Annotated in this window: 62 protein-coding genes (2 of these 62 cut by a window edge); 8 read left to right on the top strand and 54 right to left on the bottom strand. The window is 43.1% G+C overall.

Features of this window, described 5'->3' with window-relative positions; all coding sequences use genetic code 11:
* From HUJ21_RS19025 to HUJ21_RS18980, 10 genes are all read right to left on the bottom strand, one after another.
* Positions 1-152, bottom strand: partial view of a Gfo/Idh/MocA family oxidoreductase gene (locus tag HUJ21_RS19025; protein ID WP_291372106.1) — the start only. It extends 964 nt beyond the left edge of the window; the window shows 152 of its 1,116 coding nt (coding positions 1-152); the start codon lies at positions 150-152; its stop codon lies off the left edge, out of view.
* 169 nt (positions 153-321) lie between these two features.
* Positions 322-1,080, bottom strand: a complete 759-nt coding sequence (locus HUJ21_RS19020) for a ThuA domain-containing protein (RefSeq protein ID WP_291372105.1) — start codon at positions 1,078-1,080, stop codon at positions 322-324.
* A gap of 35 nt (positions 1,081-1,115) precedes the next feature.
* On the bottom strand, positions 1,116-1,769 hold the full coding sequence (locus HUJ21_RS19015) for a plastocyanin/azurin family copper-binding protein (protein WP_291372104.1): 654 nt from the start codon (positions 1,767-1,769) through the stop codon (positions 1,116-1,118).
* 8 nt (positions 1,770-1,777) lie between these two features.
* Positions 1,778-4,939: a PVC-type heme-binding CxxCH protein gene (locus tag HUJ21_RS19010; protein ID WP_291372103.1), complete on the bottom strand. Its 3,162-nt coding sequence runs from the start codon at positions 4,937-4,939 to the stop codon at positions 1,778-1,780.
* Between the two features lie 309 nt (positions 4,940-5,248).
* Entirely contained in the window at positions 5,249-5,575 is a 327-nt protein-coding gene (locus tag HUJ21_RS19005; RefSeq protein ID WP_291372102.1) for a nucleotide pyrophosphohydrolase, read from the bottom strand.
* Positions 5,572-7,101 (bottom strand): ATP-binding cassette domain-containing protein, encoded by a 1,530-nt coding sequence (locus tag HUJ21_RS19000; RefSeq protein ID WP_366483734.1) that lies wholly within the window; start codon positions 7,099-7,101, stop codon positions 5,572-5,574. Before HUJ21_RS19000 ends, HUJ21_RS19005 begins: the two co-directional genes overlap by 4 nt.
* A 73-nt stretch (positions 7,102-7,174) precedes the next feature.
* On the bottom strand, positions 7,175-7,627 hold the full coding sequence (dtd, locus tag HUJ21_RS18995; protein ID WP_291372101.1) for a D-aminoacyl-tRNA deacylase: 453 nt from the start codon (positions 7,625-7,627) through the stop codon (positions 7,175-7,177).
* Positions 7,624-8,349 carry an oxidoreductase gene (locus HUJ21_RS18990; protein ID WP_291372100.1) on the bottom strand — a complete coding sequence of 242 codons (726 nt, stop codon included), beginning with the start codon at positions 8,347-8,349 and terminating at the stop codon, positions 7,624-7,626. The genes dtd and HUJ21_RS18990 overlap by 4 nt, the downstream gene beginning before the upstream one ends.
* Positions 8,346-8,762 (bottom strand): YkvA family protein, encoded by a 417-nt coding sequence (locus HUJ21_RS18985; protein ID WP_166147592.1) that lies wholly within the window; start codon positions 8,760-8,762, stop codon positions 8,346-8,348. The genes HUJ21_RS18990 and HUJ21_RS18985 overlap by 4 nt, the downstream gene beginning before the upstream one ends.
* Positions 8,763-8,784: 22 nt before the next feature.
* On the bottom strand, positions 8,785-9,306 hold the full coding sequence (locus HUJ21_RS18980; protein WP_166147591.1) for a hypothetical protein: 522 nt from the start codon (positions 9,304-9,306) through the stop codon (positions 8,785-8,787).
* A 111-nt stretch (positions 9,307-9,417) separates the two neighbouring features.
* Here HUJ21_RS18980 and HUJ21_RS18975 point away from each other — a divergent pair, with 111 nt between their 5' ends.
* Positions 9,418-9,732, top strand: a complete 315-nt coding sequence (locus HUJ21_RS18975) for an iron-sulfur cluster assembly accessory protein (protein WP_291372099.1) — start codon at positions 9,418-9,420, stop codon at positions 9,730-9,732.
* Positions 9,733-9,775: 43 nt separating this feature from the next.
* Here the strand turns inward: HUJ21_RS18975 and HUJ21_RS18970 are convergent, their stop codons facing one another.
* The 4 genes from HUJ21_RS18970 to HUJ21_RS18955 are packed head-to-tail and all read right to left on the bottom strand — an operon-like array spanning position 9,776 to position 12,420.
* Positions 9,776-10,237 (bottom strand): DUF4268 domain-containing protein, encoded by a 462-nt coding sequence (locus HUJ21_RS18970; protein ID WP_291372098.1) that lies wholly within the window; start codon positions 10,235-10,237, stop codon positions 9,776-9,778.
* A 10-nt stretch (positions 10,238-10,247) separates the two neighbouring features.
* On the bottom strand, positions 10,248-10,613 hold the full coding sequence (folB, locus tag HUJ21_RS18965; RefSeq protein ID WP_291372097.1) for a dihydroneopterin aldolase: 366 nt from the start codon (positions 10,611-10,613) through the stop codon (positions 10,248-10,250).
* Positions 10,613-11,467, bottom strand: coding sequence for a DivIVA domain-containing protein (locus HUJ21_RS18960; protein WP_291372096.1), 855 nt, complete (start codon positions 11,465-11,467; stop codon positions 10,613-10,615). The genes folB and HUJ21_RS18960 overlap by 1 nt, the downstream gene beginning before the upstream one ends.
* Positions 11,468-11,505: 38 nt before the next feature.
* A complete protein-coding gene (locus tag HUJ21_RS18955; protein ID WP_291372095.1) occupies positions 11,506-12,420 on the bottom strand; it encodes a WD40 repeat domain-containing protein in 915 nt (304 codons plus the stop codon).
* 43 nt (positions 12,421-12,463) lie between these two features.
* Between HUJ21_RS18955 and HUJ21_RS18950 the strand changes: the two genes are divergently transcribed.
* Positions 12,464-13,093, top strand: coding sequence for a 4'-phosphopantetheinyl transferase superfamily protein (locus HUJ21_RS18950; RefSeq protein ID WP_291372094.1), 630 nt, complete (start codon positions 12,464-12,466; stop codon positions 13,091-13,093).
* Between the two features lie 35 nt (positions 13,094-13,128).
* On the top strand, positions 13,129-13,707 hold the full coding sequence (locus HUJ21_RS18945; protein WP_291372093.1) for a ubiquitin carboxyl-hydrolase: 579 nt from the start codon (positions 13,129-13,131) through the stop codon (positions 13,705-13,707).
* Here the strand turns inward: HUJ21_RS18945 and HUJ21_RS18940 are convergent.
* Complete coding sequence (locus tag HUJ21_RS18940) at positions 13,704-14,552, bottom strand: transglutaminase-like domain-containing protein (RefSeq protein WP_291372092.1); 849 nt, start codon at positions 14,550-14,552, stop codon at positions 13,704-13,706. The genes HUJ21_RS18945 and HUJ21_RS18940 overlap by 4 nt on opposite strands.
* 115 nt (positions 14,553-14,667) lie before the next feature.
* Positions 14,668-15,468 carry an N-acetylmuramoyl-L-alanine amidase gene (locus HUJ21_RS18935; protein WP_291372091.1) on the bottom strand — a complete coding sequence of 267 codons (801 nt, stop codon included), beginning with the start codon at positions 15,466-15,468 and terminating at the stop codon, positions 14,668-14,670.
* Between the two features lie 99 nt (positions 15,469-15,567).
* On the opposite strand from HUJ21_RS18935, the gene HUJ21_RS18930 reads away from it, so the two are divergent.
* Complete coding sequence (locus HUJ21_RS18930; RefSeq protein ID WP_291372116.1) at positions 15,568-18,300, top strand: putative LPS assembly protein LptD; 2,733 nt, start codon at positions 15,568-15,570, stop codon at positions 18,298-18,300.
* On the opposite strand, the gene HUJ21_RS18925 is transcribed toward HUJ21_RS18930, so the two are convergent.
* The 8 genes from HUJ21_RS18925 to HUJ21_RS18890 form a co-directional block, all read right to left on the bottom strand.
* Positions 18,297-19,511 (bottom strand): arginine deiminase family protein, encoded by a 1,215-nt coding sequence (locus HUJ21_RS18925; protein ID WP_291372090.1) that lies wholly within the window; start codon positions 19,509-19,511, stop codon positions 18,297-18,299. The two genes, HUJ21_RS18930 and HUJ21_RS18925, sit on opposite strands and share 4 nt — an antisense overlap.
* Before the next feature lie 59 nt (positions 19,512-19,570).
* Positions 19,571-20,419, bottom strand: a complete 849-nt coding sequence (locus HUJ21_RS18920; RefSeq protein ID WP_291372089.1) for a prephenate dehydrogenase — start codon at positions 20,417-20,419, stop codon at positions 19,571-19,573.
* A 7-nt stretch (positions 20,420-20,426) separates the two neighbouring features.
* Positions 20,427-21,575 (bottom strand): aminotransferase class I/II-fold pyridoxal phosphate-dependent enzyme, encoded by a 1,149-nt coding sequence (locus HUJ21_RS18915; protein ID WP_291372115.1) that lies wholly within the window; start codon positions 21,573-21,575, stop codon positions 20,427-20,429.
* Positions 21,575-22,402, bottom strand: coding sequence for a prephenate dehydratase (locus HUJ21_RS18910; protein WP_291372088.1), 828 nt, complete (start codon positions 22,400-22,402; stop codon positions 21,575-21,577). The genes HUJ21_RS18915 and HUJ21_RS18910 overlap by 1 nt, the downstream gene beginning before the upstream one ends.
* A gap of 6 nt (positions 22,403-22,408) precedes the next feature.
* A complete protein-coding gene (locus HUJ21_RS18905; RefSeq protein WP_291372087.1) occupies positions 22,409-22,777 on the bottom strand; it encodes a DMT family protein in 369 nt (122 codons plus the stop codon).
* A gap of 18 nt (positions 22,778-22,795) precedes the next feature.
* Positions 22,796-24,022: a 3-phosphoshikimate 1-carboxyvinyltransferase gene (locus HUJ21_RS18900; RefSeq protein ID WP_291372086.1), complete on the bottom strand. Its 1,227-nt coding sequence runs from the start codon at positions 24,020-24,022 to the stop codon at positions 22,796-22,798.
* Between the two features lie 60 nt (positions 24,023-24,082).
* The gene (gene aroB / locus HUJ21_RS18895) at positions 24,083-25,120 is read right to left on the bottom strand and encodes a 3-dehydroquinate synthase (RefSeq protein WP_291372085.1); all 1,038 of its coding nucleotides are present in this window, start codon (positions 25,118-25,120) and stop codon (positions 24,083-24,085) included.
* A gap of 174 nt (positions 25,121-25,294) precedes the next feature.
* The gene (locus HUJ21_RS18890; RefSeq protein WP_166147563.1) at positions 25,295-26,401 is read right to left on the bottom strand and encodes a chorismate mutase; all 1,107 of its coding nucleotides are present in this window, start codon (positions 26,399-26,401) and stop codon (positions 25,295-25,297) included.
* A 417-nt stretch (positions 26,402-26,818) separates the two neighbouring features.
* On the opposite strand from HUJ21_RS18890, the gene HUJ21_RS18885 reads away from it, so the two are divergent.
* Complete coding sequence (locus HUJ21_RS18885) at positions 26,819-28,021, top strand: proline dehydrogenase family protein (protein ID WP_291372084.1); 1,203 nt, start codon at positions 26,819-26,821, stop codon at positions 28,019-28,021.
* Between the two features lie 12 nt (positions 28,022-28,033).
* On the top strand, positions 28,034-29,758 hold the full coding sequence (lysS, locus tag HUJ21_RS18880) for a lysine--tRNA ligase (protein ID WP_291372083.1): 1,725 nt from the start codon (positions 28,034-28,036) through the stop codon (positions 29,756-29,758).
* Positions 29,759-29,835: 77 nt separating this feature from the next.
* Here the strand turns inward: lysS and HUJ21_RS18875 are convergent, their stop codons facing one another.
* Positions 29,836-30,333, bottom strand: coding sequence for a DinB family protein (locus tag HUJ21_RS18875; protein WP_291372082.1), 498 nt, complete (start codon positions 30,331-30,333; stop codon positions 29,836-29,838).
* 153 nt (positions 30,334-30,486) lie between these two features.
* On the opposite strand from HUJ21_RS18875, the gene HUJ21_RS18870 reads away from it, so the two are divergent.
* The gene (locus HUJ21_RS18870) at positions 30,487-31,473 is read left to right on the top strand and encodes a YafY family protein (RefSeq protein ID WP_291372081.1); all 987 of its coding nucleotides are present in this window, start codon (positions 30,487-30,489) and stop codon (positions 31,471-31,473) included.
* Between the two features lie 7 nt (positions 31,474-31,480).
* Entirely contained in the window at positions 31,481-32,194 is a 714-nt protein-coding gene (locus HUJ21_RS18865) for a ThuA domain-containing protein (RefSeq protein ID WP_291372080.1), read from the top strand.
* A 243-nt stretch (positions 32,195-32,437) separates the two neighbouring features.
* On the opposite strand, the gene HUJ21_RS18860 is transcribed toward HUJ21_RS18865, so the two are convergent.
* The gene (locus tag HUJ21_RS18860) at positions 32,438-34,840 is read right to left on the bottom strand and encodes an FtsX-like permease family protein (RefSeq protein WP_291372079.1); all 2,403 of its coding nucleotides are present in this window, start codon (positions 34,838-34,840) and stop codon (positions 32,438-32,440) included.
* A gap of 2 nt (positions 34,841-34,842) precedes the next feature.
* Positions 34,843-37,269 carry an ABC transporter permease gene (locus HUJ21_RS18855; protein WP_291372078.1) on the bottom strand — a complete coding sequence of 809 codons (2,427 nt, stop codon included), beginning with the start codon at positions 37,267-37,269 and terminating at the stop codon, positions 34,843-34,845.
* A 394-nt stretch (positions 37,270-37,663) separates the two neighbouring features.
* On the bottom strand, positions 37,664-38,692 hold the full coding sequence (locus HUJ21_RS18850) for a sugar phosphate isomerase/epimerase (RefSeq protein ID WP_291372077.1): 1,029 nt from the start codon (positions 38,690-38,692) through the stop codon (positions 37,664-37,666).
* A gap of 613 nt (positions 38,693-39,305) precedes the next feature.
* On the bottom strand, positions 39,306-40,523 hold the full coding sequence (locus HUJ21_RS18845; protein ID WP_291372076.1) for a hypothetical protein: 1,218 nt from the start codon (positions 40,521-40,523) through the stop codon (positions 39,306-39,308).
* 226 nt (positions 40,524-40,749) lie between these two features.
* Positions 40,750-41,499: a hypothetical protein gene (locus HUJ21_RS18840; protein WP_291372075.1), complete on the bottom strand. Its 750-nt coding sequence runs from the start codon at positions 41,497-41,499 to the stop codon at positions 40,750-40,752.
* Positions 41,500-41,823: 324 nt separating this feature from the next.
* On the bottom strand, positions 41,824-42,702 hold the full coding sequence (gene cysM, locus HUJ21_RS18835; RefSeq protein ID WP_291372074.1) for a cysteine synthase CysM: 879 nt from the start codon (positions 42,700-42,702) through the stop codon (positions 41,824-41,826).
* An 11-nt stretch (positions 42,703-42,713) separates the two neighbouring features.
* On the bottom strand, positions 42,714-43,550 hold the full coding sequence (locus HUJ21_RS18830; protein ID WP_291372073.1) for a serine acetyltransferase: 837 nt from the start codon (positions 43,548-43,550) through the stop codon (positions 42,714-42,716).
* 14 nt (positions 43,551-43,564) lie between these two features.
* Positions 43,565-44,143 (bottom strand): hypothetical protein, encoded by a 579-nt coding sequence (locus HUJ21_RS18825; RefSeq protein ID WP_291372072.1) that lies wholly within the window; start codon positions 44,141-44,143, stop codon positions 43,565-43,567.
* Positions 44,124-44,411 carry a septum formation initiator family protein gene (locus HUJ21_RS18820; RefSeq protein WP_163380310.1) on the bottom strand — a complete coding sequence of 96 codons (288 nt, stop codon included), beginning with the start codon at positions 44,409-44,411 and terminating at the stop codon, positions 44,124-44,126. The genes HUJ21_RS18825 and HUJ21_RS18820 overlap by 20 nt, the downstream gene beginning before the upstream one ends.
* A gap of 75 nt (positions 44,412-44,486) precedes the next feature.
* Positions 44,487-45,713, bottom strand: a complete 1,227-nt coding sequence (locus HUJ21_RS18815; RefSeq protein WP_291372071.1) for a carboxypeptidase-like regulatory domain-containing protein — start codon at positions 45,711-45,713, stop codon at positions 44,487-44,489.
* A 207-nt stretch (positions 45,714-45,920) separates the two neighbouring features.
* The gene (eno, locus tag HUJ21_RS18810; RefSeq protein WP_291372070.1) at positions 45,921-47,198 is read right to left on the bottom strand and encodes a phosphopyruvate hydratase; all 1,278 of its coding nucleotides are present in this window, start codon (positions 47,196-47,198) and stop codon (positions 45,921-45,923) included.
* A 22-nt stretch (positions 47,199-47,220) separates the two neighbouring features.
* Entirely contained in the window at positions 47,221-48,312 is a 1,092-nt protein-coding gene (carA, locus tag HUJ21_RS18805; RefSeq protein WP_291372069.1) for a glutamine-hydrolyzing carbamoyl-phosphate synthase small subunit, read from the bottom strand.
* Between the two features lie 127 nt (positions 48,313-48,439).
* Positions 48,440-49,084, bottom strand: a complete 645-nt coding sequence (rplQ, locus tag HUJ21_RS18800; protein ID WP_291372068.1) for a 50S ribosomal protein L17 — start codon at positions 49,082-49,084, stop codon at positions 48,440-48,442.
* Positions 49,085-49,089: 5 nt separating this feature from the next.
* On the bottom strand, positions 49,090-50,079 hold the full coding sequence (locus HUJ21_RS18795; RefSeq protein WP_166147523.1) for a DNA-directed RNA polymerase subunit alpha: 990 nt from the start codon (positions 50,077-50,079) through the stop codon (positions 49,090-49,092).
* A gap of 31 nt (positions 50,080-50,110) precedes the next feature.
* Positions 50,111-50,716, bottom strand: coding sequence for a 30S ribosomal protein S4 (gene rpsD, locus HUJ21_RS18790; protein WP_291372067.1), 606 nt, complete (start codon positions 50,714-50,716; stop codon positions 50,111-50,113).
* A 17-nt stretch (positions 50,717-50,733) separates the two neighbouring features.
* Positions 50,734-51,132: a 30S ribosomal protein S11 gene (rpsK, locus tag HUJ21_RS18785; RefSeq protein ID WP_014020645.1), complete on the bottom strand. Its 399-nt coding sequence runs from the start codon at positions 51,130-51,132 to the stop codon at positions 50,734-50,736.
* 15 nt (positions 51,133-51,147) lie between these two features.
* Positions 51,148-51,525 (bottom strand): 30S ribosomal protein S13, encoded by a 378-nt coding sequence (gene rpsM / locus HUJ21_RS18780; RefSeq protein WP_166147512.1) that lies wholly within the window; start codon positions 51,523-51,525, stop codon positions 51,148-51,150.
* A gap of 5 nt (positions 51,526-51,530) precedes the next feature.
* The gene (rpmJ, locus tag HUJ21_RS18775; protein ID WP_009034194.1) at positions 51,531-51,647 is read right to left on the bottom strand and encodes a 50S ribosomal protein L36; all 117 of its coding nucleotides are present in this window, start codon (positions 51,645-51,647) and stop codon (positions 51,531-51,533) included.
* Between the two features lie 51 nt (positions 51,648-51,698).
* Positions 51,699-51,917, bottom strand: a complete 219-nt coding sequence (gene infA / locus HUJ21_RS18770) for a translation initiation factor IF-1 (protein ID WP_073095415.1) — start codon at positions 51,915-51,917, stop codon at positions 51,699-51,701.
* A gap of 2 nt (positions 51,918-51,919) precedes the next feature.
* Positions 51,920-52,693 (bottom strand): type I methionyl aminopeptidase, encoded by a 774-nt coding sequence (gene map / locus HUJ21_RS18765; protein ID WP_166147510.1) that lies wholly within the window; start codon positions 52,691-52,693, stop codon positions 51,920-51,922.
* A gap of 2 nt (positions 52,694-52,695) precedes the next feature.
* On the bottom strand, positions 52,696-54,012 hold the full coding sequence (gene secY / locus HUJ21_RS18760) for a preprotein translocase subunit SecY (RefSeq protein WP_166147508.1): 1,317 nt from the start codon (positions 54,010-54,012) through the stop codon (positions 52,696-52,698).
* 3 nt (positions 54,013-54,015) lie between these two features.
* Positions 54,016-54,462, bottom strand: a complete 447-nt coding sequence (rplO, locus tag HUJ21_RS18755) for a 50S ribosomal protein L15 (RefSeq protein ID WP_291372066.1) — start codon at positions 54,460-54,462, stop codon at positions 54,016-54,018.
* A gap of 53 nt (positions 54,463-54,515) precedes the next feature.
* Positions 54,516-54,695 carry a 50S ribosomal protein L30 gene (gene rpmD / locus HUJ21_RS18750; protein ID WP_222851987.1) on the bottom strand — a complete coding sequence of 60 codons (180 nt, stop codon included), beginning with the start codon at positions 54,693-54,695 and terminating at the stop codon, positions 54,516-54,518.
* Positions 54,696-54,699: 4 nt separating this feature from the next.
* The gene (gene rpsE, locus HUJ21_RS18745) at positions 54,700-55,218 is read right to left on the bottom strand and encodes a 30S ribosomal protein S5 (RefSeq protein WP_166147502.1); all 519 of its coding nucleotides are present in this window, start codon (positions 55,216-55,218) and stop codon (positions 54,700-54,702) included.
* A gap of 5 nt (positions 55,219-55,223) precedes the next feature.
* Complete coding sequence (rplR, locus tag HUJ21_RS18740; protein ID WP_166147500.1) at positions 55,224-55,574, bottom strand: 50S ribosomal protein L18; 351 nt, start codon at positions 55,572-55,574, stop codon at positions 55,224-55,226.
* A gap of 7 nt (positions 55,575-55,581) precedes the next feature.
* A complete protein-coding gene (rplF, locus tag HUJ21_RS18735; protein WP_166147498.1) occupies positions 55,582-56,139 on the bottom strand; it encodes a 50S ribosomal protein L6 in 558 nt (185 codons plus the stop codon).
* A gap of 9 nt (positions 56,140-56,148) precedes the next feature.
* Complete coding sequence (gene rpsH, locus HUJ21_RS18730) at positions 56,149-56,544, bottom strand: 30S ribosomal protein S8 (RefSeq protein WP_166147496.1); 396 nt, start codon at positions 56,542-56,544, stop codon at positions 56,149-56,151.
* Between the two features lie 83 nt (positions 56,545-56,627).
* A complete protein-coding gene (gene rpsN, locus HUJ21_RS18725) occupies positions 56,628-56,897 on the bottom strand; it encodes a 30S ribosomal protein S14 (RefSeq protein ID WP_026956459.1) in 270 nt (89 codons plus the stop codon).
* Position 56,897: a 1-nt sliver of a 50S ribosomal protein L5 gene (rplE, locus tag HUJ21_RS18720; protein ID WP_291372065.1), read on the bottom strand. The gene runs 563 nt beyond the window's last position; a 1-nt sliver of its 564-nt coding sequence is all that appears in the window; the start codon falls outside the window, past its right edge — the gene reads right to left on this strand; its stop codon straddles the right edge of the window (only 1 of its three bases is visible, at position 56,897). The genes rpsN and rplE overlap by 1 nt, the downstream gene beginning before the upstream one ends.

The following is a 56,897-nucleotide window of genomic DNA, read 5'->3' as shown; positions in this document are numbered from 1 at the left end:
AAATGGAACTTTGCTGCTAATTCATCCAGGGTTTTTTGGTTTCGGGTACAGATACCCACTGCCTTGATATTGGGATGACTTTGGTATATCGGAATAAATTCTTTACCGAAACCCATGCCCACGATGACTACTGTAATTTGTTTTTGACTCATTGTAATGGTGCTTTTTGGTTAAACAAAAAATCGCGATTTTAAAAAGAAAGGTATCTACCGCTGGAATTACAAATTCACCAGTACGTAATAATTTTTTTCCTTCTACTTGCCTTCCCTTTTTGGGGCAATGTCCTTTTAAAAAAGCGATATTGGTGAAATATTTACGCTATTACTTTCCGGCTACCCAACTGACGGCATTTCTCAGCAACTTCTGGTAGGTATCCAGATTATGGGATTCACCATCATGTCCCAAAGCAATACCCACCATCCTGGTGTCTGGATGCTTAATCACAAATATCGAAGGGAAGGGACCGGTTTCACTGGTACTTGCCTCTGCCAATACCTTGATTCCCGGTCCATCCTTATCTACCTTAAAATAATACAGCTCGTCTTTTAGCTTAAATGATGGGGGAAGGCCTTCCATTACCGGATGGTTTTTGTCCAGAACGGTTACATCAAAAGCTCCAAAGCGATCATGACCCCGGGATCCTCCACTGGCCAAATGGACATTGTATTCCGGCCAATCTTCCCAATTGTACCACAATGCGGCATGACCAAGAATCAATCCTTTGCCGGAAGCCGCAAAATCAAATATGGCTTTTCTTGTTGCTGGATCTGCTATTGGCTGATTATTACTCAGGTACAACACATCCATGTCGTCCAACAAGGCCAAAATGGACTCCGGATCATCGGTGTAGGTTACTTCGGCAAAGCCTCCCTTTTCCAGTGTTTCCACATCTGCATTTTTGTACCAGGTATCGAAATCGTGGGATGCCCCTCCTCCCAGCAGAAGTACCCGGATCGGATCAGCTGGCGGATTTGTGACATCAGGTAAGCATCCATTTGCCCGGCCATTGCCAGGAAATATGCAAAGCCATGCCAGCAATAGCAAAGGTATCGTTTGGGAAAATTTTGGGTTTCTTTTCATTTTATGATTCCTATATATATAAATTAATACTTTCCTTAGTTCCCTGCCTCTACCCGCATGATCCCATTCATCATGCGCCAATGCCCGGGAAAGGTGCACACAAAAGGATAATCACCAGGTGTATCCGGTACGGTAAAGTTAAGGGTATATAATTCCCCGGGTCCCAACATCTCAGTAGCAAACAATACCTCGGGTATTTCGGGAACATAATGCTTTTCAGAAGCCCTGGGATCCCTTAGCATGGCATCCGCAGCTTTCCCCACTTTTTCAAGGCTACCCGGCTTTAGGATCAGCAGGTTATGTTGCATGCCATCAAGATTATCCAACTCCAGCATTATTTTCTCCCCAGTTTTAACAGTGAAGGTATCCGTATCATATTTCATCAATTCCGGAACAATTTCTATCACTACGGTCCTTGCCCTCTCCTGAGAAGCTGACCCCACTTTTTTCGGTAAAATCTCCTCAGCCACCATCTTTCTCTTTGTACCTGCAAAGCCCTCTTTCAAAACTTCTTCCCTGCTAACAAGCCGGAAATTTTGATCCAGGCCTGCTGGGCTTGTTTTACCATTCTCCAGATTTTCTTCGGTCCTGGTCGATTGATTTTTCTGCCCAGGTTCCGGCGTGGTTTTAGCTATTTCCCCCATCAGCAGCAAACCAAGGCCTGACAATAATAACCACCGGTAATTCATTACATCTATCATTTTAACTCAAGTACTACCTCTCTAAGAGTCCCTTCAAAGGGATGTTCTCCTTCATACGACCCTGCATTGTCTTCACCTCCAAAATCCCGGCCAGTACGCAGACTGGGACGCAATACCCCCATAAAATGGCCTTTTGACTCTACCCTGGCTGCAGTTTTTCCATCAACCGCTATTTCCATTTCGCCAGAAGCTTTGATATGTGCCCTGGCCTCAAAACTTTCTGGCAATTCCATTTCAGTAGTGGCAATATAAGCCCGGCCCTGCCGGTTCACCTGAAAAACCAACTGTCCATTTTCCATGTAAAAGGAGTAGCCATTTTCCCGGTCTCCATGAGCAAGGATAACTCCATTGGGTTTTTCCCCTCCCCTGCCTGACACAGTGGCGGATAGGAGAATTTCCTTGTCCTGCAGATCAGGGGAATACTGAAGGTAACTTCTTCTTCCCAATTCGTACCTTTCATTTTTTACACCGGCTATCAGGCGGTCCAGAAGTCCCGAAGATGCCTTTCCTTCTTTGGCTGCGGCAGCAAGAAAACTTTCGGAATGATGACTGGCCGCAGCAAATAATGCTTTTGTCAACCAATCGTCTGTTTCATTCTCTCCAATAAGACTTGCTTCATGGATCGATTCCCCTATAATTGCATTTTCTGGCATTTCTACCAGTGACAAAAAGGCATGCATTCTGGTATTGAGGTTTTCATCCTGTAAAATTCCGGAAGCATGAATAGCCTTTAAACTTACCTCATTTTTGGGCAATACTTCCAGGGCTGCTTTTCTAACCCCCGGTGCAGGATGGGTCAATGCCCCCAAAGCAACTTCCATTGCTTCCTTATTACTACCATCCAGCGCCCCAAGGCCATGCAGGGTCCACAAGGCGTGGACCGCAGCGCTATTCAGCCCAATTTCATCCAGACTCCTGTCATTCACCAGGGTATACAGCGCATTCAGGTGGTCTTGGTTACCTGATTCGACCAAAAGCCGCTGGGCGGTCATTCTCCAGAACATGTTATCATCGGACAGGGTATTGACCAATGCCGAAGGATCCTCTTTTGATAAAGATTTTGGGGAATAGGCAGGTGCCTCTTTATAAATCACCCGGTAAATCCTGCCATGATTGGTATCCCTGAGTTCACTTTGAAAGGCATTACCCTGCCCATGGGGCTGCTCGGTGAAAGGCAATACCATTCTGGAGGGGGCTTGTCTTTCTACAAAAACGTTGTGCTGGATGATGAAATTATACCAATCGGCAATCCATACCGCCCCATCCGGTCCCACCTCTGCCTGCACCGGACCAAACCATTCATCAGAACTGGCCAAAAGGTTCCAGCCATCTTTCTCAGCAAACCCCGCACCGTTTGGCTCCAGGATAGCGTTATGGGTAAGCCGGATTGTGGGCTCATTGACAAAAGCCACCCTGTTCCAGTAAGATTTGGGAAAATCCCTGGCCGTATACAGGCGTATGCCAGCTGCTGAAGTAAATCCTCCAACCACGTCCACCTGCCTGAGGTTTGGCGTCATGGCATGGGCATCATAGTGCCCATCTATTTTCTGGATGGATTGAATGCTGAAAGGGGGCTTTTTCGCTCCTTCCTCTGCTTCGGGAAAAGCCCTTTGCAGGAATTTTGCAGGAATGGAATAATAAGCGGAATGGGTATTGTTAGCCGTGGAAATAAATACATGGTTATCCTCTGAGAATCCCAGGCCCCATGTATTGTTAGAAGAACTTGCCAGATAATTGAAGTCGCTTCCATCCGGTTTGAAATGATAAAGGCCCTGTGGAAACCGCCAGGGTTCCCCATTGATAGTGCCGTCAAATCCAGAATATCCTGTCACTCCCCATATCTTATTGTCAAAGCCATACATCAGGTTGGAAGGGCCTGCATGGGTATCGCTTTTACCCCATCCGGTCATGATGGTTTCGAAAACATCAGCCTTATCGTCTCCATTGCTGTCCTTCATGAAAACAAAATCGGGTGCCATGGACACAATCACTCCTCCATTGGCAAAAACCAAAGAAGTCGGAATATTCAGTCCGTCTGCAAAAACAGTAAATTTATCTGCTCTACCATCTCCATTGGTGTCTTCACAGATCTTGATCCGGTCATTGGCGGCTCCGTCTGTTTCTTTGAAGGTATTGGGATAATCCACCGATTCCACAATCCACAGCCTGCCCTTTTCGTCCCAGGCCATTGCTATTGGATTGACAATATCGGGTTCAGCCGCGAAAAGGCTAATTTCAAAATCTGCCGGTCTCTGGATTAGCTTCAGGGATGCTTCGGGACTGAGTGCTTCCTGGATTTTTGGGACCTCATACCTTTTGGTAAAATCCGAAATGGGCTCCTCGTATATGGATACCTGTGGAATTTCCAAGGCTGTCACCTGAGCTTTCACCTCTTCTCCCATGGCCCAGAAAATTCCGTTCTCTACCAATTTCAGAAATCCGGGATGCTGCCAGGTGCTGTCATTGTGGCCATAGGCTGTATAAAACACCCTTCCTTTTCCTTCCTCCCGGGTCCAGGTATAGGGCTCGCGATGTGCCCCTTCTACCCGCTCCATAAGTACATTGATATCACTGTTGATGTGCTGATGGCGGTAAGTTTCATCCCAGGTGTTAAACTCCTCCAGCCCAGCCAATACAGGATGATTCCTGTCCTTTAGTTCAGTGGCAAAATTTCCCGTTCCATGTGAAGCAAACTGCCCACCTATGGTGCGGATATACCATTCAGAGTTTTTAAAGCAGCCTGTTGCAGAATGCAATGGAATCAACCCTTTGCCCCCTTCAACAAAATCACGCATGGCCATTTCCTGACCGGGAGATAAATACTCATGATTGGCATAGATTACCAGCCCATCAAATTTGGCCAGATTATCTGAATTGATATCGTCCAAGGATTCCGTATACGTGAGGTTGATCCCACTATTGAAAATAGCGGTAGCCAGCCATGGAGCATATCTTCGGGAATCATGGTGCTGGCTGGAATGGCCCAAAAACAGGATCTCGGCCCTTCTGGGCTCCTGCCTGTCTGTGGAGAAACCTGTTGTCTCTGCGGTACTTCTTCCAGTAGCATAAAAGAGTAACAAAATACCTGGAAATAAAAAAAGCCAAATCCGGCTTAAAAAGTAAAAATGGTTATTGTTGGTATTCCGGGCCTTATCCATGGTAAATCAGGGAAACGTTTAAAGTTAATTTCAAGTAAATTAGAAAAAAATAATGAAAAATTTCCCCAATTCTTATGCGATAGGTCAATTTATGTTTCAAACAGGTATTCCTTACTTCCCGGAATAGCTGCAATACATCTTTTTGTCAAACCCTGAGCAGTAAAATTTTTTAGAGGCCTGGGGTTTCCTGATATTTAGGCCCATTTTTGCTCATGGAAAAAAAAGAGCTACCCAAAGAATCCCAGGACTATTCTGTCAATATTCCCTGGCTTAATAATCCAGTATCGGAATTCAGTAGAAAAAATATCCTCAACCTAACTTCTCGTTATTCTTGTGCCTGTCTTTATCCCGGATGGTTTTCTTTTCAAAATTATTTTCCAAAGCCTTTGTCAGGTCCACCCCAGTCTGATTGGCCAGGCAAATCAATACCCACAATACATCGGCCATTTCATCCGCCAATTCCTTATCTTTGTCGCTTTCCTTGAATGATTGTTCTCCGTACTTCCTGGCCATGATACGGGCCACCTCCCCAACCTCTTCTGTCAAAATAGCCATATTGGTCAATTCATTGAAATACCTGACTCCATGGCTGCGAATCCATTGATCTACTTTTTCCTGTGCTTCTGCAATACTCATATTATTACACTTTTTTGAATGGCTTTTCCACGGCTCAATTCCATCATCTTCTCGATACAGGCTGGTACATCCTCCTTATAATGGCTTACAAACAAAAGGGTCATCCCGCTTTCTTCACAAAAATGGTCTACCAGCCACCTGAACCTGATTCTTTGTTCTTCATCCATTCCCTGAGAGGCCTCATCCAAAACCAACAACCTGGGGTTTTTGATCATGGCCCTGGCCAGCAGACAGAACCTTTGTTCCTCCAGGCTTACCTGCTGCAAACGTAAACCAGCAATATGAGACAACTGAAGCGCCTTTAGCCATGCATCAGCTTTGGCTTCCTGCTCAGGACTGGTTTTTTTAAAGAGCCCCATGGTATCAAAAAATCCGGACAAAACCACTTTTTTACAGGTTTGGTTGGAGGGAAAATACCTGGCAAGGTCAGACGAGACAAATCCCGTTGGTCTTTTCACATCCCATATGCTTTCCCCTGTGCCTCTTTTCCTATCAAACAAGGTAATGTCATTGGCATAGGATTGGGGATTCTCTCCTAAAATCAAACTGATCAAGGTGGATTTTCCAGCCCCATTGTGTCCCTGGATCAGCCATTTTTCACCAGGAAGTACCTGCCAGTTAATTTTATCGAGGAGTGTATTGTTGCCATACCTAATGGATACATCCCTCATTTCAATGACCGAATTCAGTCTTGCCTCATGATTCACCTCTTTCAGCAAGGGCCTGAAGGGGGATACCGATAAATGTTGGGACTGCGTATGGACTGCTTCCAATTGAATCAATTTCTCCCTGTTGTGGATTACCTGCAATTTACCCTCTCCGATCCAGGCGCAATGCCGAATGGAAGCAGGAATTTCCCGGGCGGTAGTGGACATGATCACCTGCACACCGGATGCCATGATGGCTTGCAATACCTGGTCAAATTCATCCCTTGTTTGTACATCAAGGCCTGTTAAAGGCATGTCCATGAGGAAAAGTCGTGGATTTTTCAGCAGGGCAACCGCCATGGCCAATCTCCTCGTTTCTCCATTGGAAAGCTTGATCAGCGATTTATCTTTAAACTGATCCAATTCAAAAAGCCGGATTACCTTTTCCATGTCCCATGTACCAACCCTCCTGCTTTCTACTCCGGACAAATAACCTTCAACGGTCTCCGTTTCTTCGGACTCCGCGCTATTGAACCGCTGCTGGTAATAGAAATGTTGTTGGTTGGATTTATTTTTGAAGGTGTATTTTTGGGAGATAAATGCTACCAGGTCCCTGAAACTGTTTACCTGGCCCATTCGGTTTTGTTCTTCCTGGTAAGCACTGGCAAAAGGTCTTGAAATCCTTCCGGCAATCAGGGAAGTCCGGCCCAACAGGGTTTCAAGGAAGGCAGTCCTTTCTTTACCGGAAGCAGCCAAAATGGCCCAGGAGTCTCCATTTTTTACCCTAAAATTCAATTCCTGAAACAAGGTCTTTCCAAAGAAATTTACCCTTGCGTTTTCGATGGTCAAAAAATCTTCCTCCAGGTCTTTATTCATCATTGGTTTTAATATCCGCCACAGAAAAAACCGGGGCTGTTTTTTTAATAAATTGATTTTGCTGAGCCGGCCTATCCTAGACTTTATTTTTAGAATCTATCACAATGGTCACCGGACCATCATTGGTTAAAGAAACCTGCATGTCAGCACCAAATTCACCGGTTTTCACTGGTTTTCCCAATTGCCGGGACAATTCTTTGATGCAACTTTCGTACAGGGGAATGGCAATATCGGGTTTTGCCGCTTTAATGTAGGATGGTCTGTTTCCTTTTTTGGTACTCGCATGCAAGGTGAATTGACTGATCAGCAGGATATCACCTTCAACATCCTGAAGGCTTTTGTTCATTACCCCACCCTCATCAGGAAAAATGCGCATGTTGACCATTTTGCGGCAAATCCAGTCAATGTCCTCGCTTCCATCCGCCTCCTCTATTCCCAATAAAATCATCAAACCCGTGCCTATGGCTGATTTCTCCATCCCTCCTATGTAAACTGCAGCTTGTTTTACCCGTTGAATTACAGCAATCATTCGCTCATCTTATGCATTTCTGAGGAAGAAACGGTTTCATTTCCGGTAGTTTCCCCTTCAAGTGATTTTTTTACCATGGCCTTGGCTACCTGATGGTCATAAATGGGCTTGTATTTCCTGAAGAGACCCAGGAAAGTGACCCCTTTCATTATAATCTTGGCAACTTCCTCTCCCAATCTGTTTTCTTTTCGTTCTCCCAATAGCAGTGAAGGCTGGAAAATCCCCACATAGTCAAAATCCATTCTTTTCAAATCATTTTCGACTTCACCTTTTACTTTATTGTAATAAATGGAAGATTGTGCATCCGCACCTAAGGCACTTACATACATAAACCTTTTTGCGCCCAATCCCATCACCATTCTGGCGAAATTGATCACATAATCATGGTCTATGCGATAAAAGTTTTCTTTTGACCCTGCCTGTTTGATGGTTGTCCCAAGAGAACAAAAGGCAATTGGCTGGGCACTTCCCGATTCCAAAGTCTTAAGCAGGGGCTGAAAATCTCCGCCCATATTCTGATTGCGGATGTTCTCCCCTAAATTTACCTGATCCAGTTTATCAAAATCCACTGTCACCTGCACCAATTTATGGTGCTTGAGGGCCAAATTACGTCGCCCGAAAGAAATCACCCAATCAAATTCTGGGTTTTGGAAAAGTTGGTGAAGCAATTTCATCCCTACCAATCCGGATGAACCGGATACAAATGCGATCCTTCTGCTCATGCCTGTTGGTCCCTTTCCCATTCCAGAAAACGTGCAATGTCTGACTGGAGACTTTTAAAAATGGCCAAAAGAACCGTAATGTCGTCCACATAACCCACAAAAGGAATAAAATCCGGAATTAAATCTGTGGGCAAAGCAAAATAAAACAGCCCCAAAGCCAGCAAGCCCAGAGAGCGGTTGGAAAGCCCGGAATATTTTTTATTCAGGTGAGACCTGATCATCCGAATAAATACCTCCACTTGAAATTTGACCTGGGAAAAGGTGGGATTTTGGGAAAGTTCCTGCCATTTAAGGCTGGCTTTTTCCAGCAAAGCACGTAATTTTTTCTCTGTGGATGCGATATGCATTGCCCTGTTCATGTATATCGCTTTGACTTTTTCAAAAAGGTTTTTCTCCTCTGTAGTTGCATCCATATTTTTTTCGGTTTAATGAGTTTTAAAAATACATCCTTATTTCATCTTTTATATTTCTTAATGCCTGTCCTATAATGTCTTTTTCCTGAGCCAGAGCAGATTGGAATATTTTCTTGGCAAGTTCAAGGCTCTTTTCATCTCCTGCTACTTCCTGATAAGATCTATTCACGAGGGAAATGGTTTGTTCTACCGCCGTTCTGACAGACTCCCAGGTATCATCTGTAAAATATACCTGCTGTGATAAATTGTGATTGAATTCATTTCGGATTTCTTCAATCAACCTGCCATGTAATTCACCTGCCGTAAAGCCAGGTTCATTGACCCTCCGGATTAAATTGTTCGGGGAAATGCGCTCCAATAGTAGACAAAGTCGCTCTCCTGCCTGTAAACGAAGGGGCAACAGTAGTTCCGTATTTTTGGTCTTGATGTCCACCCACTTCATTTCTTTTTCTTTCTTCAAAAATGATACCGTAATGATAAACATGCCATAAATGACCAGCCCTGCGGGAAGTACGATTTTTAAAAGTTCTATAAGGTATTCCATTGTTTACTGTTTTAAACCACAATATCCAAAATAATGTCAAGTTATGCTATGCAACAACTGTTTTCTCTATTAATTTTGGAACCTTTCATACTTGTTTGACATTTTCTGAACATGTTGATACCAATAAAAATAAGTCCCCAGGCCTTGGATGAAATCAAAAACATCATGAATTCCAAAAACATCCCCCAAGATTATGCCTTGAGGGTAGGCATCAAAGGCGGTGGCTGTGGCGGAGTATCCTTTGTCCTGGGATTTGATCAGTGCAGGGAAGGAGATCAGCAATTTTCCATTGAAGGCTTACCTGTACTCGTAGAAAAAAGACATGTCATGTTTTTGATGGGCATGCAGGTAGATTTTCATGATAGCAATGAGGCCAGAGGTTTTGTGTTTAGCAATCCTGATATTCCTGAAAGACATGACAAGTGATCATTCTGAAGCAGGAATGATCCTTGCCAGAAGTGAACAGGTATTACAACAAGCCTTCAAAACCATACCTGGCATTGGACCAAAATGCATCGAGTCCTATTATTCTGGGTTTTAAAAATGAAATAATTTCCGGCCAGTATTTTTTATCCAGGACATTGACCTTATTCAGTTTTTTCTCAACCCTATAGCCGGATTTTTCGGGAGCTATCTGGTCTTTCGGTATCCAGTTCCAGGCTTCTCCCAATTCCATTTCCAGTAAATGCTTCAATTCAAACAATTGGGCATAAAGCAACTCAGCGATATCGTCATCAGGGTGTTGTATCGCAATGGATATGGAAGCAAAGTCCCTTTCCGCCTGCATCCGAAAGTAAAGGTGGCGGATACCGGTTTTATAGTTTTTCCAATTCACCGGAGAACCATCAGCTGAGGGGACAGGTTTCATATACCAACCAAATGCTGTCCAAAATTCCTGCTTCATCTGGCTAACCTGATTTTTGGTATACATATCCGATTTTTTATCCGTAATCCTGTGGATAGTTCACTTCCACTACTGAATAATTGACCACTCCCCCGATCGCAGGATTGTGTTTTTTGATGATTACCCTGACCTTCCTGATTTCAGGGTAAACTTTTAATATGTCTTGAATCATCAAATGCGCCAGGTGTTCCAGCAACTTGACCGGTACTTGCATGTGGGCTTTGGCTATCTGATATAGCTTAAAGTAGTCTACTGTTTTCTTCAATTCATCATGAAGCATTGCCTGTTGGAAATCCGTATATACGTGTAAATCCACTGTGAAGCGGTTACCCAGTTTTTTTTCTTCCGAGAACACCCCATGATAGGCGTGAAACTCAATGCCTTCCAAAGATACTTTACCCATTATTCAAACTGGTCAAAAAATGATCCGGAAGGCTTGTTTTTGGGTTGTTCATCTTCCTGAGTATTTCCCTCTACCTCATTGGTTTCATCGGCTACTTCTTTAACATCCCGGGGTTCAGGATTTTCAGATTTATTTTGGCTTGCTGTATCTGGGGCTTCTTTCTCTTCATCCCGGGTTTCAAGGGCATTCGGTTTGTCCCATGTATAGGTATTTGCTACATCCTCCGCAGGGTTTTCGGGGCCGGATTTTGGGGAAGTTCTGCTCATGGAAGTATAATATTTATCTTTCCTCTGGATGTCCTTCACCAATCTGGTATGCGCGACGGCATCAATTTCATTGAAACCATCCTGCACGGTTTTTACATTTTCAAGGGTCTCAGCAGCGGTTTTTTTAAGATGCTTCAGCAAATAATCTCTTTGCACCTGCAATTTCTCATAATTATCTACCAGCAATTGCACATCTTCTTTCAGGTCCTCCATGATATTTTTGGCCTGGGATTCCGCCTGTTCCACAATACTTCGTGCATTTCCTTTGGATTCAGCATTCAGTGCATCTGCATTCATTTGTGCCTCTTTTAAAATCAGCTCGGCTGTTTTATTGGCTTGCTCAATGATACTGGCACCCGTGTCTTCAGCTGTTTTTAAGGTCTTGAATAGTGATTGTTCCACCTCCCGCAGCTTGGACGCCTCTTTTTCAGCCTGTTCATACTTGACTTTCAAGGCGTTTTTTTCCTCCACCAGCTTCTCCCATTCCTGGGACAGGTAACTTAAAAAACCAGCAACCTCATCTTTATCATATCCCCTGATCTTTTTTTCAAAGGTTTTTTGGCGAATATCCAATGGTGTTATTTTCATTTCTCAATTTTTAAATTCCAGATTATATTTCTCCGGATTCATTGGCCAATGCCTAAATCCCAAACGGAAACGGTATGGTCATCACTGATGGCCACTACCTGGTCTTTATAGGCAGACCAATACACTTTGTTTATTGAAGTTCCGTGTCCTGCATGTCTGGCCTTATCAATAACTTTCAGAAGTTTACCCTCATCTGGATCCCAAAGCTTGATAGACTTATCCATGCTACAAGTTACAAAATACTTGCCATCATCCCGAAAAGAAAGGTAATTGATGGCGAACATATGTGCTGCAATGCTTGTCTTTTCTTTAAAATCCTTTGTATCCCAAAATTTCAGACGGGCATCTCTACCTCCGCTGATCAGCACTTTGCCATCGGGTGAATATTGCAAGGCAAAAACTGAATTGCTGTGCCCCTCAAGTTTGGCTACAGGTTTCCAGTCTTTGAGGTCAAAAACTTTAACCTGATGGTCACTGGCTCCCACACTGAATTGCGCCCTTACAGGATCTATGGCCAGCACTCTCAGGTGTTGGTCACTGATTTTCAGATGCTTTACGGGAGATTGTGCCTCAATATTCAACACAACCAGGACACCATCTCCGGTGGCCACCAGCAGGAGGTCACCCACCACCTTCATGTCATATATGGCATTGGCTGTAACTTTAAGGGACCATACCTCTATTTTACTGGCTAGATCAATGGCATGAATCCCTTCAAAATTTTGACCAATGAAAAGCAAATTCCTTTTTTTGTCTACAGTAAGGGCATAAACGGAGCGTGGCAACTTTGCAAGCAACAAACCATCCTTAGGTGTCCTCAGATCCCATTCCACCACCATGCCGTCGCCAGAACCGGTATAAAAGTGGTGAGGGGTCAATCCTTCGGAAAGTGCGAAAACAGAATGGTTATGCCCGCTTAATGTATGGAGTTTATTTACTTGAATTTTTGGCATATATTGCATCGTATATTTATCACCCAGCTCATTTTGAGTAACCATGCAAACAAAAATAGAAAAAATTAGCCCTTTATCTGCTTTTGCCATCAACAATATTCATGAATCCGAAAACAGCCCTATGGACTTTCTGAGTTTTCGGGAAAAACTTTCTCTGGCCAATATAGGACATCCCCAAAAAAGAAAAGAATGGAAGGGGGCCAGATTGGCTATAAAATCTGCCCTGGACCATATACAGCTTCCCTATCCGGGTTTTTACAAGGATGTACATGGTAAATCTCATACCATGGACGGTTACGGCTATGTATCACTTACCCATCACGGAGATTATTCCGGTGCCATTTTTCATAAAGAAATGCCGGTAGGTATTGATTTGGAAAAAGTCCGGGACAAAACCGTAACCCTGGCACCCAAATACCTGGATACAAAAGAGATGGATTTCCTGGATAAAGATCCTTATATGCACACCATGGCCTGGTCGGTTAAAGAAACAATCTTCAAATGCCAGGGTAGAAAAGGGATCAGTCTGCGGCAAAACATTCTGCTTCAGCCCTTTTCCTGTAGAGACCAGGTAATCAAAGGTAAAATTCACGGTACAGACTTTGCCGATCACCACTACGCTGTTAAAGTAATAACTGAAAACGACATGATTCTTACCTATACCATTTGGTGATTTTTGCTATATTTGCTAATAAAGCAGTGGATTCCATGAAATATTTAAGGTGTTTTATGTTACTTTTTCTTGGTTCATTCCTGGCTAATGGCCAACAGGTATCCAATGTGGAATTGGTAGATGCTTTCTCTGGAAAAACTTTTTCCACCGCCAGCCACCCACCTTCCAGTACCATGGTTTTTGTGTTCACCACTTTGGCTTGTCCTTATTCCAAACTGTATGAGGACCGTATCCAGTCCCTTCATCAAAAATACAGCGGGCAAAATATTATTTTCGCCCTGGTCAATCCGCACGCAGGCCCGGAAGATGAAAGCAGGGAGCAAATGAGGGAGCTGACCTGGGCCAATAATTCAGGAATTCCTTTTCTGATGGATATTGATCAGGTTTTTACCAGACAAACAGGGGCCAAAAAAATTCCGGAAGTAGTCATCATCTCCTCAGGACCTACAGGCTACTCCATCACCTACCAGGGAGCCATTGACAATAATGCCCAGTCTGTTTCGAGTGCTTCTGTTCATTATCTGGACAATGCCCTGAGGGATATCCTGTCCCGAAAAAGACCCAGCCCTGCCATCACTCGTGCAGTGGGTTGTAATATCCGCTTGAAAAACTAATCTTTGTCTATAATCTCCAATAGACTTTTTATTTCTTCAGCCTTGTCCACTTCTCCTATTTTATCGAAAGCAAAAATAAGGTTTCTGAGGGTCCTGCGAATGATATCAATGTTTTCACAAGGTTCAAAATAGGAGGGTTTGGGTTCCAACTTGAGGTGCTCCAGGTAATTGTTAATATCCTGTCTGGTAAAAATCAGCCCTTTGTTAAATGCATTGATGTAAAACTTAAACTTGCCGGCCTGGTAGGTTAATACAAAAAGATTGGGAAGATTCACCCCATAGACAGGCAATCCCAGCTTTCGGGCGACCAAAAGGTAAACCGAACATAAACTAATGGGATTTCCTTTTTTTGTTTCCAATACTGTTCGGATCATGCTGTTTCCCGGGCTATGAAAGTTCTTGGTATTTGCAGAAAACTTAAGGTCATTGAACAGTACGTTATTGATCAATTTGATCTTGTCATAGACGGAGAATTCATTTTTAAAATTGGTCCAGACATTGAAGTAGATTTGCTGCATCACTGCATTCAACTGCTCAAATTCAAGCTCCGGATACAGGTAGGTATTGATGATCCACAGACCTTCCAGTAATTCTTGCTCTTCAGAATTTTTCCAGTTTAAGAGTCTTTTACGGAGCAGATTGATTTGCAACTCATGCACCAACTCCTCTATTTCTTTCTGCACTTCGGGATTGAAGGAGCTTTCCCATTTGTTTTCCAGAAAGGGTATGACATCATTCCCCAGGGAGATGATTTTTCCACGTACATGTGCTTTGATTTCCTGGTCCGTATCATCCAGTAGGGATACCAAAGCATTTAATTCTTTATCTGTTAATTGATTATCCATTTGACGAAGTACTCACTTACAGCATCTTAAAGTTACCGAATTAAAATTTAAAAACATGTCCCTTTCCTTATTCTGTGCAATGTCAACAGAGCAGCGGTGATCTAGCTTTAAATCCTCAGAGAGATTCTATTTCTTCTTTATAGGCTTTAATGGCCCTGAATATCCCGGAGGCCACATATGTTTGACCGTTTTTGCTGTTCAGGTAGCGCTCCTCGCTGAGGTTGGAGAGAAATCCTGCCTCAATCAGCACACTGGGCATACTCGTTGTCCAAAGCACATAAAACGGTGCCTGTTTCACTCCTCTTGAATGCCTGTTGACCCTGGTAGAAAAATCCTTTTCAATTTTTTCTGCCAGTGAAAGGCTATTTGAAAAATAAGCCCTTTGCATCAGGTTAAACATCATATAAGACTCCGGAGACTGAGGATCAAACCCTTCGTAATTTTCCTGGTAGTCATCTTCCAATAAAATTACCGCATTTTCTCGTTTCACGATCTCAAAATTGGCATCGAAATTCTTGTTTCCCATCACAAAGGTTTCCGTGCCATGCACCCGTGACGAGGAGGTAGCATTGCAATGGATGGAAATGAATAAATCTGCCCTGTTTCTGTTGGCAATGTTAGCCCTTTCCTTTAGCTCAATGAATTTATCTGTTTTTCGGGTATAAATCACCTCCACCTCTGGTAGTAAATCCTGTATATAGGTCCCAACTTTCAATGCAAGATCCAGGGCGACATCCTTCTCCTGGGAAATCTTGCCTATGGTACCCGGATCTTTACCTCCATGTCCCGCATCAATAACAATTCGCCTGAGCTTAAACTCTGCCTTTTTCTCCCCGGTAGGGATAAAACCCACAAAAACAAAGGTTAAGGAAAGCAGCGAAATTATAAGAATATTTTTCAACCTGGTTCGTTTCATAAACGTTAATAACGTTAACTTTACGCAAAAATTAGAAATTTTTAAAGCAAACAGAAATTATCAGTGCATAATATCAAGCTCGCTTTTCTTTCCCTGGTCATGCTTACGCTTTTTGGGCAGGCATTGTTTGGACAGGAAACCGGCAAAACCCGCTCCTCTGAAATTGAACTGACTGCCCCGGATACTTTAACAAAGCCTGATGTAAAGGCAGATACCCTGCTTCCGGTACTTCCCGATAGTATACTCAACATTTCCTCTGCTGATCTTGACTCTGCAATTAACCAGGAAATCGGTGATATCACAACCACCATCAATTATTACGCCGAAGACAGTATCATTTCCGATTTTACCCAAAATAAGGTTTATTTATACAAAGGAGCCTGGTTTGAATATGGCAATATCCGGCTGGATGCAGATTATATCATCATCGATTGGGAAAAAAGTGAGCTTTATGCTTCAGGGCTGGCCGACAGTACGGGGGTGGCGCAGGGAACTCCCATATTCAAGGAAGGGGAAAGCATTTATGAAATCAGAGAAAAGATGCGCTACAATTTTGAAAGTCAAAAAGCCATTATTTCTGATGTGGTGACCCAACAGGATGAAGGTCTGCTCAGGGGGGAAACCGTCAAAAAAACCAAGGACGGATCGGTTTACCTGAAAAATGGCTTTTATACAACCTGTGATCTGGTAGAACCCCACTGGCACATTTCCTCTTCCAAAATTAAATCTGTGAGGGGAAAACACATCGTCTCCGGTCCTTTTAACCTGTATTTTAACAATATACCCACTCCCCTTGGCCTGCCTTTTGGTGTTATCCCCGACACACCAGAAGAGAAAACCTCAGGGATCATATTTCCTTCCTATGGAGAAGAACAGCGGCGAGGGTTTTTCCTAAGGGATTTTGGTTACTATTTTGCTTTTAATGATTACGTACATACCCGTGTTACCGGAGAAATTTTCTCCAAAGGGGGCTATGGTGCCAAAACCGCCTCCGTTTATAACAAAAGATACCGTTTTAAAGGTGGCCTGAACATAGACTACCAGAAGTTTCAAAGTCCGGAAACGGCAGAACAACCCCTGGAGTATGATGCTTTTTGGTTTCGCTGGAACCATACCCCTGAATCCAGGGGCAATTCAAGGTTTTCTGCTTCTGCCAATTTCGGAACCAAGTCCTATAATGACAATATCCTTAACCAGGGAAACTTCCAACAAAACCAACAATCGGATTTTTCCTCAAATATATCCTACAGCAAAACTTTTACCGGCACGCCATTCAGCATGTCTGCCAATTTGCGGCATTCCCAAAATCAGGTTACTGATGAGGTAAACCTGCTGCTTCCGGATGTGGCGGTCAATATGAACCGCCAAAACCCCTTCAGAAACATACAATTTGAACCGCTAAAAACCCTGAACATTGCCTGGAACTTCAATGCCCAAAACTCTATCAATAACCGGATCACTCCGGAACTGGGAGTAGACCCGAACCTGCAGCAACAGATTGAGGAGTTGGGACAGCCCAATGCCCCTGATGTACTGCCTTTTACCTTTGCCAACCTGCCACAGTTGCTTAGGGATGCGGACAATGGCTTCAGGCATACGGTACCCATTTCCTCCAATTTCAGCCTCTTTCGGTTTTTTACCGGCACGGCTTCCATGAATTTCACAGAGCTCTGGTACCTGGACCGGATCAACTATTACTACAATCCTGCCGAAGAAAGACTGGACCGCATTTTGGAAAGTGGCTTTAACCGCGTTAATTATTACAATTCTTCCTTTAACCTTTCCACCAATATTTACGGATTTTATACCTTTAGAGAAGGTTCAAAAATAGAGGCCATCCGGCACCACATGCAACCTACTTTTGGATTTACAAGCACACCGGACTTTTCTGATCCGAAATACGGGTATTACCAGGAAGTACAGACCAACGCCGGAGGCAGGATCCAAAGACTCTCCAGGTATCAGGGATTTATTTATGGGGGCGCCCCCATGGGAGAATCCAAATCTCTGAGTATCAATATACGGAACGTACTGGAGGCCAAGGTGAGGACTGAGAGCGATACTGCCGAGGCGGAGACAAAAAAAGTACCCATATTGCAAACCTTAAATGTGTCTACCAGCTATAACTTTGCGGTGGACTCCTTTAATCTGGCCCCCCTGAACTTCAACACCCGGACATCCCTGTTTCAAAACAAACTTTCTGTCAACCTGAGCGCCAATTTCGACCCCTACGCCACGGGTACCTTCCAAAGTGGCGAACGTGAAGTAACCAGAAGAATCAACTCCTTTGCCTGGAAAAGGGGACAGGGACTGGGTACCATACGGAGAGCCTCGCTTAATATTAATGGAAGTATCAACCCCAGCAAAACTGAAAAATCCCCGGGAGAGGTACAAGATGAGCTTACCAATGAATTCCTGAATCAGGGAGGGCAGATGAATGATTTTGTGGAAAATGAAATCAACCGCATTGCCAATGATCCCAGCCAGTATATTGATTGGTCCATCCCCTGGAACCTGACTTATGGCTATAACCTGAGCTATAATAAAGCAGCATCAGGCAATACCAATATCACACAGGCCATCAATATCTCCGGAGATTTGAGCATTTCAGACAAATGGAAAATCAATTTCAACTCGGGTTATGATGTCGCTGCTGCAAGGATCACCCAAACCATGATAGGCATCGCCAGGGACCTGCACTGCTGGCAGATGAATGTAAACTGGGTCCCATTTGGCCGGTTCACCTCCTACAATATTGATATCCGGGTAAAATCCAATATCCTCAGAGACCTTAAGGTCTCCAGAAGAAGATCCTTCTTTGACAGCTTTTAAGAATTCTCTCTGCTGATAGGCATACTCATGCACCTGGGCCCTCCAAGCCCCCTGGATAGCTCTGAGGAAGGAATTTCCAATACCTCAATTCCAAATTCCCGTAAAGCCCGGTTGGTATGTTTGTTCCGGTTGTAGGAAATCACTTTTCCGGGAGCTACTGTAAACACATTGGCCCCATCAAACCACTGCTCCCTTAGGGCATACTCCTGGTTTACCCTTTCCGTGCCAATGACTTCCAGCCCGGGAATCTCTTTTTTTAGTATATCCCGAAGTTGTTCTTTGAGATGCAGCCGCTTTACATGTATTTCAGTCCCCTCATCCTCTTTACGCACGTATAGAGAAATTCGCTGAACAGATTGAATGGCATCCGGATAGGTAAGTACTTTATTTTCATCCAAAATAGTAAAAACTGTATCCAGGTGCATGAAATTTCTTTTCTTGGGCAGATGGACTTCATAGATCCGTTCCACTTTCCCTGATGCGATCAAATTTTTGGCCACATGATAAATGGCTTTTTCATCCGTTCTTTCGGAATAGCCTATAGCCACCGCTTTTTCATTCAGGATGATCACATCTCCTCCTTCCAATGAGGCTGGATTGTTGTGCGCATCCAGAGGATATTGTTTGCAAATCTTTTCCTTGAACAGGTGGTGGTTTTCAAAAATCCGTCGGACCATATTGGCTTCCCTCTGCCGCTCAGGCAAACGCATACTGGAAAAAATCATACCTCCCGGGACTACAGCAGCGGTATCCCTTTGGAAGTACAGATTGGGGCAAGGAGGTATCAAAAAGGCCACATCCAACAAGTCTGCCAATGAATAAGAACTCAGCTTCCGTCTTACTTCATGAACTTTAATACCTGCCATCAAGCCTTTGGCGCAATCCGCTACAGAAAGTACTCCTAAGAGTTCATCCGTCAGGTGTCCCAGCCGTGAGGCCGATAAAGCTTCCTGCATCAATTCTCTCCGCAATGCTGGTTGGTCTAAAATATCCAACAACAAATCCTCGAAAAAATACACCTTAGCCCCGCAACTTTCCCTTATCATTCTGGTAAAGACATCATGCTCCCGCTGCATTTCTTCCAGATAGGGAACGTCTTCAAATAACAGCAATTTCTTATTGTAGGGGGTCAACCTGTCAATTTCTCCCCCGGGCCGGTGCATCAACACCTCCCTAAGCGTCCTGAATTCTGAAGCTATCGATAATCGCATATTAATAAATCTACAAAATAGTCAGGAATAATTACTAATACCGAAAATATTATTTCCGATTACTCCTTAATATCTAAAATATCCCGTATTTTATTTGCCTCTAGCATTTCATGATTCAAGCCATCCACATTTTCCTCCGCTATCATGCTTCTAAATTGGGAGAGGTGTTTGATATAACTATCCATGGCTTCCAGGACATTCTCCTTATTTTCTAAAAAAATAGGGGCCCACATGGCCGGAGAACTTTTGGCCAGACGAACCGTAGACGCAAAGCCGCTACCTGCCATATCGAAAATGTTTTTTTCATCCTTCGTTTTGTCCAGCACTGTCTTTCCCAATACAAAGGAGGACACATGAGAAAGATGAGAAACAAAGGCAAGGTGAAGATCGTGATCACCGGGATCCATGAACCGTAGCTTCATGTTTACCGCCTCAAAGATATCGTATGCAAGGCCCTTCAGGTGAATATCCGTTTTTTCCATTTCACAGATTATCAAAACCTTACCATCAAATAGATTTCCTGTTGCAGCACCTGGGCCGGAATTTTCCGTGCCTGCGATCGGGTGAACTGCCAAATATTGATTCCGTTTGGGATGGGTGGCCATTTGACGGCAAAGCTGTCCTTTTGTAGAGCCAAAATCCATGATCAAGGTGTTTGGCCCTACCTGCTCAAGGGTTTTTCCCAGCAGTCCAAGGAGCGTATCCACAGGTGTGGCCAAAATGACAGCATCAGTATCTTCCTCCGGCACCTCCAGTTTCCGGGAAACAAGCCCCATTTCCAGGGCCATGGCCATGTGATCCGGATCATTGTCAAAACCGGTTATCTCCCAATCCGGGAAAACTTTTTTAAGTGCCAGGGCGAATGAACCTCCCAATAATCCCAAACCAATAATATGTATTTTTTTCATGATTGTTTTATTTAATAAGCCTGCCAAGAGCTTCTTTGACCAATAATTCGTCAACGCAAAGGGAAAAACGGACATGGTCATTTCCTCTGCTGCCAAATATCATCCCGGGAGTGATGAAAATATCCTTCTCATACAGCAACCGGTCAACCAATTCCAGTGCCTGAACAGATGCCGGCACTTTGGCCCAGACAAATAAACCTACAGCTCCTTCAGAAACCTCCAATTGCAACTGTCTTGTTATTTCCAACACCAAAGCTTTTCTCCTGGCGTAAATGGCATTCATAGAACTGATCCAGGAATTATCCAGGCCCAGCGCAGCCACTGCTCCTGCCTGAATTCCCAGAAACATCCCGGAATCCATATTACTTTTCACCCGCAATACCGCCTGAAGATAATCCTCCCTTCCTGCCAGCATTCCCACACGCCAACCCGGAATATTGAAGGTTTTGCTCAATGAATTCAGCTCCAGAACATGGTCCATCGCACCTGGAAGTGCAAGTAAACTCAGCGGCTCCTCATTCAGAATAAAGCTGTAAGGATTGTCATGAATCAGTAAAATATCATTTCTGCGGGCAAAGTTTAACAGTTTGGAAAAGAGCTCTATGGATCCTTTAGCCCCTGTGGGCATGTGGGGGTAATTGACCCACATGAGTTTTACCCTGGAAAGATCCAGGTTTTCCAGTGCCTCCCAATCTGGTTCCCAATCACCTTGCTCCAACAAGTCAAAATAAACAGGCTGGGCTTTCAGCAGCCTGGTTACCGAGGTGTAGGTAGGATATCCCGGATTGGGCACCAATACCTCATCTCCCTCATCCAGAAAAGCCATAGATATGTGCATGATACCTTCCTTTGATCCCATCAGGGGAAGCATCTCGGATTGGGGATCCAGTTTTACGCCATAATTCCTGGAATAAAAATCCGTCATTGCCTTCCTGAGTTCAGGGGTACCCTGGTAAGATTGGTATCCATGGGAATTGGGTAAAGCAGCCGTCTCATTAAGTGCGGTAATTACACTGGGATCAGGTGGCAAATCCGGACTCCCTATTCCCATATTGATGATGGGCCTACCGGCATTCCTGAGTTGCTGTACCTCTTTGAGTTTTTTGGAAAAGTAATATTCCTGAACCTCTGCCAATCTTGCTGAATAACCTTTCATCATTTTTTGTTTTGGTAAGCACCAAATATTTTCACATCTCCATATTTGGCTTCGATGAAGTCCATTGCAGTTTTAAATTGACCTTCATCTGCTATTAAGGTATCAATAAAAAAAGTGTATTCCCAGGGTTTGCTCATTACAGGAATGGATTGAATTTTGGTCAGATCCAGATCATGCTCACTCATTACTGTCAGCAATTTCGCCAATACTCCTTTCTCATTGCGAACGGTAATTTTCAGACTGGCCTTAGTGGGGGCAATGCCTGGAGCTGGCTTATCTTTTTGAAGGATGATAAAACGGGTGAAATTATCTTTTACCGTCTGTATGTCCCTGGCCAGGATTTCCAGTCCGTAATATTCAGCCGCCTTGGTGCTGGCCACTGCTGCCAATCCCTGTAGTTTTTGTTCTGCTATCACCTTTGCAACATAGGCAGTATCCACATCATCTACCGGAAGAATCCAAGGGTGACTGGCAAAAAAATGCTTGCATTGCAACAAAGCCATGGGATGGGACCTGGCTTCCCTGATGGCTGAAAGCTGCTGCCCGGGAAGGGCCATCAGGTTATGGGATATGGGCAGGTAATACTCATCCACTACAAACAGGTCATGCCTGTCGATAATGTCATAATTGGGCAAAATTGCTCCTGCAATGGAGTTTTCTATAGCCATCACGGCGAAATCTACTGTTCCGTTTTCTACGCTTTTAGCCACTTCCTCGAAGGTATTGAAACCAAAAACTGCTATACCTTCCCCAAAATACTGCTGGGCTACCTGATGATGGAAGGAACCAAGTACGCCTTGAATGGCAATTTTCAATTGTTTTTCCAATTGCTTTTACTTTTTAAATATGAAATAAACCGACACTACCAAAAAGAAGAAACCCACTAAATGATTCCACCGAATGCTTTCGTTTTTGAAAAACAATAGCGTAAACCCCATGAACACTAACAAAGTGATCACTTCCTGTAATACTTTTAATTCTACCAGGCTAAATGGCCCTCCATTTTCCTTATAGCCTATCCTGTTTGCCGGGACCTGAAAGAAATATTCGAAGAGCGCAATGCCCCAGCTGATCAGCACAATGGAAATCAGCCCCAGATTCTCAAACCACCTCGGCTCCTTAAACTTTAGATGCCCGTACCATGCCATGGTCATGAAGGCATTGGAAAGCAGCAGCAGGACAATGGTATACAGCCCTTTCATCTTTGATAATCAAAACGATTAATCCCGGTACTTTGCCGTTACTCCCAGAAGTTCACAGTGCTTCCAAAAACTGGGGTAAGATTTGTTTACCACCTCCGGATCCAGAACACGTAGCTTTGTTTTGCTAATCAAAGGCATAAAAGCCATGGCCATGCGGTGGTCATCATAGGTTTCAATTTCAACCATTTCCGGAATTTGCTCTGCCGGGACGAGGGTAAAGACACCCGGTCTTCTTTCCTCAAGTTTGGAACCGATTTTTGCCAGTTCCTTTTGCAAAGCATCAATCCTGTCAGTCTCTTTGATCCGTAAACTTTCCAGCCCTGTAAAATCAGTTTGCTGGCCTGTCAGGGCGCAGGTAACTGCCACTGTCTGGGCCAGGTCTGGGCAATGGGTAAAATCAAATTCAGGCAAACCCCGGATGGGTTGATGTTTTAGTACAACTCCTCCATCCCGGAAAGTACTTTTCACACCCAATCGGTCCATGATGGGGACGATCTGGGCATCACCCTGCAGGCTATCGGCCTTTAACCCATCCAAAAACAATTCTCCGGATCTGGAACAGGCCAGTAAACTGAACCAGTAACTTGCTCCAGACCAATCGCTCTCGACAGAAAATGAGGTAGCCTGATATTTCTGTGGGGCAATAGTGATGCGATTGCCTTCAAATTGGTAATCCACACCGAAGGTGCGCATCAATTCCAGTGTCATGCTGATGTAGGTACGTGATCCCACCTTACCGATAAGGTTTAAGACAAGTCCTTTGGGAAGCAAAGGTGCGTTCATTAGCAGGGCTGAAATATACTGGCTGCTTACATCTCCACGGATATTGATTTCACTGGCTTTTTGCCCGGCAAAACCATGGGTGTGCAGAGGAGGAAAACCATCATTTTTAAGGTATTCAATTTCTGCTCCGATCTCTCGCAAGGCATCTACCAGTATCCCTATGGGGCGCTCACACATTCTTGGGGTACCTGTCAGGGTTTTGACCTTGTTGTTCAGGGCAGCATAAGCCGTTAAAAACCGCATGGTGGTACCGGCATCCAATACATCAAAGATTTCAGGATCATCCTTAAGCAAGCGGATCATGGTCTGGGTGTCCCTGGCCTCAGCCAGATTGGATAACTTGTTTTTCCCTTCTGTAAGGGCATCAATGATCAAAACCCGATTGCTTTCACTTTTAGATGAAGGAAGGGGGATACGGACTTTACCAAAGGATTCAAGTAGGGGTAATTCAATGCTTTTCATGAATGTTTTTATTGCTTAATGGTGGAATAAAAGGTGATGCATAAAGTCATCCCCATTTGGTTACTCTTCCAGGTTGTTGTAATATTCCAATGCCTCCACAACAGCCTCCCGGTCCACCACTATATTAAAATCACAATCTCCGATTTTTCTCAATAATGAGAAATTAAGTTTCTCTCCATCATTTTTCTTATCCTGAAAACAAAGTTTGATGATGGCATCAAAATCCTTGTCGGAAATGGATATTTTACCAAAAACGGCCAGCAACTTTTGCTGAATGATGTCCAGGTGAACTTTGTGAAGGCGCAAAAATTTATGGGACAGAAAAGCTTCCGTTACCATACCTATGGCGATGGCCTCCCCATGTAAAAGTTGGTAAGGGCTGTTGAGGTAGTGTGACTCAATGGCGTGCCCGATGGTATGTCCAAAATTGAGGATTTTTCTAAGGCCATTTTCTTTGGGGTCCTTGTCTACCACCTCCCGCTTGATTCCTACCGAAACTTCAATAATATCCTTCCAGGGTTGATTTTGCCAGTTTTCCGTCTTCAAACTATTGAAATAATTTTCGTTCCTGATGAGACCGTGTTTGATCACCTCAGCATAGCCTGAGCGCAATTCGGCCTCTGGTAGGGTTGTCAAAAATTCCTCACTGATTAAGACTCCTTCAGGCTGATTAAAAACGCCAATGTGATTTTTAAACCCATTAAAGTCAATACCCAATTTACCTCCCACACTGGCATCTACTTGTGAAAGCAAGGTAGTAGGGATATTGACAAATCGGATTCCCCGTTTATAGGTACTGGCACAAAAGCCTCCCATGTCTCCGGTTACTCCTCCACCAATATTAAGAATCAGGGTTTGACGGTCAAAATTATTGTCTGTCATCCATTGCCAGATTCCCTGACAAGTATCCAGGTTTTTATGTATCTCGCCAGCATCAAAGGCGTGCAGGCAATGTTCAGGTAGTCCTTCTGAAACAAGCGGGTAACAATGCTTGATGGTATGGCTGTCCATAATAACCCCTAACCTGGAATATTTTTTATTATGGAGATAACGCTGCAGATCCTCTGCGATATGGGAAGAAAATATGATTGTTTCCAAAACGGTTTTTTTTGGTAAAGATAAAAAATTAAACCCGTTTTATTTCCTGAATATTTGCTGCCAGGGGGTATACCACCTTCAGCCTGCTCTTTGCATAAAATTTGATCATAAGGCCTAACCTGAAAACCAAAACTGCCAAAAGAATACTACAATGAAATAAAACGGGCTTAACCGTCATACAGATTTGTTGGATGGTTGCTCCTGTCGTAATTTTTTCTCTTGTCGCTTAACTGATTCTTCATGAATGCAATAAAGCAACTCCTTCATAAATTTCTCGCTTAGGTTTTTGGCCATGCCCTTCTGGGTTCTGGAGTCCATGACCTGCTTCCAGCGATCGGCCTGAAAAACAGTAAGGTTGTGCTCACGTTTGTGAGAACCAATCTGATCGATGATGGAAAAGCGCTCAGCCAGAAGATCCAACAACTGATCATCCAGATGATCAACCGCATTTCTAAGGTCCTGCAATTTTTCTGAAGGATGCTCAGTCTGAAGGGTATGCTTAAAATCAATCTGATTTAAAATATCCTTGAGCTGCTGGGGGGTAACCTGTTGTTTGGCATCACTCCATGCATTGTCCGGATCATGATGGGTTTCAATCATCAGCCCGTCCAATCCAAAATTAATCGCTCGTTGGGCTGTTTCTAATAGTCCTGTCCTATTACCTACAATATGGCTGGGGTCATTGATCACCTGCATGCCTTTCCAAATCCTTTTCAGGTGAATGGGCATGGACCAGTTTGGTTTGTTCCGGAATTTCTTGTCGTAAGCATCACTGAATCCCCGGTGAATGGCTGCCAATTTGTTTACCCCTACTGCCTGTAGTCTTTCCAGGGCACCTCTCCAGAGTTCCAGATCCGGGTTCATCGGATTTTTCACCATCACAGGAATGTCCACACCTTTCAGAGCTTCAGCAATTTCCTGAACGGCAAAGGGGTTTACTGTAGTCCGGGCACCAATCCACAAGATATCTACTCCATGCTTCAAGGCGGATTCCACATGGGCGGTGTTTCCCACCTCAGTAGTAATCGGAATATTGAGCTGATGCCTGACGATTTCCATCCATTTCAAGCCATCTTCCCCGATACCTTCGAAGCTACCTGGCCTGGTTCTTGGCTTCCATATACCTGCCCTGAACACATCAGGGACCACATTTGCAGCGATCATATCCTGACAAACCTTTTCGATTTGTTCAGGTGTTTCGGCACTACAGGGTCCGGCGATGATCAGGTGCTCCTTGTCCAGGCCCAGGCCCCAGTCTTTCGTTTGTAAGTGATTTTCCATTGTTTGATTTACGGTTAAATAAAAAAGCCCGACTCTCTCGAATCGGGCTCCTGTGTTTGTTTATCTTTAATTATATTTTTTCAAGACAGTACGCAGCTCCGATTCGGCCGTGGGGACGAAAATAAAAGTAAAAAAAGCTAAAATATGTAGCCGCGAATTTTTTCATGCTTCAAATGTAACCTTTCCCCATTTAAAAATCAAACAGTAATTCATTTTTTTTATCCCATTATATACATTTAATCATTTCTATTTACCAGGTCATTACTTTATCCCGGTTTTATTTCCAAGGAAGACAAGTAATACAAGCCTTGGAATTGAATTTCACTTCCATAAGACTAAAAAATTCCGGTACAGGGCAAATAGAAAGTACAAATACATCTCTCAAGCTGTTTTTTTTGGTATCTTTGCCCCTTGAAAATGGAAAAAAAACCTGCTTTTTCTTTTGACAATCTGGAGACAGCTTTTGCCCACCTTTCGGACGATGAATTAAAAAAAACCCGTGCATTGTTCCGATTATTGGGCTATCCTGCCTTGGTGAAAACCGGACTTTGGCTAACCAAAATGGCCTTTTCACTGGGATTTCCTATGGAAAAAGTAGTCAAAAAAACCGTATTCCGACAGTTTTGCGGCGGGGAAAATATCGATTCCTGTAAACCTACAATTGATCGGCTGGCCAGGTTTGGGGTCAAATCCATACTTGATTATTCTGTAGAGGGAAAAAGTGAAGAAAGCAGTTTTGTTGCAGCCAAAGAGGAAATTATACGGACCATAGATGAAGCCGGCAAAAACGAAAATCTGCCTTTTGCTGTTTTTAAGGTTTCTGGAATAGTGGATACCCATCTGCTTACCCAGGCCCAGGAAAATCAGCCGCTTTCTGATCAAGCGGAAGCGTCCCTGTCTAAGGGTAAAGAAAGATTCATGGGTATTTGCCAGGAAGCATTTCAAAGCAATGTTCGCATCATGGTTGATGGAGAGGAAAGCTGGTTTCAGGGAATAATCGACCAATGGGTACAGGAAGCCATGAGGCAATTCAACAAAGAAAGAGCTTTGGTTTTCAATACCTATCAATTGTACCGGAAGGACATGCTGCGGAATTTGAAAGATGCGCATCACGATGCCGTAGCCAGGGGATATTTCCTGGGTGCCAAATTGGTGAGAGGAGCCTATATGGAGAAAGAGCGGGAAACGGCAGCTGCAAAAGGCTATCCTGACCCCATTCATGCGACAAAGTCAGCTACCGACCAGGCTTATGACAAGGCCCTGCAATTCTGCATCAACAACAAGCAAAGGATCTCCCTGGTCAGCGGATCCCACAATGAAATGAGCAATAGGGTTCTGGCTGAATTGATAGACCTGCATGGGCTTTCCCGTACGGATGAAAGGATTTATTTTTCTCAACTCTACGGGATGAGCGACCCCATTTCCTTTAACCTGGCCAAAGCTGGCTTTAATGTGGTCAAATACCTACCCTATGGGCCGGTAAAAGAAGTATTGCCCTACCTGGGCAGGAGAGCGGAAGAAAATTCCGGGATCTCCGGCCAAACAGGCAGGGAACTGAAACTGATCAAACAAGAGATACGCAGGCGTAAAAACCTGCCTGAATTTCCAACAATAGCATAACCACCTTAATACATGCAATTACTGAACGAACAGGAGATAGAAAGAAGAAAAGACAGGGAATCACTGATGCAGTTGGGCATTGACCCTTACCCTGCCTTGTCCTACCCCATCAATGCCTCTGCGGCAGATATCCATAAAAATTACGAAAATCGCAAAAACGACTACAAGAATATCAGCATAGCAGGAAGGCTAATGACCCGCAGGATTATGGGCTCAGCCAGTTTTGCGGAAATACAGGACAGTAGCGGCAGGCTGCAGATCTATGTGAGAAGAGATGACATTTGTCCGGAGGAAGACAAGACCCTTTACAATACCGTATTTAAAAAATTATTGGGCATAGGTGATTTCATTGGGCTTAAAGGCTTTATTTTCACCACCCAAACCGGAGAAATTTCACTTCATGTTCAGGAGTTGACCCTGCTTTCCAAATCCCTGAAACCGCTTCCTGTAGTAAAAAGGGATGAGGAAGGAAATGTTTATGATGGTTTTACCGACCCGGAATTGCGGTACCGGCAGCGGTATGTGGATTTGGTGGTCAATCCGGAGGTGAAAGACACCTTTGTGGCCAGGTCGCGGGTCATCTCTTCCATGAGAAGGTATTTTGATGATCATGGCTGGCTGGAAGTGGAAACCCCCATTCTTCAACAGGTACATGGCGGAGCAGCCGCCAAACCTTTCGACACCCACCACAATGCCCTTGACATTCCCCTGTTTTTAAGAATTGCCAATGAACTTTACCTGAAACGGTTGATCGTTGGCGGGTTTGAAGGGGTGTATGAAATTGGAAAAATGTTTCGGAATGAAGGTATGGACCGCACCCATAACCCTGAATTCACCTCCATGGAAATCTATGTGGCCTACAAAGACTATAACTGGATGATGGAAATGGTAGAGGACCTATTGGGGCAAATTGCCCAGGCCGTATTGGGCCAAACGCAGGCAAAGGTAGGTGAAAACACCATTGAATTTGCCGGGCCCTACAGAAGACTGACCATGTTTGAGTCCATTCAGGAATATGCAGGGGTGGATGTAAGCCAGATGGATGAAAAAGCCCTGAGGGCCGTTTGTGCAGATATGGGAGTCGAAGTAGATGACTCTATGGGAAAAGGAAAACTCATTGATGAAATTTTTGGTGAAAAAGTGGAAGACCACCTTATTCAACCCACCTACATCACCGACTACCCCATAGAAATGACCCCTCTTGCCAAAAAACACCGGGACAAACCCGGGCTGGTGGAAAGGTTCGAACTCTTTGTCAATGGAAAAGAAATCGCCAATGCGTACACAGAGCTGAATGACCCGGTCGATCAGCGGGAACGCTTCGAAGAACAGCTCAAACTGGCAGCCAGAGGAGATGATGAAGCCATGGCCATGGATGAGGATTTTCTGCGGGCATTGGAATATGGCATGCCCCCAACCTCAGGATTGGGCATAGGCATCGACAGGCTCTGTATGATGCTGACCAACAAAAGCACCATTCAGGAAGTCTTGTTCTTTCCACAAATGAAACCGGAGAAAAAAGTGCAGGTCGCTACAGACGATGATTTTATAGCAAGGGGTATTCATCCTGGTCTGGTACCGGCCATTCGGGAATTGAATATCCATACATTGGATCAGCTGAGGGGACAAAACCCAAACAAGTTGTTCAATGATGTCTGCGGAAAACGAAAAAAACTCAAACTGGAAGCCCCCAACCCTACCAAAGATGAGGTAGAAAACTGGATAAACGGAGCATAAATGGTTAAAGCCCGAAGTTGTAAAGCTTCGGGCTTTATTTTTTTATTTTCTACCGGAAGAAATATCACATCTACAGGTTACCGTTCCCAAAAATCTGGCGGTGCGATGCCCAATGCCCGAAGATAAACATATGCCTGGCCCCTGTGATGAATTTCATTGTCGATAAAGTACAGCAGGGTGCAGTATGTTTTGTCTTCGTATTGACCAAAGGCAAGTACCGTTTCCTGGTATTTATCCAATGTGATTTTGGGAAACCAGTGGTCGATTTCCTGAGTGGTTTCATCCCAGGTTTTCAACAGTTTTTCCTTGCTCTCGCCCAGGTCCAGGTTTTCATCCAATTCTTTCCACTCTCCTGTAGCCAGCCCCTTCACCCCTGGCCCGGCAATGGCGATCAGCTCCTTGACCATCTCCCCGAAACTGCGCATGCCTCCTAAACTAAAAGTAAACAATTGGTCGTCCGGAAAGGCCTCAATGACCCGCCTGGTCAACTTCCGGTGCCCCTGCCAATGGGCATGCATCTGGGAGATAGAAATGATTTGATGTTTGGTTTCGCTTTTTACTGCTTTGGTCTCCATAATGATCTTTATTTGGTTAGCATTTTATTGATATCCCAAATTAAACTCCCGACTGTGACAGCCCTATGTCAGCAGGCTTACCTTTTCCTCAAAAAAAATCATTGATTTTTTCAGACACTAAAAAATCCTTACATTGAATTGCATTTATAACAGATGAACAGACTAGACAGACTTACCGCTATTCTCACCCAACTGCAATCCAAAAGGCTGATCCGGGCCAATGAGATTGCGGAAAGATTTGGCGTAAGTCTCAGGACCGTTTACCGCGACATGCGGGCCCTGGAGGAGGCGGGTGTCCCTATCATCGGTGAGGCAGGACAGGGATATGCCCTGGTGGACGGTTACCGGCTTCCACCAGTCATGTTTACCCGGGAAGAGGCCTTGTCTTTCCTGGTGGCAGAAAAGGTCATTGAAAAAATGGTGGATAGAGAAAGTAGTAAAAATTTTCAAACTGCTGTTTACAAAATCAAATCAGTCCTTCGCCAACCGGAAAAAGATGCCATCGAGCACCTATCTTCCTACATTCAGGTGAGAAGGAAAAACAGCCTGCAAGCAGCTGGCAAGGAACAGGTACTGCAAGGGATATTGGATAGCCTTTCTGAAAACAAATTGATCGAAATCTGCTACACCACTTTCGCAGAAGAGCAGACCACCACCCGTATCCTCGAACCTATCGGGATTTACTTTGCTTTCGAACAATGGTATATGATCGCTTACTGCAGGTTAAGGAAAGATTACCGCACATTCCGGTTGGACAGGATAAATGGGTTAAAGGTTATGGAGGAAAAATTTGAAGGAGATCACCCCTCTCTTCAGGCTTACCTTGAAAAAATAGAGAAAGAGGAGAACCTGACCAAAGTGGTTATAGCAACAAAAAAATCAATGGTTAAATACCTCCATTCCCAACTTTATGACCAGGGATTTGTACTAAAAGAGGACTTCGGTGATACTGTTTTACTGACCTTTATGACCTGTTCTGTAGAAGGTTTTCTGAGGTGGATCATCATGATGGCCGATGAGGTGACCATCATACAGCCACAGGAATTAAAAGACCGTTTAAAAGATCTATTGGAAACCATGCTCCGCAGGAATTCAGACCCGGTGGCAGAATTCCCGAAAAGTGTCCCCAATATAAAATAAGCCCGCTATGAAAGCATTGTGTGTATTCCTGCTTATCTGTTTGTGCATGGCAAAGGTAACTTTTGCGCAGGATGAGAAAACCGCTGTCCTGGTAATCACCGGTGGGCATGGATTTGACCGCCCGGCTTTTTTTGAAATGATGGATGCTTTGGAAAACATGGAGTATAAAGAATTGGCCCAGCCCGATGCCAATGCATATTTTCTAAACCCTGAGGGATATGATGTGATCCTCTTTTATGATATGGTCCAGGAAATCAGCGAGGCGGAAAAGGCAGGTTTTGAACAAATGGTAGAGAAAGGAATAGGACTGGTATTTCTCCATCATGCCATCGTTTCCTACCAGGATTGGGATTTTTACCGGGCTGTATTAGGTGGTCGGTACATTGAAAATGGGGATGATACCCAAACGCAATCTAATTACCAGCATGATGTACATTTTGATGCCAGGATCGCAGATAAAGACCATCCTATCATCCGGGGCATGGAGGATTTTGAAATTTTTGATGAGATATATGGTCAGGTTTTTATTTCTCCGCAAGTAAATGTATTGATCAGCAGCTCCCATTCGGAAAGCATGGAACACCTGATGTGGACCCGGGAAGTCAACCCAAAAACCCGATCGGTATACCTGCAACCAAGCCACGGTCCCGGGATTTTTGACGATTCCCGGTACCGGGAATTGCTTAAAAACAGCATTGAATGGGCGGCATTTCGGAGGTGAAAGAAGAATGGCTGAAATTTTAAATTTACGGTTGATCCTAAATGATACAATACTACTAAGAGAGATAGGAAAAAGAACGGAAAATGAAAGAACATCGATTACAAATCCCCCTTTTAAAAGGGGGAAAAAGGGGGATTTTTGAGGGTCCCAATATTTTTCGGGAGGGATTTTGACGGGACCAACAGATTAAAAATAAACTAATAATTGGAGGGTGCCTGAAATAAAATGAAATCAACTGCATTTTCACTCACTAGACAGCACCTCGGCAGGATTTTTTTGGGCTATCTGATAGGTATGCAGGCCCACAATACCCAAGGTTGCAAGCAAGGCGAATAAGCCTGCCAAAAGATACAAGCCATAGGGCATATTGATCCGGTATTGAAAATCTCCCAGCCAATGGCCAAGGAAATACCAGGCGGGTGCAGCACCCAGCACAAAGGCTATCCCAATCAGAAGAACATATTCCTTTGACAAGCCAGCAATCAATTCCGATAGGCTAGCCCCCAAAACTTTGCGGATGCTCATTTCCTTGGTTTTCTGGGCAATAGTAAATGAAGTCAGGGCAAACAAACCAAGAAAACTGATGACCAAAGCCATGACCGTAGCCATACCAAGTATTTTTTGTAGTCTAATTTCAAATTGGTACAAGGCCCCGATGGTTTCATCAAAAAACTGGAATGCCAATTGGTCATCGGGGAAAAATGATTTACTAATTCCGTCAAGGGTAGATTTTGCCTGTTCCAGGTCAGCATTTCCATTTAACCTTAGACTGATCACGGAACTGTTTTCAGGCCGATAAAACATGACCATGGGTCTGATGTTTTCTCTCAGGGTTCGTGAATGAAAATCCGGGGTAACGCCCACGATCACTTGTTCCTTATCGTTGACGTTGAGAGCTAAGCCAAGGGCATCAGCCGGATTTCCAAAACCCATTTCCCTCAAAAATCCCTGATTGACCAACATTTCTCCGGGGACATTGCGGATGTTTCTTCCGCTCAATAGGTTAACCTTGTACACCCCTAAAAAATGGGAATCAATGGTTTTCACCTGGACCTCCATTTCCACATTGTTTCCATTTTTCTCTACCTCCGCATAGGTAGTCAAAAGCCCGCTGGAGGCCAAGGCGTCATTGCCCATCGATACCTGCTGAACAAAACTCTGTTGGGTGAGGCTGGCTTTGAAGCTTTCCTTTTTTTCTTGAGATTGATTGTAAGGAATCCTCAGGTGCATTACCTGCTCCTTGTCAAAACCAAGATCCTTTTTCATCAGAAAATTGATTTGATTGGAAACAACCAGGACAGAGATCACAAAGGCGATGGAAAGTGCAAATTGAAATACCATCAAATTTTTACGAATAAAATAACCGATTGAAAATCCGGAAAAATTTACATAATCTTTCTTCATCACCCTTTGGGGTTGGTACCATGATAATACCAATGCCGGGAAAATTCCGGAAACAGTTGTAAGAAAAATGCCAAGAACAAGCAAGAAAATCAGGGTAGGAAAGGCTGCATATTGAAGCCTTAAATCATTAGGAAGAAAGCCAGCAAAATACTGGCTCAGCATTTTTGATAAAAACATCCCCACAACCATTGAAAAAACCACAATGAGCCCGGTTTCAGCTAAAAACTGAAAAATTAACTGAGGCCTGCTGCTGCCGAGAGTTTTCCGAATACCCACTTCTTTGGCCCTGATCATGGACCTGGCCGTTTCCAGGTTGATAAAGTTCAAACCCGCCAAAGTGAGAATAAAAACGGCAATGACCATCAAACCGTTTAATACCATTTTATTCGCACCAGGATTATCGAAGTTATCATGAAAATGCAGTTCGCTGAGAGGCAACAAGCTAAATTCCATGGATCCGTCCTCCTCCTCATTAAGGTATTGGTCTGCAAGGTTCAATAATTTTGCTGATGCTTGTTCTACCTGTCCTCCCGCATATAATCTGACAAACAATTGAGAGGAAGAATTCACAGAATTCCAATTTTCAGTCTGGTAAAAATCCTTCTGGTCTGACATATTGCCGATAGCAAGGAAATCTGTAAATTTAATATCTGTTTTTTCCTCGAAATCTGCTACTACACCCACCACATCGGCCTGAATGGTATCATTGAAAAAATAGGTCAGCTCTTTGCCCATGATTTCATGGTAAGGCATTCCTGAAAAATACCGCTGAGCAGCTGAAGCCGTCAAGACTACCTGGTTTACTTCCCTTAGCGCAGTGCCTGGATTTCCAGCCAACCATTTTCGGGGAAACAAATCAAAAAATCCGGAATCCGTTAGTATCGCCTTATTGCCATTTTGGTACAGGCGATTTTCGGTTGCTTCAAATACCTTCACCTCCCAAAGTGTATAAAACTGGGCCATCCTCTCTATTTCCGGAACTTTTTCCTGAATCACAGCTGCCAGCGGAACAGGAACACCCCCGTTTAGCCAAGAGCCATCCAGGTATTTTGAAAGGGTATTCACCTGATAAGTTCTATCTGCATCAGGATGAAAACGGTCAAAACTGTATTCAAACCAAACCAATTGAAACACCAGAAAGCTAACCGCTATCCCCAGGGAAAGACCAATAATATGGACAAAAGTCCTTAATTTATTTCTTAAAATATTTCGGTAGGCGATAAGCAAATAATTTTTTAGCATAATTACTCTTTCCTAAAAGTATCTACCGGATTGACCAATGCCGCCCGAAAAGATTGGGAACTAACCGTTATCGCTGCAATTATCAATGCCAGGAGACCCGCCATGGCCATTACAATCCAGGAAACAGAAATGCTGTAGGCAAAATTTCCCAGCCATTGGCTCATGCCAAACCATGCCATTGGTAAGGCGATAACAAACCCTATTAATACCAGCGTTAAAAAGTCCTTTCCCAAAAGTAAAACGATGTTCCAGCTACTGGCCCCCAGCACCTTTCGGATGCCTATTTCTTTGATCCTTTGTTCTGTGGCATATGCAGTTAGCCCAAAAAGGCCCAATACGGAAATCAAAATGGCCAGACCGGCAAAAAAACCAAAAACCGTCCCTATTTTCTCTTCCTCCAGGTATTGTTCATCAAATTTATCGGCAACAAAGGTGATCTCCAGAGGGTAGTCGGGACGCATGGCCAGCCATTCTTCCCGAAGGTAAGCCAGGGTTTCCTCCCTGTGGTCTTTGCTGAGTTTTACCGCAACCTGGTTAAAGCGGGAGTCAGGTACCATAAAAACCATGGGACTGATGGGCTGATGCAGGGATTCGAAATGGAAATCCTTGACCACCCCGATGACCTGTCCCCTTCTGCTGCCATAATTGAACTGCTTGTCTATAGCCGCTGCCGGTGATGCCCAACCTATTGCCCTTACGGCCGATTCATTCAAAATAAAGGATTGGGAGGAGTCAGCTGCCATGTTGAAGTCGAAATCCCTGCCTTCCAGTATTTCCATACCGAAGACTTGCATAAAGGTATGACTGATATGTATATCGGAAATCCGGGTATTGATTGGTGTAAGGTTTCCATCCAATTCGGCCTGTGCTCCCTGGGAATCCAACAACCTGCCTGAGGGAATCCTGCTGGAAATGGCCACTTCCTCAATTCCCGGATGCTGCATCAGTCTGTCCCGCATAAGGGCATAGTTGCTGGAAAACTCCACAAATGCCGGGAGGATGGCAATTTCTTCTTTGTCAAATCCGAGATCCTTGTTTTTCATAAAATCCAACTGCCCGATCACCACCATAACAGCTACAATTAATACTATCGATATTGCAAACTGCCCTATCACCAAAAAAGACCTTAACTTCTCATGAATGGACCCTATCTTATAAGTGCCTTTCAACACATTGGCCGGCTGAAATCCGGAAAGAAACAATGAGGGATAGCTTCCGGCGATCAATCCCACAAAAATCACAAGGACCACAAAACCTGCCAGGTATTCAGGGTGATCCACCAGGTTCAGGCTTAACTCTTTACCTGTAAAGCTGCTGAACATCGGTAAAGTGAGCCAAACCAATAGCAATGCAACCAATAGGGCAAAAATAGACATCAGCGTAGTTTCTCCCATGAACTGTTTGACCAACAATTGCCGGTCTGCTCCCATCACTTTTCTAAGGCCCACTTCCAGTGCTCTTTTGGCAGAACGTGCCGTAGCCAAATTCATGAAATTGATGCAGGCGATCAATAAGATGAAAATGGCGATGGCGCCATAAATGTATACGTATTCTATATTGCTGTTGGGTTCGACTTCAGAGTCAAGATTGGAATGCAGGTGGATATCCGTCAAGGGCCATAAAAAGAGTTGCGTACCCAGGGAAGCAGGTATTCCCTGCCCGTTTGCGGGGATGTGGCGGTCCACAAAATCCGGAAGTTGGTCTATTATCCCATTCGGATCCACCCCTTCTTTCAACAAAAGATAGGTTGCAAAATTATTGCTCCCAAAATTCGTCATCATTGCCTCATATCCTCCATAGAAATTTACAACGGGCTCCATGGAAGCCAAAAAATCGGCCTGAAAATGCGAATTATCGGGAATGTCTGCCATGACCCCCCGGACCAGCCCATTAAAAACATTGGATCCCACCCTAAGTTCCAATGTTCTCCCCATCGGATCCTCTTCTCCAAAATATTTTTTCGCCATGGTTGAACTGATGACAAGGCCATCCGGAAAGGAAAGGGCATTTTGGGGGTTACCTTCCAGCATTTCCCATGAAAAAACATTAAATACCGATGGATCGGCAAAAAACAGCCGGTCTTCCTTAAACACCTTATCTTCTTCCCGGATGATTACCGAAGTATTCATCAGCCGCACCACTTCTACTACCTGATCCTCAAAATCAGATTTCAACAATGGGCCAAAAGGTGGTGCGGCATGACCAAGGTGCAGGCTAACGGCCCCATCCTGGTTGTACCAGGCCCTTGAGACCCTGAATATCCGGTCTGATTTTTCATGGTATTGGTCATAGCTGAGTTCATGTTGCACAAACATAAAGATCAAAATGCTGGAGGCCATTCCTACTGCCAACCCAAAAATATTGATCAGGGTGTAGCTTGGGTTTTTATTCAGGTTTCGGAGGAATATCTTAAAGTAACTTTTTATCATATCCTTTGACGTTGAGCAGGAAGACGGAATTTTCCTGTCTTTTATAAAAACCCAATATGGTGCCAGTCCGAAAAACTGTTTTCAGGGCTGATAAAGGTTATTTTTACCTTTACAATTGAAAAAATCCGAACACTTTTGTCCGCTCACGGGCGAGTTGAAATAGCAATTGATTTTCCAGAGACTTCAATTTGAGGTATGTTGAACCACTTTTATCAATAGATGATTTGATTGGCTTAGAATTATGGAATCATAAAAACCGAAGGATAAAATGAAATACTCATATTTGTATTATTTCACTATACCCGTCAACTCAAGGAGACAAACCTATCCATATCCAGGGGTGGGAAATATCCAAAACCCCAAAAAATTAAAAGGGGCTTTGGATAAAATAACATTAAGCAAGCGCAGATTTGCAATATTCCAGACATTGCTGAACCTCCTTTATGGCATCCGAACCTTCAGGGATCTGGTGTTCCAACTCAATGGAAGCAGGAAATTTATATTTATTTTTACGCATCATTTGCAAGATTTCCACAATAGGGGTATCACCGGTTCCCCAGGGAAGATTGCCTTTGCCGTTGGCTGGCGTCTGCCGGTCTTTGGTATGCATGCTCAAAATTCTGCTGTGTTGTTTTTCCAGCAGTGCCATGATATCCGTATGCCCGGCAGCAATGTAATGACCGGCATCAAAATTCAAGGCATTTCTTGGACTCTGGGCCAGTGCAGTATCCCAAAAGGTAAAGGTCTGCTGCTCATGCCCATGGTAGGCCACAGCCATCTTGTGTTGCTCTCCCATTTTACCCAGTTTCAATGTATGGGCATCATCGGAAGGGTGTTCCAAAGTGACGTGGGAAGCCCCCAATGCTTTGGCAGCTTTCATACCATAGGCAATTTCGGCATCTGAATTGCTTTTACCGAAGGCACTGGGTTTAAAAGCATAAATACTGACACCGGCATCTTTGTACATCTTTCGGAGCTGTTCAAATTTTTTAAAATCCACCTGATTTCTCCATTTCGCGACCTCTGTGCCATAGGCTGCCGCCTCTTCCTGAAGGGAAGCGAATTCTTTGGCCTCTTCAGCTGTCAGGGCTTCTCCACTTCGCTGTTTACCTCTCAATTGATACATCCGTCTTCGGTTTAAATCCGATTCGGGCATACCCGCAAAGGATTCAGCCGGTCCTCCCATCAATTCGATGGCACTGATACCGCAGTCGGTGACATATTTCAATGTGGCTTCGGCACTTTGATCCTGCAGTGAGCGGAAGGAATAGGTAATGCATCCGATCTGCACGCCATTGATATTAGAATCAGGTTTGTTATACCTTTTAATAATGGCGGGTGCGCCATTTAACCAGGACGGGGCCAAAGCCATACCGGCAGCACCAAAGGCCGATTTGATTAAAAATGCTCTTCGCTTGTTCATATGTTTATAATTTTGATTTATAATGGGCATAACTTGTACCGTGACAAAGAAAACGGGATAGCCTGTCCCTATACCAGGGTGAATCTTGCCGTGATAATCATCCCACTGTGCAACCCTTTCATCATGCTCGATTTCTTGTCAGTTTATTTAAAATTCCGGGCATAATATAGCCATTATTTTTGTGGGGATTTTGCGATATACCTGTTTAACCCGAAATATGCTCCAGGAATTCTATGCCATGAGGCACAGGTTGCAGCCCGACCCCATTACAAAATCAGTCACTTCATTGCAATTTCAAATAATCATTGAAATATTTAAAATTATTTTGAAATTTCAGCCTTTCCCGCTGCCTGGGACAGGCTATTATGAAACCTAAAACTTAATCAGGATAAAAAACTAAGGTACAGTGAAGCAGTACGCTTGCGCCCCCCTTTCCCCCTATAAATGGGGGAAAGGGGAATTTAGGTTTATCTTTCCAAATTGAAATATCCCTGGAGCAGGTCGTTTTGATAGCAATACCGGAACCTTAACTGCAATAACACCCCTACTCCCTTATAAAATAGAGGCCTATCATTGGTAAATGCCTTTGGGGATTCTTTATTTTTTTAAAAGCTTACCTCTTCCTTTTACTTTTGATATCTTCAAAAATGGCGGTTAGGGTTTCCCGGTTAGATTCCAGATCCAAACCGACCTCCTGAGCCAGGGCTTCCAGATCCGGTTCCTTTCCCTCATTGATAAAAGGAAGTGCCAGGGCCATCAGTTCATTTAACTTTTTCATTTCCACATCCGGATCTTCCTGATCTACATCCTCTTCGAATAGCAATTCATAAGGCATGAGTTCGATTTCCTTTTTCAGAATCTCCTGAGCTGCGGACAACATGGAGGGGCGGACATAGATATCTGCCGGCACCTCAACCTGTACCCCTAGTTTTTGAAAGATTTTGGCTAAAGCCATGTAACCTTTTTCCGTCATGGCTGTTACTTGAAGAAATTTCTCCTCCTTGTCATAATAAGCCGCAGCAAAGTGAGGCTTATTTTCCATGCCAGGTAATTTCATGCGGTAAACCATATCTATCCTGTCGACTTGAAATTCCTTCTCCAAATCTGCTTCTTTCAGGTCAACATCTTCCAATTCGGACAGGACAACTTCCAGCACCTCCCCTTCATGAACGGTCAGCGGGTAATTGGAACGGCCAAAGAGCATCATATAGGGTACCGGATTTTTGGCAACATCCTTCATCAATGCATACTCATCTGTAATGCCTGGGTTGATCTCGGTAGCAAAAAAGAAAACATCATCCGCTGAAAAACTCTTATAACCGCCCAATGGTCCATAAGTTTGCCAACAAGAACCATTGAAGCCGATGAGGTTAAACCAAAGTTCTATGGGTCCACTTTTTAATATATCCGAAATTCCTGTGGAATATAGCAGGTAGGTATCTCCTGAAAACACATCTTCCATGGAATAAAAATCAGCTTCCGGACTGTCTAAAATTCTGGCAAAACTAAATTCCCAAGGTGAAGATGCCTGCTGCTCCAGCCAGGATTTGTCTGTTGCTTCAAGGCGATTTATGGCCGCATGCTTTAAATATTTATGAATCAATCCACTCTCTTTCATTACCCGGTGGATGATGTATTGGGATTTCAACATGTTATACCAGCTCTTGTCTATGCTTTGGGTAATGTGCCGGTAAGTTCCCAACCTTTGATCTGCTTCTTTGGCAAGTTTGTCCTTTTCTGCCGCATAGTAGAGTAAAAACTCATCCAGAATTCGGGAAGTGAATATCGAGTTTGACTGACAGGCAGCCTTGATTGCAGTATAGTTTTTCATAGTCAGAAATATACGAGAATCGAAAAGTTTGACCAAGTGGTTTTTTACAAGTAGCAACTTTCGAATTGATTTTGTTACTTGATTTTTACCTTTTATCCAAACACAGTCCCAAAAACCAACCTTTGTCTGTGGATCTGGTGAATTATTCCCTGCAGCCCCCCCTTAAAACTTCCATTCATTTGCTTTTCCCAGGCAGTAATTAAACGCGAAATTTGACTGTAAATCTTCATCGGGATTCCGGATTTTCCCCAAAATCAAAACCGTAAACAAGATTGGGTTTGAAGTGCATGGCAACAGTTAACACCAGAAGAACAACAGGCATTACCAGATCCCTTGTCAGGAGCTTTTGCTCCACAAGCGATTCTACATAATCCTGGCTTAGACTAAAAAGGATTAGTAAGAGACCAAAAAGACAGCAAATCCAAGTCAGCCATCTTTTTATTTTCCGTTGTTCCGAATAATGAATATTAATCGGTTGGGCAAAAAACAATAACCTCAGCCCTAAAAGGTAATAAATCAGAAGTGAACAAAGTAAAAGTTCATGGGACCAGACAAAAGTAAACGCCGAACCGCCAGGTATTTCGAATTCTATTGGTTGGTTGACCTGGGAGGTAGAAAACAAAAAACCTGGCAACTCCTTCCTGGTGAGGATGAGTACCACCGGAATTGATAGCAGAATTAATGGAAGAAAATGGAGTAAATCCAGGTAGTTGTTGCTTTTAGAACCAACTAGTGAATTTCGGATAAAAAAGTAAAAAAAGGGACCTACACAAAACATTAGGATATACATCAGAATTGATAGCCACCCGACAATAAATTCATAATGCTGGGTAAAAAGGAATCCACTAAAAAACAGTAGTGCAAACCCCATATATTGCTGAGAGACTTTTGCTCTCTTACCAGCCAGGATCAAAATAATTGCATTTATGATGGCAAGGCTTAAAACAAAATAAGCTACTAATTCACCAAATTCCATAGGTTAATTTTGGATACGAGTCCTGATAGAATGATAAAAAGTATGCCAAACTCATATAAAAACCAAGGAAAGCTTGAAATATTAAGAATCCTGCTTGACGGTTATTTAATGATACTGATTCCAGTATATTATTGATAGATTTAACTCAATTGTACTATAGCTAAGTACCAATAGGGTTGCGTCCATACTTTTGGTAAGTTCCCTTTTGACCTTATTCAACATCCTTATAATAACAGGTACATCCAACAATCGAAAATGGGAAAACCAACTCTGTTTAGTAGTAATTAGCAGTGGAAAAAAGTTGATTTAAAAAGTTTGTATGGCTTAGCCAAACAGATTGGAACTCAAATACCGATCACCCCTATCGCAGGTAATGCACACGATCAAGCCTTCTTCAAGTGTTTTGGAAAGCTCCAAAGCTGCAAAAAGTGCTCCTCCGCTACTCATCCCAGCCAGAATACCTTCTTCCTTGGCCATTCTGCGGGTCATCGCGGTGGCCTGTTCTTCACTGACATCGATCACCTGATCAACCCTTTCAGGTTCGAAAATTTTAGGCAAAAATTCCGGGGACCACCTCCTGATCCCGGGAATACTGGACCCATCGGTAGGTTGGGTACCTACAATGCGGATGTCTTTGTTTTGCTCTTTCAGGTACCGTGACACCCCCATGATGGTACCGGTGGTACCCATAGCGGAGACAAAATGGGTGATCTTCCCTCCCGTATCCCGGTATATTTCCGGGCCCGTGGTCTGGTAATGGGCCCTGTAGTTATCTGGGTTGGCAAATTGGTTCAGCATAAAATATCCCTTGTCGGCAGCCATTTCCTCAGCCAGGGTTCGTGCATATTCTATGGTTTTTTCTGCCGGCGTAAGGACCACTTTGGCACCATAGGCCTCCATGGATAAAATCCGCTCCCTGGTGGAGTTATCCGGCATAATCAGGGTCATTTCTACCCCAAGCAAGTTGGCTACCATGGCCAGGGCAATTCCTGTGTTTCCTGAGGTGGCCTCCACAAGTTTGGATCCTCTTCCGATTTCTCCCCTATCCAAGGCCTGCCGGATCATGTAATAGGCGGCCCTGTCTTTTACAGAGCCTCCTGGGTTTTGCCCCTCCAGTTTACAGAAAATTTTGACTTTGGGATTTACAGGAATCTGCTCCAGTTCAATTAAAGGGGTTTTCCCTATTAATTCAAATAACTTCATAGATGGGTATTTCAGGCATCACTTTTCAGTACATAAAAGTCTGTCAGGTTTGATGCCCCGTCATAAATTTTTGTCTGGTAATAAATTTTGCTTTTTGGGGGAATACTTTTGGTCAGCCAGACATTTCCACCCACTACGCTGCCCTTCCCTATAACGGTATCTCCACCCAATATGGTGGCACCGGCATAAATGACCACATCGTCCTCTATAGTGGGATGCCTTTTTTTATCCGCATCTTCTTTGTTGACACTCAAAGCACCTAAGGTTACCCCCTGATATATTTTTACCCGATCACCCACTCGGGTCGTTTCTCCAATCACAATCCCGGTGGCATGGTCAATGCAGAAAAAACGACCAATTTTGGCTCCGGGATGTATGTCAACTCCTGTCTTTCCATGGGCATATTCGGTAATCATTCTTGGAATAAGGCCAATTCCCAGTACGTGCAATAAATGTGCTATGCGGTAGGCTGCAATGGCATAAAATCCTGGATAACAACGGATAATTTCAGTCTTGGACTTTGCGGCGGGATCCCCTTCAAACATGGCCTGCAAATCTTCGTGTAGCTTTTCAAATACTTCTGCTTCCAGGCGATCAAAGAATGCTTCAGCCAGGGCTTGCCCATCGCCTTTGTGCAAAACCACATTTTTCTTAAGCACACTCGTAAGTTGCTCCCTCAATTGAAAGAACTTCTTTTCCAGATTGTCACGGTCTCTAAGGATCTCATTGGCATGCTCCGGAAACAATATGCCCAGAATATCATCAAAAAAGCGACTGATCACTTTGGGGGAAGGGCATTCCGGACAGTGGTTGTGGGCTTCGTGCAATCGGTCTATAAATGAATCCATGCTTTGTTGTAACTTTAGAATACAAAACCCACTCTGATGACATATGGTTCATTATAAGGAGACCTTCTATTGTCATAGCTAAAGTTGTACAATAGCATGAAGTTCATTCCCCCTCTTTCTCCAAAGGGGGTAAAATAACCTGCACCTGCAAACAAGCCAGGAACCCAATCCCTGGTAAAGATCACATCAGTGGTATTTGGGATAGGATTGGCCACCTCTACATTGAGCGCTTCATATTCCGCATGTAAAAATATTTTCGGCAAAACATTAAACCTGTTGAATATCCTGGCCCCATATATATGGGCATCCCCATTTTGATAAAATCGGTTGTTTAAATATTGGTAGGTAGCTCCCAGACCTGCTGAATACCTTTCGGTGATCATTACCCCGGCCAGAGGAGATACTTCCACGAAAGTGATGGTTCCAAATTGAAGGCTTCCATTGCCACCAAAGTACAAACGTTCTTTTAAGGGTGGATTCTCTTCGGGATAAATCTGTCTTTGCCCATGGGCTTCAAAATCCTGAAAAATAAAAATTCCCAGCAGTAGAACGCAGGTGCATTTTTGTATTAAATCATTCTTCCACAATAACATACAGGTCTTCCGTTTTCCTTTTCATCAAATAGCGTTCCCGCGCAAACTTTTCCAACAGCTCATAATTGCTCAGCAATTCTTCTCTTTCAGCCTGTATTTTTTCTTTTCGCTCCTGGTAAAATTCCTTTTGATTTTCCAAATCATTTAATTTGGACCGGAGTTTGAAATGGCTGATGATATCATTGCTGTCAATAAAAACCATCCATATGATGAATAAAACGGTAAATACGAAGTAGAAGTTTTTGGTGTACCTGATGTATTTGGCCATTTCTTTACTTAATGTTTTCCCAAATATAGGAAAACTAATGTCAACCATCCAAAAATGCCCTATCCCTTGTACGTATTATTCAGGCAATTTATAATCCATTGGTAAATCATCCCCCATTCTTTGCCAGCTCCAATACCCCTCCAGATACAGGGAAAGGGGATTGGCCTCCAATCCGGTTGGATATATCGATACAGGAGCCGTTTGCCTTAAAAATGAAACAGGATAGGGGGATCTGGGAGCTTTACCTGGTACAAATGAATGGATAAACTCCCTGCTGATTTTCCCTCTGGTAAAGGTGATTTGCAAAAAATCATCAAACTCTAAAATAAGTTCTCCATCAGTGACAGTGCTATATTCCGATTCTTTTAGTGGGTCGGATTCTACTTTATCAATTATTTTTGGAAGAGACTCCTTGCTAACAATTGCCGATAAAGAGTCCCTGAAAATGCTATAGGGTAAATCCTTTGAAATTTCAAGTTGCTGTTTTGCCTCAAGAATTCTCCTATCTGATGGCCGTTCAGGATTAGGAACTTGCTTCATTTTTCTGACTTCAAACCCTTCCATATCTGTAGTACTTTCCAGAAGACTTCGCTTAAAATGCAACCAGGAACCCAGGTATGCCGATGACCGGTTTCTTTTCCACCTGCGTTGTTTTATCTTCCCACCATCCATTTCGGTATACCTGGGATAACCCAAATAGTGAAATATTTTTTTTTCGGTATCCAACACAAAGGAGTTCAAAAGATAATTTATGCGGTATCCAAGTGCATGATTTTCTATAATTAAAAAGTCTGTACTGTAAACTTTCAGAAACGATTGATCAAAGTCAATGACCAAAACCTCCGGATTAATAATATTGCAGCTTGTGGCAAAACGGCTGTTACCCAAAAAATGGTATTCAAAGAGCTTCAGGTTTTCGTACCATTCACTGCTCCTTTCTCCATCCACTTGCAATTCATTCAGGTCGATAGGCTTCTGCGCCATCTCAAAAACAAACCGGGGCAGCTCACCTGAGAAATCTGCCGAATAAACCAGGTTTTCATATCCAACCAAAGACAGAACCAGTTCATAGTGGCCTGCTTCCATTTCCAGTTCAAACTTTCCGTTTTCATTTGCCACGGTACCCTCAGCAGTATTGTTTACAAATACTGTGACAAAAGACAAGGGCAAATTTGTTTCCTCGTCCACTACCCTTCCTTCTACCTTGATCTTCTGGGCCATCAAAGGAATGCTGAGGGTTGATCCCAGCAAAAGCAGCAGTAAGCCCAGTGAAATGCTTGCCGCCATTTTAATTGTTTCCATATTATAATAAACCTAAGAATTTGGGAAACAAAAACCAATTCTTATTTAACAGAAAAAACGGATGTATTTCAAACTGTATTCTGTAGGGAGGAAAATAAACAAATAGCCCCTTTATTAAAATAAAAAACCCTTTAAAGGCTAATTCCTAAAAAGGGTTTTGATTGCAATTTGCACTCAGGTTTTGACTTTACCTGAATCGATGCTGCATTAAAATTTCAATCCTGGGAAATAAGCGGAATCCCCAAGTTGCTCTTCAATTCTCAACAACTGATTGTATTTTGCCATCCTGTCTGAACGGGAGGCGGATCCGGTTTTGATTTGACCTGTATTGAGTGCCACAGCCAGGTCCGCAATAGTAGAATCTTCCGTTTCTCCTGATCTGTGGGACATCACCGATTTGTATTTGTTTCGGTGGCAGAGGTCCACGGCGTTTATGGTTTCTGTCAAAGATCCGATTTGGTTTACCTTTACCAAAAGCGCATTGGCTATTTTCTCATCTATACCTTTCTGTAACCTTTCCACATTGGTAACAAAAAGGTCATCGCCAACGATTTGGATTTTATCGCCAACTGATTCCGTCATCATTTTCCAACCCTTCCAATCGTCTTCCTGCATGCCATCTTCGATAGATTTTATGGGGTATTTATTCACCCATTCGGTCCAGTAGTTGGCCATCTGCTCCGAGGTCAATTCATCACCTGTGGATTTTTTAAATACATACAATCCCCTTTCCTCATCATAAAATTCAGAGGAGGCAGGATCCATGGCAATAAAAACGTCTTCGCCAGGACGAAACCCTGCTTTTTCAATGGCTTGTAAAACCACCTCTATGGCTTCCACATTGTTTTTAAGATCCGGCGCAAAACCTCCCTCATCACCTACATTGGTGGAAAGTCCTTTGCTCTTCAAAACGGCTTTCAATTCATGGAAAATCTGGGCTCCCATCCTAAGGGATTCGGAAAATGAAGATGCCCCTGCTGGCATTACCATAAACTCCTGAAAATCAATACCATTATCTGCATGTGAACCACCATTCAAAATGTTCATCATGGGTACAGGCAGAGTATTGGCGTTTACACCTCCGATATAACGGTATAATGGCTGTCCTGATTCCATGGCCGCTGCTTTGGCCACGGCAAGAGAAACACCCAGGATGGCGTTTGCTCCCAGTTTGGATTTATTTTTGGTTCCATCCAGACCAAGCATCATCTGATCAATTTGATTTTGTTCAAAAACGTCAAAACCAATTAATTCCGGAGCGATTACATCGTTTACATTGGCAACTGCCTTGAGGACTCCTTTGCCCATATATACACTTTTGTCTCCATCTCTCAGTTCTACTGCTTCGTGTACACCAGTTGAGGCTCCACTTGGGACAGCAGCCCTTCCAAAGGCACCATTATCGGTAAATACATCTACTTCCACCGTAGGGTTGCCCCTGGAATCTAAAATTTGTCTTGCGTGTATGGATTGTATCAATGTCATAACAAAATATAATGTTTAAGATTTAATTCTTTAATAATGAAATAAATTGTTCAAATAAATACCTGGAATCATGAGGTCCGGGAGAACTTTCAGGATGGAATTGAACAGAAAAAGCCGGCTTATCTTTCACTTTTATCCCAGCCACAGTTTCATCATTGAGATGTAAATGAGTAATTTCCAATCTATCTGAAAGATCAATGTCCTTCCTGCTAACAACAAAACCATGGTTTTGTGAAGTGATCTCACTTTTTCCGGTAATAAGGTTTTTAATGGGGTGATTAAGTCCGCGGTGGCCATGATGCATTTTATAGGTGGAAATACCACAGGCTCTGGCCAGAAGCTGATGCCCAAGACATATACCAAACAAAGGTTTATTATTGTCTAATATTTCTTTGGTTGTATTCACCGCATATTCCATGACAGCAGGGTCTCCGGGACCATTGGAAAGAAAATAAGCGTCGGGCTTCCATTCCTCCATTTCAGCAAAGGTAGTCTTGGCAGGAAAAACCTTACAATAAACCCCTCGTTCTGCAAAACACCTGAGAATATTTTTTTTGATGCCATAATCGACGCAGGCCACTCTCAATTTTGCCTTTTCATCACCATGGTAATAAGGTGTTTTGGTAGAAACCTGGGATGACAGTTCGAGCCCATTCATGTCCGGAACCTTATCCAATTCTTTTTTCAAGGCATCCAGATCTTCTATTTCTGAACTGATAATGGCATTCATCGCTCCTTTGGACCGGATATGCCTGACCAGCTTCCGCGTATCCACATCGGCAATGCCCGTGATACCGTGACGTTCCAGGTATCCTTGCAGGGATTCCTTTGCATCAAGGCGGCTGTAGATTTCAGAAAAGTCATTGACAACAATACCCGCAATTAGAGGATGATCTGATTCTTCATCTTCTTCAACTACCCCGTAATTGCCGATATGAGGCGTTGTGTTAACGATGATTTGCCCTGTATAGGAAGGATCGGTATAGATTTCCTGATAGCCGGTCATGCCGGTATTGAAGCAAATTTCTCCGCCATTGGTACCATGACTACCTACTAAACTACCAGTAAAGACGGTTCCATCTGCTAAAAGGAGGGTGGCTTTTTTCTTGTTCATATTAATTTTTGATAGGCAAATTTAATAATTTTATCATAAGTAGTAGAAAGCATTCAAAGAAAAGGACACAAAAAAGGGATTGAACAAAAGCCCAATCCCCAATTCATTTCATCCGATAAAACATATATCACTCTGATTTTTTATCGTCATCCTTTTTATCTGCATCGTCCCCTGCTTTATCAGCATTGTCCTCAGCAGAAGACTCGGGTGATTCAGCAGCACTGTCTGAAGGGGCTTCGGCCTTTTCTTCCGCAGCCGTATCCTTGGCTTTTTTCTTGGCCTTAGGCTTTTCTTTCTCCTCTTTAACTTCTTCTGCCACAGGAACATCTGCAGCATCACTGCTCTTACCAGATCCTCTTCGGCTTCTTCTACGGCCAGACTTTTTAGCAGGCTGATCATCTTTCAATAACAGCTCATTGTAATCGACCAGTTCAATGATACACATCTCTGCATTATCACCAAGTCTGAAACCGGTTTTTATGATTCTGGTATAGCCTCCAGGACGGGTACCTATTTTTTCCACAACTTCCCCAAAAAGAAGTTTGATAGCTTCCTTGTTTTTCAGGTACCCAAATGCAATCCTTCTGTTGTGTGTAGTATCCTCTTTTGCCTTTGTAATCAAAGGTTCAATATATTTCCTCAGCTCTTTGGCTTTGGCAAGGGTAGTACTGATCCGCTTGTGTTCCAAGAGAGACTTGGCCATATTTGAAAGCATGGCCTTTCTATGTGAGGCGGTTCTACCTAAATGGTTAAATTTCTTACCGTGTCTCATTTTAATTATTCTTCATCAAGTTTATACTTAGAAAGATCCATACCGAAAGTCAGGCCTTTTTCCTGGATCAACTGCTCCAATTCTGCCAGGGATTTTTTACCAAAATTCCTGAATTTCATCATGTCGGAAATCTCCAGCTTGGCCAGGTCACCCAATGTTTTTACATCAGCTGCCTTCAAACAATTATAAGCCCTTACGGAAAGATCCAGATCACTCAGAGAAGTTTTTAACAATTTCCTCATGTGCAGGTACTCTTCATCAATAGGCTCAATGGCACCACTGCCAGGCGCATCAATGACCATTGTTTGATCGGAAAACAACATGAAATGCTGAATAAGAATCTTAGCGGACTCCTGCAATGCCTTCTCAGGGTGAATGGAACCGTCAGTGCTAACCTCCATGATCAGTTGCTCATAATCGGTCTTTTGCTCCACCCGGGTATTTTCAATCCTGTATTTCACATTTTTAATGGGCGTAAAAATAGCATCAACAGAAATGGTTCCGTATAGCTGTTCTTTCGGCTTGGATTCCTCTGCAGGAAGATATCCCCTTCCCTTATCCACGCTGAGTTCGATTTCGAGGGTTTTGGAATCATCCAGATGACATATGACCAATTCAGGATTCAATATTTCAAATGAGGTGGTAAATTTAGCTATATCACCAGCAGTAAAAACATCTTTATTCTTAACCTCGACCGTAATCTTATTGTCGATGGCATCATGGATCTTCTTAAACCTAACCTGTTTTAGGTTAAGAATAATGTCAGTCACGTCTTCAACCACTCCCTCTATACTGGAAAATTCATGCACCACACCGGGTAATTTTACCGCAGTAATGGCATATCCCTCCAGCGAAGACAAAAGAATCCTTCTAAGGGCGTTACCAATGGTTACCCCGTATCCTTTTTCAAGTGGTTTGAAGGTAAACAGACCATGAAAATCATCTGCTTTTTCCATTACCACCTTCTCTGGCATTTGAAATGCTAATATGGACATATCTTAATTCTTTTTTTAGGAATGTAAATGATTACTTAGAGTACAATTCAACTATCAGTTGTTCTTTGATGTTCTCCGGAATATCTTCCCTCAAAGGAACACTAACAAACTTGCCGCTTAGGGAACCATTGTCCCATTCCAACCAACTATATCTGGTAGTCCCTCTGCCTCTAAGGCTTTCGGTAATTGCTTCTAATGATTTGGACTTTTCCCTTACTCCAACCACATCACCGGGTTTTAAAAGAAAAGAAGGGATGTTTACCAATTCACCATTAACAAGGATATGTTTGTGGGAAACCAATTGTCTGGCACCTCTCCTGGTCGGAGCGATCCCCAAACGATAAACGGTATTATCCAAACGGGCTTCCAGCAATTGCAACAGGTTTTCACCGGTTACGCCTTTTTTTCTGGAAGCAATATTGAACATTTTAGCAAATTGCCTTTCCAATACACCATAGATGTATTTTGCTTTTTGTTTTTCCATCAATTGGATGGCAAATTCAGACTGCTTTTTCCTTCTGCCTCTACCATGCATCCCCGGAGGATAATTTTTCTTCTGAAGCACTTTGCTTTGCCCTTCAATGGGCTCGCCAAATTTTCTGGCAATTTTTGCTTTTGGACCTCTATATCTAGCCATGCTTATTTTTCTTTAAATTAAACTCTTCTGCGTTTTGGAGGACGACATCCATTGTGTGGTAACGGAGTAACATCAGTGATGGTGGTTACATCCAAACCAACATTCTGGAGGGTTCTTATAGCAGATTCTCTGCCCGCTCCCGGACCCTTAACAAAAACCTCGATTTTCCGCAAACCAAGATCGTATGCTACTTGTCCACAGTTTTGGGCAGCCATCTGAGCAGCATAAGGCGTATTCTTCTTAGAACCCCTGAATCCCATCTTACCAGCAGAAGCCCAGGAAATAACCTGACCTGAATTGTTGGTAATAGAGATAATGATATTATTAAAGGAAGCTTTGATATGGGCTTGTCCAACCGCTTCAACTTTAACAACCCGCTTCTTAGCTTTTGTCTTTTCGTTTCTTTTCTGAGCCATAATCTATGTCAGGATTTATTTAGTCGCTTTCTTCTTATTGGCAACAGTTTTTCTCTTACCTTTTCTGGTTCTGGCGTTATTTTTTGTTTTCTGACCACGGACAGGCAAACCTTTCCTATGCCTCAAACCCCTGTAACAACCAATATCCATCAACCTTTTAATACTCAACTGTACCTCGGATTTTAGAACACCCTCTGTTTTGTGCTCTTCAGCAATGATGTTCCTGATAGCGGTAGATTCATCATCATCCCATTCTCCTGCTTTCTTGTCTAAAGAAATTCCTGCCTTAGTAAGAATGGCCCTGGCTGTACTCCTGCCAATACCAAAAATATAAGTAAGGCCTACTTCACCACGTTTATTGTCTGGTATATCGACACCTGCAATTCTAGCCATAGTATTTAACCTTGTCTTTGTTTAAACTTTGGATTCTTCTTGTTGATCACGTAAAGTTTTCCTTTCCTCCGGATTACTTTACAGTCAACACTTCTTTTTTTAATAGATGCTTTAACTTTCATATCAATACTAATTTTCTAATATTCGATGCTGTCATTTGCTCTTTCCGCTGTTTACTTGTAGCGGTAAACTATCCTCCCCTTTGAGAGATCATAGGGAGACATTTCCAGTTTTACCTTGTCTCCTGGTAAAATTTTGATATAGTTCATCCGCATTTTACCGGAAATATGAGCAATAAGTTGATGACCATTTTCCAGTTCCACTTTAAACATTGCATTGGACAATGCCTCCACAATGGTGCCGTCCTGCTCTATAGATGCCTGTTTAGCCATAATTAAGATTTAAAATTCTCTTCTATATAACGATGGGTTGTCAATATTTCTGTTCTGTCCTCAAATATGGCCACAGTGTGTTCATAATGAGCAGAGGGCTTCCGGTCCGCTGTTCTAATGGTCCAGCCATCTCTTTCCTGAACGATATTCCTGGTACCCAAATTAACCATGGGCTCAATGGCAAGGACCATTCCTTGTTTTAATTTGGCTCCGCTACCTCTTTTGCCCCAATTGGGAACTTCAGGGGCTTCGTGAAGCTGTTTGCCAAGACCATGACCTACCAACTCCCTCACTATCGTATACCCTTTCGCTTCAATAAATTTTTGAATACTGTTTCCTATATCGCCAACACGATTACCAAAAACAGCTTTTTCTATCCCAACATAAAGGGATTCCTTGGTAGCATTAAGCAGCTCAATAACTTTGGGGGAAACTTCACCAACAGGGTAAGTATAAGCGGAATCGCTATGAAAACCTTGGTGAAAGACTCCACAATCTATTGAGATTATATCGCCATCTTTCAAAACATACTGACTGGGAAATCCATGAACTACTACTTCATTCACGGATATACACAATGAAGCTGGAAAACCATTGTATCCCTTAAATGAAGGAACTCCATGGTGGTCCCGAATAAATTCCTCAGCAATTTTATCTAAAGAAGCAGTCTTTACTCCTTCTTTCACATGTTTGGCTACCTCGCCATGCGCTTTTCCTAAAATCTGCGCACTTTCTTTTATAATTTCAATTTCCTCTTCAGTCTTAAACTGTATCATATTTAAGCTACAGCGTAACTTGAAGGATCATTTTTCATGTTACCACTTTTCATCATTCCTTCATAATGTCTCATCAACAGATAACTTTCAATCTGCCTCAAAGTATCCAAAATAACTCCGACCATAATAAGCAGAGAAGTTCCTCCATAAAATTGGGCAAACTCCCCACTCACTCCGGCGATAATGGCAAAGGCTGGCATGATGGCCACCAGGGCCAGTAAAATGGAACCTGGCAGCGTAATTCTGGAAATAATATTGTCAATGAACTCGGAGGTTGGAGCACCAGGTTTGATACCTGGGACAAAACCGCCGTTTCTTTTCATATCCTCTGCAATCTGTTCCGGATTCACCGTGATAGCGGTGTAGAAGAATGTAAAAAGAATGATCATCAGCGCAAATACCAGGTTGTACTGCCATGAGGTGAAATCAGAAAATGTAGTCCCTATATAAGCAGCAATATCACTTGATTCAGCCCAAATTTGAGCAATAAGCGCAGGAAGAAACATCAGGGATTGTGCAAATATAATGGGCATTACTCCTGAGGCATTCACTTTGATAGGGATGTACTGGCGTTGACCACCATATACCTTCCCACCAACAACTTGCTTGGCATATTGAACCGGTATCCTTCTGACAGCCTCTGTCAAAGCCACTACCCCAACTACAACGAAAAACAAAATCACGGCTTCAAGGATCAGTAAGAGTATTCCACCTCCACCTTTTGATAAACTTTCTGAAATAATAGCTCCTGGTAGGGCTGAAATAATCCCTATCATAATCAACATGGATATACCATTACCAATACCCTTTTCAGTAATCTTTTCGCCTATCCACATACAAAACATGGTTCCGGATGTAAGCAAAATGAGTGCTGATACCATGAAGAGGGTCTTATCAATCATAATGGCCTCATCTGGAATAGTGGCTGTTATGTAACCAATCCCCTGGGCAAAAGTAATCAGTATGGTCAGGATCCGTGTAATTTGATTGATCCTCTTTCTACCGGATTCCCCTTCCTTTTGCAATTTCTGAAAATACGGTACCCCAACAGTCAACAATTGCAGGACAATTGAAGCAGATATGTAGGGCATAATACCCAAACCAAATATGGAAGCCCTACTGAAAGAACCACCCAGGAAGGTATCAATCAACCCGAAGATACCTGAGGCAGCTTCTCCAAGACGACTGGGATCTACCCCCGGAAGGACCACAAAAGAGCCGATCCTGAAAACAATAAGTAATCCTATTGTATTCAAAATTCGGATTCTCAAATCCTCAATCGAAAAGATGTTCTTTACTGTTGTGATAAACTTTTTCATGAATTAAATCTTATTAGCAGATCCTCCAACTTTTTCAATAGCAGCAATAGCTGAAGCGGAGAAGCTGTGGGCACTTACATTTACTTTCGAGGTAAGTTCGCCCCTTCCAAGCACTTTTACAAGATCTTTTTTGGAAACTAAACCATTTTCACGTAATACGTCCAAATCGATCGTATCAATACTCAGATTAGTAACCAGTTCCTGTATCTTGTCTAAATTGATTGCCTGGTATGCCACTCTGTTATGACTGGTAAAACCAAACTTTGGAACCCTACGTTGTAAGGGCATCTGCCCACCTTCGAAGCCAAGTTTTGTTTTATAACCAGATCTGGATTTAGCACCTTTATGACCTCTGGTGGAAGTACCTCCCCTACCGGAACCCTGGCCCCTACCAATTCTTTTTCTGGTTTTGATGGAACCTTCGGCTGGTTTTAATGTATGTAATTTCATTTTATATCTATTTTCTACTGGTCTAAAACTCGGCAAGCTTTAAAGCTTCCGGTTTAAACATCCTGAACCTTAACTAAATGGCTGATTTTCTTGATCAATCCCTGCATCTGTGGGGTATTTTCCACTTCTACCGTTCTATTGATCTTACCTAATCCCAGAGCTGTTATCGTTGCTTTCTGATTTTTAGGTCGTTTTATAATGCTTCTGATCTGTGTTACTTTAACCTTAGCCATAAATTTAACCGTTAAATACTTTAGATAATTTAACTCTCCTTTGCTGAGATACAGCAATGGCGTCCCTAAGATTGACCAGGGCATCAATGGTTGCTTTTACCACATTATGCGGATTGGAAGAGCCTTTTGACTTGGCCAGGATATCGGTATATCCGGCGCTTTCCAGTACTGCACGCATGGCTCCACCGGCCAAAACACCTGTACCGGGAGCTGCTGGTTTGATCAATACCAAACCTCCTCCATACTTACCCAGCTGATCATGGGGAATGGTACCTTTCAGTAAAGGAACCTGAATAAGGTTTTTCTTGGCGTCTTCAACTCCTTTGGTAATGGCATCGGTAACCTCATTGGCCTTACCCAGACCAAATCCGACAACTCCTTTTCCATCACCAACAACTACTATGGCGGAAAAAGAGAACCTACGTCCACCTTTTACCACTTTAGCCACCCGGTTAATGGCAACTACCTTTTCACTTAATTCTGTATCTGTAGCCCGAATGGGTTTTTTACTTGTTTGGGACATAATGATTAAAATTTAAGGCCTCCTTCTCTGGCACCATCGGCCAAAGCTTTTACATTTCCATGATAAAGATACCCGCTTCTGTCGAAAACTACTTCATTCAAACCATTGGCTACCGCTTTTTCAGCAAGCTTTTTACCAACTTCCTTCGAAACGGTAATATTTATATTTTTACTGGAACCTAATTCCTTAGAGGACGCAGCTGCTAGCGTTTGCCCCTTTAAATCGTCAACCAATTGTGCGTAAATCCCTGTATTACTTTTGAACACAGAAAGTCTTGGCCTGGCATCGGTACCGGAAATCTTTCTTCGGATACCTCTTTTTATTCTCAGTCTTCTTGTTTTTTTCTTGAAAGCCATCTTCTAATTATTTTTTAGCAGCAGTTTTACCAGCTTTACGTCTAATGTGCTCACCAACAAATCTTACACCCTTACCTTTGAAAGGCTCAACTTTACGCAGGGATTTGATTTTAGCGGCAACCTGTCCGATTAATTCTTTGTCAATTCCCTCAAGTGAAATCAATGGATTCTTTCCTTTGGGAGTTTCAGTTTTGATAGCTATTTCCTGGGGAACCAACAAAAATATATTGTGTGAATAACCCAGTGAAAGTTCAAGAATCTGACCTTGATTGGTAGCCTTATAGCCTACACCTACAAGTTCCAGGTCTTTTTTATATCCTTCATGAACCCCGACAACCATATTGTTTACCAGAGAACGAAAAAGTCCATGCAGGGATTTATGACGCTTTGAATCAGTTGGTCTTTCAAATACCACTTGATTGTCCGCAACTTTTACTGATATATCAGGATTTACCTCCTGTACCAGTGTACCTTTGGGACCTTTAACAGTTACCTGATTGTGATCAGAAACGTCTACAGTCACACCCGCAGGTATATTTATCGGTTTTTTACCTATTCTAGACATATCAATTTTTTAATAAACGTAACAAAGGACTTCTCCACCCACGCCTTCAACACGGGCTTCCTTGTCAGTCATCACCCCCTTGGAGGTGGAAATAATTGCAATTCCCAAACCATTGATTACTCTTGGAAGGGAATCCTTACTCACATATTTTCTTAAACCTGGCTTACTGATACGAGAAAGGCTAACAATGGAATTTTCCTTTGTCTGTGGATTGTACTTCAAGGCTATTTTTATAGTACCCTGAGGACCCTCCTCAACAAATTTGTAATTTTGTATGTAACCTTTTTCAAAAAGAACTTTAGTTAGTTCTTTTTTCATGTTCGAAGCAGGTATTTCTACTATCCGGTGAGAAGCCTTGATGGCATTCCTCAATCTGGTTAGATAATCAGCTATTGGATCAGTCATATTTGTATTAGTCTAACTGCAAAACCCTAATGGGCCCGCAAAGTTACACAATGAAATTTAGAATAAAAACTATTATATAATTTTTACCAGCTAGACTTGGTTACACCCGGAATTTTCCCTGCTGAAGCCATCTCTCTGAAAGTCACCCTATTGATACCGAATTTTCTCATGTATCCTTTGGGTCTGCCGGTAAGCTTGCATCTGTTATGAAGCCTTACTGGAGAAGCATTCTTGGGAAGCTTATCCAAGGCTTCGTAGTCACCAGCAGCTTTTAGTTCAGCACGTTTTTTAGCATATTTCGCTACCAAACGTTCTCTTTTTCTTTCGCGGGCCTTTATCGATTCTCTTGCCAT

The sequence above is a fragment of the Cyclobacterium sp. genome (genome assembly GCF_014762705.1).
GTDB lineage: Bacteria > Bacteroidota > Bacteroidia > Cytophagales > Cyclobacteriaceae > Cyclobacterium.
Note: the sequence above shows the minus strand (reverse complement) of the source record. Positions and strands in the feature narration are given on the sequence as shown.

Coding starts and splice junctions, on each gene's coding strand:
- HUJ21_RS19020 (WP_291372105.1), bottom strand. CDS start 1,080: ATGAAAAGAAACCCAAAATTTTCCCAAACGATACCTTTGCTATTGCTG.
- HUJ21_RS19015 (WP_291372104.1), bottom strand. CDS start 1,769: ATGAATTACCGGTGGTTATTATTGTCAGGCCTTGGTTTGCTGCTGATG.
- HUJ21_RS19010 (WP_291372103.1), bottom strand. CDS start 4,939: ATGGATAAGGCCCGGAATACCAACAATAACCATTTTTACTTTTTAAGC.
- HUJ21_RS19005 (WP_291372102.1), bottom strand. CDS start 5,575: ATGAGTATTGCAGAAGCACAGGAAAAAGTAGATCAATGGATTCGCAGC.
- HUJ21_RS19000 (WP_366483734.1), bottom strand. CDS start 7,101: ATGATGAATAAAGACCTGGAGGAAGATTTTTTGACCATCGAAAACGCA.
- dtd (WP_291372101.1), bottom strand. CDS start 7,627: ATGATTGCTGTAATTCAACGGGTAAAACAAGCTGCAGTTTACATAGGA.
- HUJ21_RS18990 (WP_291372100.1), bottom strand. CDS start 8,349: ATGAGCAGAAGGATCGCATTTGTATCCGGTTCATCCGGATTGGTAGGG.
- HUJ21_RS18985 (WP_166147592.1), bottom strand. CDS start 8,762: ATGGATGCAACTACAGAGGAGAAAAACCTTTTTGAAAAAGTCAAAGCG.
- HUJ21_RS18980 (WP_166147591.1), bottom strand. CDS start 9,306: ATGGAATACCTTATAGAACTTTTAAAAATCGTACTTCCCGCAGGGCTG.
- HUJ21_RS18975 (WP_291372099.1), top strand. CDS start 9,418: ATGTTGATACCAATAAAAATAAGTCCCCAGGCCTTGGATGAAATCAAA.
- HUJ21_RS18970 (WP_291372098.1), bottom strand. CDS start 10,237: ATGTATACCAAAAATCAGGTTAGCCAGATGAAGCAGGAATTTTGGACA.
- folB (WP_291372097.1), bottom strand. CDS start 10,613: ATGGGTAAAGTATCTTTGGAAGGCATTGAGTTTCACGCCTATCATGGG.
- HUJ21_RS18960 (WP_291372096.1), bottom strand. CDS start 11,467: ATGAAAATAACACCATTGGATATTCGCCAAAAAACCTTTGAAAAAAAG.
- HUJ21_RS18955 (WP_291372095.1), bottom strand. CDS start 12,420: ATGCCAAAAATTCAAGTAAATAAACTCCATACATTAAGCGGGCATAAC.
- HUJ21_RS18950 (WP_291372094.1), top strand. CDS start 12,464: ATGCAAACAAAAATAGAAAAAATTAGCCCTTTATCTGCTTTTGCCATC.
- HUJ21_RS18945 (WP_291372093.1), top strand. CDS start 13,129: ATGAAATATTTAAGGTGTTTTATGTTACTTTTTCTTGGTTCATTCCTG.
- HUJ21_RS18940 (WP_291372092.1), bottom strand. CDS start 14,552: ATGGATAATCAATTAACAGATAAAGAATTAAATGCTTTGGTATCCCTA.
- HUJ21_RS18935 (WP_291372091.1), bottom strand. CDS start 15,468: ATGAAACGAACCAGGTTGAAAAATATTCTTATAATTTCGCTGCTTTCC.
- HUJ21_RS18930 (WP_291372116.1), top strand. CDS start 15,568: ATGCTTACGCTTTTTGGGCAGGCATTGTTTGGACAGGAAACCGGCAAA.
- HUJ21_RS18925 (WP_291372090.1), bottom strand. CDS start 19,511: ATGCGATTATCGATAGCTTCAGAATTCAGGACGCTTAGGGAGGTGTTG.
- HUJ21_RS18920 (WP_291372089.1), bottom strand. CDS start 20,419: ATGAAAAAAATACATATTATTGGTTTGGGATTATTGGGAGGTTCATTC.
- HUJ21_RS18915 (WP_291372115.1), bottom strand. CDS start 21,575: ATGAAAGGTTATTCAGCAAGATTGGCAGAGGTTCAGGAATATTACTTT.
- HUJ21_RS18905 (WP_291372087.1), bottom strand. CDS start 22,777: ATGAAAGGGCTGTATACCATTGTCCTGCTGCTGCTTTCCAATGCCTTC.
- HUJ21_RS18900 (WP_291372086.1), bottom strand. CDS start 24,022: ATGAAAAGCATTGAATTACCCCTACTTGAATCCTTTGGTAAAGTCCGT.
- HUJ21_RS18890 (WP_166147563.1), bottom strand. CDS start 26,401: ATGGAAAATCACTTACAAACGAAAGACTGGGGCCTGGGCCTGGACAAG.
- HUJ21_RS18885 (WP_291372084.1), top strand. CDS start 26,819: ATGGAAAAAAAACCTGCTTTTTCTTTTGACAATCTGGAGACAGCTTTT.
- lysS (WP_291372083.1), top strand. CDS start 28,034: ATGCAATTACTGAACGAACAGGAGATAGAAAGAAGAAAAGACAGGGAA.
- HUJ21_RS18875 (WP_291372082.1), bottom strand. CDS start 30,333: ATGGAGACCAAAGCAGTAAAAAGCGAAACCAAACATCAAATCATTTCT.
- HUJ21_RS18870 (WP_291372081.1), top strand. CDS start 30,487: ATGAACAGACTAGACAGACTTACCGCTATTCTCACCCAACTGCAATCC.
- HUJ21_RS18865 (WP_291372080.1), top strand. CDS start 31,481: ATGAAAGCATTGTGTGTATTCCTGCTTATCTGTTTGTGCATGGCAAAG.
- HUJ21_RS18860 (WP_291372079.1), bottom strand. CDS start 34,840: ATGCTAAAAAATTATTTGCTTATCGCCTACCGAAATATTTTAAGAAAT.
- HUJ21_RS18855 (WP_291372078.1), bottom strand. CDS start 37,269: ATGATAAAAAGTTACTTTAAGATATTCCTCCGAAACCTGAATAAAAAC.
- HUJ21_RS18850 (WP_291372077.1), bottom strand. CDS start 38,692: ATGAACAAGCGAAGAGCATTTTTAATCAAATCGGCCTTTGGTGCTGCC.
- HUJ21_RS18845 (WP_291372076.1), bottom strand. CDS start 40,523: ATGAAAAACTATACTGCAATCAAGGCTGCCTGTCAGTCAAACTCGATA.
- HUJ21_RS18840 (WP_291372075.1), bottom strand. CDS start 41,499: ATGGAATTTGGTGAATTAGTAGCTTATTTTGTTTTAAGCCTTGCCATC.
- cysM (WP_291372074.1), bottom strand. CDS start 42,702: ATGAAGTTATTTGAATTAATAGGGAAAACCCCTTTAATTGAACTGGAG.
- HUJ21_RS18830 (WP_291372073.1), bottom strand. CDS start 43,550: ATGGATTCATTTATAGACCGATTGCACGAAGCCCACAACCACTGTCCG.
- HUJ21_RS18825 (WP_291372072.1), bottom strand. CDS start 44,143: ATGTTATTGTGGAAGAATGATTTAATACAAAAATGCACCTGCGTTCTA.
- HUJ21_RS18820 (WP_163380310.1), bottom strand. CDS start 44,411: ATGGCCAAATACATCAGGTACACCAAAAACTTCTACTTCGTATTTACC.
- HUJ21_RS18815 (WP_291372071.1), bottom strand. CDS start 45,713: ATGGAAACAATTAAAATGGCGGCAAGCATTTCACTGGGCTTACTGCTG.
- eno (WP_291372070.1), bottom strand. CDS start 47,198: ATGACATTGATACAATCCATACACGCAAGACAAATTTTAGATTCCAGG.
- carA (WP_291372069.1), bottom strand. CDS start 48,312: ATGAACAAGAAAAAAGCCACCCTCCTTTTAGCAGATGGAACCGTCTTT.
- rplQ (WP_291372068.1), bottom strand. CDS start 49,084: ATGAGACACGGTAAGAAATTTAACCATTTAGGTAGAACCGCCTCACAT.
- HUJ21_RS18795 (WP_166147523.1), bottom strand. CDS start 50,079: ATGTCCATATTAGCATTTCAAATGCCAGAGAAGGTGGTAATGGAAAAA.
- rpsD (WP_291372067.1), bottom strand. CDS start 50,716: ATGGCTAGATATAGAGGTCCAAAAGCAAAAATTGCCAGAAAATTTGGC.
- rpsK (WP_014020645.1), bottom strand. CDS start 51,132: ATGGCTCAGAAAAGAAACGAAAAGACAAAAGCTAAGAAGCGGGTTGTT.
- rpsM (WP_166147512.1), bottom strand. CDS start 51,525: ATGGCTAGAATTGCAGGTGTCGATATACCAGACAATAAACGTGGTGAA.
- rpmJ (WP_009034194.1), bottom strand. CDS start 51,647: ATGAAAGTTAAAGCATCTATTAAAAAAAGAAGTGTTGACTGTAAAGTA.
- infA (WP_073095415.1), bottom strand. CDS start 51,917: ATGGCTAAACAGGCATCTATAGAGCAGGACGGCACCATTGTGGAGGCA.
- map (WP_166147510.1), bottom strand. CDS start 52,693: ATGATACAGTTTAAGACTGAAGAGGAAATTGAAATTATAAAAGAAAGT.
- secY (WP_166147508.1), bottom strand. CDS start 54,012: ATGAAAAAGTTTATCACAACAGTAAAGAACATCTTTTCGATTGAGGAT.
- rplO (WP_291372066.1), bottom strand. CDS start 54,462: ATGAAATTACATACATTAAAACCAGCCGAAGGTTCCATCAAAACCAGA.
- rpmD (WP_222851987.1), bottom strand. CDS start 54,695: ATGGCTAAGGTTAAAGTAACACAGATCAGAAGCATTATAAAACGACCT.
- rpsE (WP_166147502.1), bottom strand. CDS start 55,218: ATGTCCCAAACAAGTAAAAAACCCATTCGGGCTACAGATACAGAATTA.
- rplR (WP_166147500.1), bottom strand. CDS start 55,574: ATGGCTTTCAAGAAAAAAACAAGAAGACTGAGAATAAAAAGAGGTATC.
- rplF (WP_166147498.1), bottom strand. CDS start 56,139: ATGTCTAGAATAGGTAAAAAACCGATAAATATACCTGCGGGTGTGACT.
- rpsH (WP_166147496.1), bottom strand. CDS start 56,544: ATGACTGATCCAATAGCTGATTATCTAACCAGATTGAGGAATGCCATC.
- rpsN (WP_026956459.1), bottom strand. CDS start 56,897: ATGGCAAGAGAATCGATAAAGGCCCGCGAAAGAAAAAGAGAACGTTTG.